Origin of the sequence: Ensifer sp. ZNC0028, from assembly GCF_000799055.1 — a bacterium.
GTDB lineage: Bacteria > Pseudomonadota > Alphaproteobacteria > Rhizobiales > Rhizobiaceae > Ensifer.
Genome location: NZ_JTLA01000147.1, coordinates 1 through 56,521, shown reverse-complemented (window position 1 = coordinate 56,521; position 56,521 = coordinate 1). Strand labels below are relative to the sequence as shown.

Genomic DNA, 56,521 nt, shown 5'->3' with positions numbered 1-56,521 from the left:
ATGCCGCCGACGTTGGCGTCGGCGGCATCGCGCTACCGATCGTGCATGCCCGTCTGTTCCTGAGAGGGTATCCATAACGAATTGAAATTTCAGGGGTTAGGCGATTTTTGCATGGAGCTTTGCGCAAATTGAATTGGCCTGTGGTGGGGAGCTTGACCAATGTTCCGTCCCAACGACATGCAAATCGCCGGTCACCAGTCACGCGTGCCTCGCCGATAACAAGTCTGCCCAAGTGGCCGCTGAAGCCCTGCGGTGCCGGGCGCCGAGCGCGGGTGTCGGCCTTCGTGATGCCTGCCTGAAACGACCGCATCTATCCCGCTCTTCCCGATTGACCGATAGAGGAACCTACCCATGAAAGTCTTCATTTCCGCTGACATCGAAGGCACCGCAGGCATTGCGCAATGGGACGAAGCCGAGCGCACCCATGCCGACTGGACCGAATTTCGCGCCCTGATGACCGCCGAGGTGGTCGCCGCCTGCGAGGGCGCGCGTGCCGCCGGTGCGACCGAAGTGGTGGTGAAAGACGCCCATGACAGCGGACGTAACCTCATTCTCGATCGCCTGCCGGACTACGTCCGCATCGTGCGCGGCTGGTCCGGCCATCCGGATGCGATGATGTTCGGCCTCGATGCCGGCTTCGCGGCCGCGATCTATACGGGCTATCACTCCAAAGCCGGCAGCGAGGCAAATCCGCTCGCCCATACCTCCACCATGCGCATCTCGCGCCTGCTCCTGAACGGCGAGGTCGCCTCGGAATTCACCGTCAACGCGCTCTGTGCCGCCGGTTACGGCGTACCGTCGGTCTTCCTGGCCGGCGATGCCGGTATTTGCTCCGACGCCCGGGCGATGGTGCCGGGGCTGAAGTCGGTGGAAACACTGGAGGGTAGAGGTCGGTCAACGACGTCGATCTCGCCTGCTTGGTCGCGCCGGCTTATCCGTGAAGGCGTAGCAGAAGCGCTGTCCGGCGATTTTTCTCAGGTGCTGCCGTCCAGGGCCGAGCGCTACGAAGTGGTGATCGAGTTCAACAATCCGACAGATGCCTATCGTGCCGGTTGGTATCCCGGAGCCTATGCACACGGTCCTCGCGCCGTCGCTTTCAAGCATGCGGATTTTGCCGAGATCTTGCGCGCGCTGGTTTTCCTGAAAGCTTGATCAGGTCGCGTTCCAGCTGCAGCTTTTCCGTGCGCCAGAGGCCTTTGACCCTCCGCTCCTGCCATAGAGCTTGCAACTGAGAAGCGCTGATCCGCGCGATGTCGCCCAACGTGCGGCGATCTGGAGCGCAACGTCGGCGCGGCCAAATTGGCTGCGACGACAACGCTCGACACGCTATGTTCCTGCTAGAGCGGCATAGGTATCGACAGCAATGATCGCCGACGTGAAAATCTCGCGTCAATCGGGCGCATTTTTCGTATGGCCGACGCAAGCGCTCGCAATAACGTACGAATTTTCTGACTATTGTTGGACTAAATGTCTCCGGCCTGTCACAAGCCCTTGAGGACGCGATCGCCGTTATCTTTAGAACGGGGTCGGGCGACCGATTGACGTCACGTTGCTGCCGCGAGATCACGCTGGCCGTCCTACAATTTACTCCCGCCCGAAATCGGTCGACACCGAGGTGGGAGTTTGCGCCGCGCTTCCCACGGCGCCTCAGGAGGTGGACTGCCCGTCGCCGGATCGCGTTCGAAGCTCACCCTTGGTCATTAACCAGTGAAACGCATTGCGCAGGAATGCTTGCTCGTCGTCTGTGATCGGCGGACCGTGGGCTATGATCACCTCTTTCGTAGGCCACGCCAGAATATGTCGGAGAGCTCACGCGCGGCGCCGGCTGCTTCCCACATCGACCGCTTGTCGCCGCCGAGCGGCCTCGCTCGGCGGGCGTTCAAATCGGTGGCCGTGCCGTCGTCTAATGATGCGTGGGCTGCAGACAGTCATGAGCGTCATCAAGCAGCTTCTGCAGGGCTTGCCAGTCCCGCAGATCGCGCGCGTTGATCCGCTCGTCGATCGCAGCGAGCAACCAGCCGATGGAGGCGGCCTCGTTTGCCTCGCTTGCAGCCCGATACCACGCAAGGCAGGTTCGGATACCCGGGCGCGCATCATCGCCCGTCAGGGCGAGATGGGCTGAAAGCATAAGACCGGATCGATAGGTGTTCCTGATCCGAAGGCGTGTTTGATCGTCACTTTCGGCAATCACCGAAAGGCTTGAGAGGAGTGTTTGCGTCAGCTCGGTGGTTTCGTCGCGCTCCATGTTGCCGCCCATTGGTGTTCCGTTCGCGCGAATCACGCCCGAAACACATCGCAGATGTGGTGAGCGCGAAACTTGTGGCATTCATGGTGCCGAATATTTTCTCTGCGCATCCCCGCGTGGAGGTCGATGCCCTATAGCTTGGCGACTGGCCAGTGGCCCGCCTGGGCGTCGACCTGCAGTCATGGCACCGAAGAGGCTTTCCGCTTTCCCAATGGCGTGTTAGTCGTGCCGTTAAGGGATAACCGAAGCTTTGCCTCGAAACCCGACACGTCTTTCCGTGTCGGGCCGGCTATTCGCCACCCAACATGGGTCGTCATGTTTGGAGGGTGAAACGCATGAATCCCGTCGTCATCTTGCTGGCTTTCGCAACCTTTGTAACGGGGACGGCGGAGAACATCATTGTCGGGATTCTTCCCGAAGTAGCGGGCGGCCTTGGCGTGTCGTTGGCGCTTGCGGGTCAACTGACCGCCGTCTTTTCCATAGTCTTTGCGGTCACGGCGCCTCTTGCGCTCGCCCTCACGAAACGGATTGATCGCAGACGCTTGTTCCTTGCAGCGCTCGGCCTCTTCATCCTGAGCACCTTTGCCGCGGCCGCGAGCCCGAATTTCGCGATCATGCTTCTTGCTCGTATCGCGATGGCTGCAGCCAGTGCGACCGTGTGCCTGCTGGCAACGATGCTTGCGACGGAACTCGTCGATGAGAGCATGCAGGGGCGGGCGATCGGGATTATGTTCATGGGGATCAGCGGCTCGTTGGTGCTCGGTGTTCCGGCAGGCATCTTGATAGCGGACGTTGCCGGTTGGCGAGGCGTCTTTCTTGCGCTCGCCGCGCTTGCTTTCACCGTGTGGCTGGTGAGCTGGCGCTGCATTCCCGCCTCCGGCCTGCGCGGGGTCGCGCTGCCTGGATATCTCAAGCATTTGAGATCGGCCCCTCTCGTCGCCGGGCAGTTGGTCTCCATCTTGATGATTGGCGGGCACTTCGTTCTCTTTGCCTTTCTCGCGCCCTATCTCGTCGAGGTTGCCGGCATCGCGGACGGGAATGTCGCTCTTGGCTTCGCCGCCTTGGGAATAGCAGGCGTAAGCGGTGGATATTTCGGGGGGTGGCTTGCAGACAGGTTGTCACCGCGCGCAGCCCTCCTGTTGACGCCGTCGGCCTATCTCGCGGCGCTTGCAGGGCTCCCGTTGCTCAAAGGCAGCCCCGGGCCGTTGTTCGCCGTCATGATGGTTTGGGCCTGCATCAGCTGGATGATTTCGCCCGTCGTGCAGCGCTTTCTGATCTCGACCGGACCGGAAACAGCCGAAGCCGGCATCAGCCTGAATTTTTCGGCAATGCATGTCGGCGTCGGACTGGGAACGATCGTCGGCGGTTTCCTTGTCCGCTACGACATCGCCGCATTGCCGGTTGGCGCAGCAGTGATCGCGGCACTCGCGCTGATGACGGCCGCCGTGGCATTCAGAGCGGCCGGCGCCGTACACACCCGCAAGTCTTCCGGGACAAGTGACGAGCATCGAACGCTTGCAAAAGCCAACCGCGTTGCGTGATGTCGTTGAGCCGGTCAGCAAGCTCTATTCGTCCATATCAACGGATGTCCATTTGTGGCGCAACCGCGACGGGCGTTGTCCGGATGGCGCAGAGTACCACCTCTTGCTTGGTCATGCCGTTGGCTTGCGAACCGTTCGATGCGATCGGCCAGGTGCCGCGGGACTTATCCAGCGCTTGCCTTGGTGGCTTCGCGCGTGCGGGCATTGCACAAGTCGTATCCAAGCGCGTGCAGGGGGGCGCTGCAGCGATGAGCGCGGCGCTGGAGTTTGCCGGCAAATCATCGGGTAGGTCCGCGAGCGGCCCTGGGGAGCCTTTGGTCGTCGTGCGTATCACGCTTTTTGGGCCGCGGAGTTCGACGTCACAACCGGGTCTTTCGTGAACTTTGAGGGGCCGGGGGCTGTTCCCTCCGCCTCTTCACGCACCTGCCCCGCCCGGCTTCCTTCACTTCATTGACGTTTCGCTCCGTGCGGCCGGTCCCTCGCGCAGGCGCTTTCACCTCAATCCCCGTTGGTCAGCGCGAGCTTGCGAAGCAGGAGGCAAGGCCTCCCGTTTCGCGAGATCAAGGCAAAGCGTACGGGCGGCGATTTCAGGGCTGAGGCACGGTCGCAGTCTCGGCCTATCAGGGCCCGCGCCTTTGCGCACGCCATGCAAGGATATCCGGCGCGCTCGCCTTGCCGCCGCGCGGGCCGTGGATCGTAACGGAGCGCGACGCGGCGGCGATGGAAAAATCCAGCGCCTCTGCAAAGGATTGCCCCTCGCTCAAACACCAGGTCAATGCTCCGCCGAACGTATCTCCGGCACCCGTCACGTCGACGACGTCGACCGGGTAGCCTTTTGCCTCAAGGCGCGTCTTGCCGTCGTGTGCCTCCGCACCGTCGGCGGCCAGGGTGCGCACGACCCAGCCGATCTCGTGATCCCGTATCCAGCCGGCAATGCGGGATATGTCGTCATGGCCGAAGGCGGCGCGGAAGCCGACCTGGTTGAAGATGACGACGGCAGCGCCTTTGAGATAGGGCAGGTCTTCGGATGCGCAGCCGCCGACATCGAGATCGAAGATCGCGCGGCGGTCGTGGCGCCTGAGATCGGCTACGAGATCGGCCTGCTTCAGCACGCCCCCGTCGGTCTCTGCATGGAGCCGACGCACCCGGTAGAGCGTCGTGTAGAGGAAGCCTGGTTGGCGCAGCGCGGCAAGCGTTGCCGGCGGGAGCCACATAGGTTGCTCGCCCATCTCGACTGTCAAAACGACATGCTCGCCGTCGACGAGGAAGATGAGATTGCGCGATTCCGCAACGGCGCGATCGGTCAGCATATGATCGGCAGCGACGCCGTTCTGTTCGAGGTCGTCGATCAGGCGGCACGACAGCGGACTGTCATTGAGCAGCGAAATGAACTGGGTATCGCCCCCGAGCGCCGCGTGCACGACGGCCGCGTTGGCAATCGAACCGCCGATTTCGGCCGGCAATTCGCGGACCATGCCCTTGTCTGCGCGGCCGGGCCAACGATCGGCCGTGTAGTATTCGTCGAGCGCGACATCGCCGATGAAAAAGGCTGTCATGCGGTTTGTCCCTGCATGACCTCGATCTGGCGCGGTCCTCCCTCGACCGGCACCCATGGACTTTCGCCGAGGCCGCAGACCGCCATCCAATAATAGGGCGTCGGGCCGGATGCACCCCGGCAGGCGTCATGCCAGACACCCCGATGCATCACCACTGCCCGCCCCGGCGTGATGATGAAGGCCTCGATATCGGCGGCAACGGGAGCATCGGCCGTCGATGCAGGGGCCACCGCAAGGACGACCGGTTCGCCGGCGCAGAAAATCGCCTCCTCGGTCAGCAGATGCCGCTCCATCGCGGCGCACGACCATGGCGCTCCCGGCGCACGCGTGATGCCGAGGCGGGGCGAGCCTTCTACCAGCGGGATACGGGTGAACCCATCATGCCATCCATCGCCCGTCGTCCAGATCACCTGCGCGTCGAGATCGTCGACGAGGTCATAGACCTTGCCGAAGCGGGCGAAATTCTCAGGCGTCACCGGGCGCGCCGCAACGGTGTGCGTGCTCATGCTGCGCTCCGTGCGGTGCGCACGACGCGCATCAGCCGCGCCACATGGCCGGCCTCGACCAGGCCGGTATCCTTATGGTCGTGCTTGAACCAGCTTCCGACAACGGCGCCGTCGGCGTGCGCGAGCTGCTCGACCGCATTGGCTTCCGTGAGGCCGGCGCCGATGAGGAGCGGCACGGTGCCGCCGGTTGCCGCGCGGAAGCGCGCCACCTTTTCCATGTCCGTCGGCTGGCCTGTGGCATCCGACGTCACCACGAGGCCGTCACAGCGGGCTGCCCCCAGGCGGACGTCGTCTTCTTCGGACCGTCCCGAAAGAACCGGCTGGTACTTGAACCGCACGCCGCCGAGAAGCAAGGCCGGTACGCCGGCCCGCCGGGCGGCAAGGTCGGCTGCAAACGAGACGTCGCTTTCCGGTGGCAGGTGGCCGGCAACGGAATCCACCTGAATGAAGGAGACGGGAAAGCGTGCGGCAAGCGCAAACGCCCGCGCATCGTCGCGCAGCACGTTGACGCCGATCCGCGCGCCGAGGTTAAGGGTGCACAACCGTTCGAGGACGCGCTCGACATCGTCGGCATCGCCAAAATAGTTCTCGACCACCAGCCCGTCGACCCCTTCGCCGGCCATGATGCGGGCCTCTTCTTCGGCCTGGGCGCATTTTGCGGCGGGTCCATCGCCGGTCAGATGCAGCATGCCGAGGATGGGTTTCGGGGTTGTGAAAGTCTCGCCAAAACGGCTCATGTCAGTTCTCCTGGGTCGCACCGCCTTCATGCGGGCGCGGTATCGCGCCCCCAGCGCGTTGCGAATTTCATCTGGACGGCCGGCGAGTAGACGATCGACGTGCGTTCAACCAATTGGTCGTCGGCATCGAGCACGTCTCCGCTGGCGCAAAGATAGCCCGGCACTGAAGGCGCCGGGGCAAAGACCTCCCGAAGACGATCGGACGGCGGCACGACGGTGAGCAGCAGTTCCGAGCGAAGGGGATGGCGATCGTAATCGCGGCGCAGCACCTCGTAGAGGGATTGCGCGCCGAAGTCGTAGGCATCGATGCCGGGGTAGAGGGAAAGGTCGAGGTGCGACGTGTCGACGTTCAACCAGCTGATCGTCTCGCCGTTCGCAAGGCCCCGGGCGCGCACCAGGAGGAGTTCGCCGTTTTCCACCTTGTGCTCCAGCACCCGGGTCACCGGTCGCTGGCCCTGGCGTCGGGCCAGTTCGGTAAAACTGCCGAAGTTCCAGATGTTGTGGCTGATCGGCCGGTGCGAGACGATGGTGCCCCGGCCGCGCACCTGCTGAACCAATCCTTCCGACACCAGCAGCGCCATCGCGTTGCGCACGGTGGTCCTGGCAATGCCGAACTGGTCGCGCAACTGGTTCTCCGAGGGGATGGCTTCCCCTTCGGAGAAGTCACCGCTCAGAATGGCGGCACGCAAGGCCCGGTATAGTTGCCGGTAGAGCTGCTCGCTCGAAAAGGAATCGAGCCGAAAGCGCGACAGCCGGTCATCCGGGCTTTCGCTCGTTGCGTTGGCGTCTGGCGTGGAAGGATGGGTCAAGGCAGGCTCCGGCAAGGGGTTACTTTGTCGCTCCGTTTATCTTGAACTCCTCGACGCCAGCCTCTTTCAAGCCGTGGCGGTCGAGGATCTGTGCATAAGTACCGTCTGCCTTCAGCGCATCGAGCGTTGCATGCACCGCATCGCGCAAATCGCCGTTCGCCTTGGCGAAGGCGATGCCGTAGTGGTTGATTTCTCCGACATCGCCGATCTGGTAGAACTTGCCCGGCTCCTGCTTGATGAGGTCGAGAAGCCCCTCGAGCCCGATGACCGAGGCCTGGGCACGGCCCTGGCGGATCTGCATGATGTGCTCGGCCTGGGTCGGGATCTGGATGACGGTGATCAGCTTGTCGGCCGGGCAGATCGACTTTCCAAGCTCTTCCGCCCAGGTGACCCAGCTCGTGCCGGTGGCCACGGCCACCGTCTTTCCGCAAAGGTCGGCCTCGGTCTTGATCTCGCTCTGATGATCGAGCGTCGTGTAGAAGACGTTGCCGGTCTTGAAATAGTCAATGAAGTCGAGCTGGCCCTGGCGCTCCACCTTGTCCGAGAAGGCGGTGATGATCATGTCCGAGCGGCCGGTGACGACCTGCGGAATGAGCTGCGGAAACTCGACATTCTGGAATTCCGCCGTCAGGCCGAGGCGTTCGGCGATCGCCTTGGCAAGGTCGATGTCGAAACCCTTGAGTTCGGTCGAACCGGCGTCGCTGTATTCCATCGGTGGATAGGCGAGGCTGATGGTGAAGTTCAGCTTGCCGGCCGAGCGAACCGCTTCCGGCAGGGCGGCTGCTAGCTTTTCGTCGGCGGCATGGGCGGCCACGCCGGATGCGAGGCTGATGAATGTGGCTGAGGCGAGCCCGAGGACCGTCGGCAGCAGTTGTTTCATTTCCGTTCTCCCTTTTTTGAACTTTGTTGATCAGGCCAGCACGCGGCTGAGGAAACTGCGCACGCGCGGGTCGCCGGGGGCGCTCAGAACCTGCTGCGGCGCACCGTTTTCGCGGATCTCGCCGTCGATCATCACCACCACGCGGTCTGCGACCTCGCGGGCAAAGCCGATCTCGTGCGTGACGACGATCATGGTCGTGCCGCCGCGTGCCAGATTGCGCATCACTTCCAGCACCTCGCCGACGAGTTCCGGATCCAGCGCGCTGGTCGGTTCGTCGAACAGCATGACGCGCGGTTCCATCGCCAGTGCTCTTGCAATCGCGACACGCTGCTTCTGGCCGCCGGAAAGTTGCGAGGGGTAGCTGGACGCCTTGGCGGCCATGCCGACCTGCTCGAGCAGGGCCATGGCGCGGGCTTCGGCCTCGCTACGGCTGAGACCGCGCACAACCATCGGGCCCTCGATGACGTTTCCGAGCACCGTTCGATGCGCGAACAGATTGAAATGCTGGAACACCATGCCGAGCTGGCTCTGCTGGGCGCGCAACCGCTTGACCGGCAATTCCTGAAGCGCGCCGCGGTTAAGCTCATAGCCCATGATCGAACCATCGACCCAGACATAGCCGCCATTGGGTGTTTCCAGGTGGTTGATGCAGCGCAGGAACGTGCTCTTGCCGCTGCCGGATGGCCCGAGAATGCAAAGGACCTCGCCATAGGCGACGTCGAGATCCAGGCCCTTGAGGACCTCGTGGCTGCCAAAACTCTTGCGGATACCGACCGCCTTGACTGCGAGGCTCATGCTTCCCCCCTTGCGGCCGGCCGGCGCGCCCAGGCCCAGAACCCGCGGCGATCGTTGGTGGCGGTTGCGGCATCGCGGCCGAAGTGACGTTCGAGATAATATTGGCCGATGGAAAGGACGGTGGTCCCGGCCAGGTACCAGACAGCGCAGACGAACAGGAGCTCGATCACGGCGCCGTTGATGAAGTAGATGCGTTGGGCGGCGTTCAGCATTTCGCCCATGGCGATCGTGGCGGCCAGCGACGAGAATTTCAGCATGCCGATGGCGCTGTTGCCGAGCACCGGCAGGATCAGGCGCACCGTCTGGGGCAGGATGATGCGTCGCATGGTCTGGCCCGGCGTCATGCCGAGCGTGTGGGCCGCTTCCTTCTGGCCGCGGTCGACGGAGCCGATACCACCGCGCACCACCTCGGTGAGATAGGAACCTTCATTGACGCCGAGCCCGAGGACAGCTGCCACGAATGGCGTGACGATGTCGACCATGCGCTCGTCGACGAGGCCCGGAATATAGAGGCGAGGGAAGACCAGCGCGATGTTGAACCAGATAAGCAGCTGCAGGAGTACCGGCGTGCCGCGAAACACCCAGACATAGAGCCACGCGGCAAAACGCAGGATCGGATTCTCCGAGACCCGCATGATGCCGAAGGCAAAGCCAAGGGCGACGCCGAGTACCAAAGCACAGGCCGAAATCAGCAACGTCCAGCCAAAGCCAGTGACGATGACGCCGGCAGTCAGAAACTGTCCGACCACGGTCCACTGGATCTGCCCGACCGCGAAGGCCCGGCCGATGACGGCGAGCAGCAGCAGAACAAGGCCCCCGCTGATCCAGCGGCCGGGGTGCCGCAGGCGACGTACGGTCACATCCGGGCCGGGCAGATCGGTCAGCTGCAGGGCTGCGGGTGAAGAGTGAGGCAAATGAGGCATGAAATCCACTTGTAGGGTTAGGCCTACAACTTACTATGGGCGGTTTCATCCGGTGTCAAGCCGCTTTGTCAGCGCTTGCTCACAGAAGGGTGCGACGCCGACCTCTCCGCAAACACGGGGATCCGGACATCAGCGTGGCTTGCGCCGGCTTTCCGTGATGGCTTGCGCCAGCGTCTCGGCGGCACGGGAAGGCTTGTTGCGCGGATAGGCGATATGGAAAATATCCTCGAAGGTCAGGCGCTTAGGAGCGAGGACCCGCAAGCGGCCGGTGCGGACCCATTCGTCGGCATAGTGATCCGGCAGGAAGCCGATGTAGGCGCCGGACAGGAGGAGCAGGAGCGTGCCCTCCATGTGGGGCGTTGCGGCGGCCCATTTGAAGTTCACGCCGCAGATCGTTTCGTTGACCATATAAGTCCGGCCGGCGAAGGATTGGGATTCGAGTTCGTCGTCGGTCAACTCCGCGTCCGGCCGGGCAAAGAGCGGATGGCCGACGGCGCAGTAGAGTTTCTGCACCTCGGAAAAGATCGCCTGGCTGCGGAAATGCGCAGCGACGTTGCCGACAGACGGCATCAGGACGATCTGATAGGAACCGTTCAACAGGCCCTGGTGCAGCACTTGCGGCGCGGCGACGTCGATTTCCAGATGCACGCGCGGCGCCTTGGCATGGAAGGCCGCAAGCGCGCCCTGGAGGTCGAGGTCGCGATTGGTGATCATCGCATCGACGGTACCGAAGCTCAGGCTGCCGGTCAGTTCCCCTTGCGCCTCGCCGATGCGGCTTTGAAACTTTTCCAGCGAGCCGAACAGTTCGAGCGTGGCGTCATAGACGAGCCGTCCTTCGTCGGTGAGTTCGAAGCCGCTGCGCCCGCGACTGCAGAGACGAAGACCCAGCCGTTCCTCGAGATGGCGCATATGGGTGGAGATCGTCGCCTGCGTCATCCCGAGAGCGGATTGCGCGGCGGAGAAGCCGCCATGCTGGACGACGGAGGCGAAGACGCGCAACAGCCTGAGCTCGGCATCGGCAAGCGACAGATTGAGGACGCGGTGTCGAACCTTGTTGATCATTCATTGATAAATGCACAAGTGAACATGTAATCATAGATACTTTTAAATGTTTCGGCCTTTGGCACACTCCTTCTCACCTTTGGAGGAGGGGACATGACCAGCAATTCCTATGAAACCGGGCGCCTGAACCTGCCGTTTGTCGGCATCTGCACCTTCGGCAAGTATCCTTACCAACCGGACTGGGATGCAATCGACGCCGACGTGGCAATCCTCGGCGCCCCCTTCGACTGCGGCACCCAGTGGCGCGCCGGCACCCGCTTCGGGCCGCGCTCGATCCGCGAAGCCTCCACCCTCTTTTCCTTCGGCCATGGCGGCGCCTATGACCACGAGGACGACGTCACCTATCTGCCGAGCGGCGAGGTCTCCATCGTCGACATCGGCGATGCCGACATCGTCCACACCGACACGATGAAGAGCCATGCGAACATCGAGTTCGGCGTGCGCAAGATCCTTCAGGCCGGCGCATTGCCGGTCGTGCTGGGCGGCGACCATTCGATCAACATCCCCTGCGTCAACGCCTTTGCCGAGGATTGCGAAAAGAACGGCCCGATCCATATCGTGCAGATCGACGCCCATCTCGATTTCGTCGACGAGCGCCATGGCGTGCGCTACGGCCACGGTAACCCGATGCGGCGCGCAGCGGAAAAGCCCTATGTCAGCGGCCTGTCGCAGCTCGGCATCCGCAATGTCTCCTCCACGGCCAAGGAAGGCTATGAGGATGCGCGCAAGATGGGCTCCGACATTCTGTCGGTGCGCCAGATCCGGGCGCTGGGCACAGAAGGCGTGGTCGAGCGCGTGCCGGCCGGTGCCCGCTACTATGTCACCATCGACATCGACGGCTTCGATCCGTCGATCGCGCCGGGCACCGGAACGCCGTCGCATGGAGGCTTCATCTACTACGAGGTGCTCGAGATCCTGGCAGCGCTCGCCAAGCGCGGGACCATCGTCGGCATCGATCTGGTCGAGGTCGCCCCCGACTACGACCACACCGGCGGCACCTCCATTCTGGCCGCGCAGGTTCTCATGAACCTCATCGGCCGCGTCATCCAGGCAAGAGCCGAAAATCGCTGATCGAAGACCCGGTGAGGGCCGGCACGCCCACGGCTGCCGACGAGGAGGAAAAGACATGGACGAAAATGTCCGCAATTATCTGGATCACTATGGCGTCAGTGATGCGACGCGGCGTTTTTTAGCCAAGCCGCAGAAGATGTTCATCGGCGGCGCCTGGGTCGACAGCGGCAATGGGGCGACCTTCGATATTTTCGAGCCTTCGACCGCCGGCCTGATCACCCGCGCACCGTCCGGCACCACCGACGATCTCGACCGGGCCGTGCGCGCCGCCCGCGCCCAGTTCGATGGCGGCGCGTGGCGCCTGTTGAAGCCGCTCGAGCGCGAACGGCTGCTGCATCGCCTTGCCGACCTTATCGAAACCCATGCCGACGAACTGGCGGAGATCGAAGCCATCGACATGGGCAAGTCGGTGACTTTTGCCAGGGAGATCGACATTCAGGGCACGGTCGATACCTTCCGCTACTTCGCCGGCTGGCCGACGAAGCTGCATGGCCGCACCGTCGAGCCGTCCATTCCCGGCAACTACCTCGCCTATACGCGCAAAGAGCCGCTCGGCGTCGTCGCCGCGATCGTTCCGTGGAATTTTCCGCTGCAGACCATGGCGTGGAAGCTCGCGGCCGCTCTTGCTGTCGGCTGCACCGTCATCGTCAAACCGGCCGAGCTGACCTCGCTGTCCACGCTGCGCTTTGCCGAACTGGTGCAGGAGGCCGGCATTCCAGATGGCGTGGTCAATATCGTCACCGGTCGTGGTAGCGTCATCGGTGCGGCGATGTCGACCCATCCGGGCATCGACAAGGTTACTTTCACCGGCTCGACCCCGGTCGGTCAGGAGGTCGGCCGCGCGGCCGTTGGCAACCTCAAGCACGTCACGCTGGAACTCGGCGGAAAATCGCCGGTTTTGGTGCTCGACGATGCTGATTTGGCAAGTGCCGCCCGTGCGGTGGCGAACGGCGTGTTCTTCAACTCCGGCCAGGTTTGCGATGCGGGCACCCGCGTCTATGTCCAGAAGTCCGTTCATGACGCTTTCCTAGAAGAACTGGTCGCCGTCACCCGCACGCTGACGCTTGCGCCCGGTCTCGACCGAGATTGCTACATCGGCCCGATGGTCTCGGCGCAGCAGAAGAAGGTCGTGACCGAGTATATCGAAGCCGGCCGTCGCGAAGGCGCCGAGTTGATCTACGGCGGAGGCAGTCCGGACCGGCCGGGCAATTTCGTCGAACCGGCGATCTTTGCCCATTGCAGGCCGGAGATGACCATCGTGCGCGAAGAGATCTTCGGGCCGGTGCTGGTCACGAGCCCCTTCGAGACGCTCGAGGATGCGGTTTCACTGGCGAACGACACGCCGTTCGGCCTGGCGGCCGCAATCTACTCCAACGACCTCTCGCGCGTGCACACCCTCATCCCGCGCCTGCATGCGGGCTCCGTCTACGTCAACGCGCACAGCACGATCGATCCGTCCATGCCCTTCGGCGGTTTCAAGGCTTCGGGCTTCGGCAAGGACCTCGGCCCCGAACAGCTCGACTACCTGATGGAGACAAAGGCCGTGTGGATCACGCTGCCTTAAGCACGGGCGGTTCCGGAAAATTCTCCGGGTCGCCGCCCATGGGCGGCCCGGTTCACGACACCGGCGGCTGATGGAACCGCATTTGTTCGCGGAAAGACGCCAAGAGGCGCGACGCGACAGGGGAACGACCAATGGAAAACGATGGTGCCTGGCAGAACGAACTGGGACGCCGCGCCCGCATCTATGAAGACATCGAGGCGGGTCACCGCTTCGAGGGCACGATGAGCAAGCTCGACTATGCCGGCATGACCGTGCTGACGCTCGTGCTGGTCCTCGGCTTCTGGTTCTGGGGGGCGTGAGATGACCGATCACGTTGCCGGCGGTGGGCTTGCCGCCGCAGAAATCCAACGCCAGGAAGCGTCCGAAAATCGTGCCGCGGCCGAACGCGGCGACGCGCCGCTTCTACCTTCGGAACGGCTCTGGGGCTTCTGGGAATTCACCTACGCCAATTCCGCGCTTGCGATTGCCACCTGGGCGTTCCTGATCGGCGGTTCCGTCGGTCTTTTCGTCGGGCCGAAGGAGGGCATTGCCGCCATCATCATCGGCAATATCGTCGGGGTCATGCTGACGGCGCTGGCTACCACGCCACTTTCCGGCCGCTATGGCATCGAGCAGTTCGTCGCGCTGCGTAGCCAGTTCGGCTACAACGGCAGCCGCATCGTTTATGTCCTGGCGGTGGTTGTGCTGACCATGGGATGGCTCGCGGTGCTGGCTATGATGTTCGGCCGCTCCATCGACGGGTTGACAGCGCTCAGTTCCGGCGACGCCGCCAATCCCACAGGCGTCAAGATGATCGTCGCCGCCGTGGGCGCCATCCTCGTCACCTGGTTCATCGTCGCCAAGGGGCCGACCTCGATCAAGTTCTTCAACATGGTCGTCTCGCCGGCGCTGGTGATCCTGATGATCGTGATGCTCTACCTCATCCTTCAGCATCGTTCCTTCGGCGAACTGCTGGTGATGCCGGCGCTGTCGCCCCCCTTCGAGGACAACACGCTCAATTTCATGATCGCCGTCGAGGTGAACCTCGCCGCCGGATTCTCGTGGTGGCCCTATATCGGCAACCTCGCTCGCTTAACGAAGAACGAGCGCACAGCGTTCTGGCCGAACATCCTGGGCATCTTCGGTGCCGCAGCCCTCGGCGAAATCGTTGGTCTTCTCGCCGCCGTTGCGCTGGGAGACAGCGACCCGACGATCTGGATGACCAAGATCGCAGGCCCGATCATCGGCATCATCGCTCTGCTGTTCGTGGCCTTTGCCAACATGACTTCGATGGCAAACATCCTCTACACGTCCATCGTCGGCCTTCGCCAGGTGGGAACCGCCACCATTCGAGCCATCTCCTGGGGCGCGATCCTCTTTCTCTTCTGCGTCATCCCGCTCGGCCTGGTGGTGTTCTATCCGCAGATGTACGACGGCTTCTTCATTTTCCTCGTGTGGACCTCGGCCCTCAATTCCGCGCTCGCCGGTATCGGCATCGCCGACTACTTCTTCCTACGCGGGCAGAAGCTTGACATGCGCAGCCTGCATGGACCGCAGGAGAAGGGTCCCTATCGCTACTGGGGCGGCTTCAATCCCATCGGCCTTTTTGCCCTGGCGGTCGGCTTCGGCGTCTATGTGCTCGTGTTCAATCCGCAGACGCTCGAAAGCCTGCCGGCCTTCAAGTACCTCACCGCCTCCGTGCCATCCTGCCTTGCCGCCGGCGCGGTCCACTATGTCCTGACCCGGCTTTTCGCCCGCGGGCGCGGTTGGGGCCTCTATCCGTAATATCGGGATTTAAGCCATGAGCGAGACCTACGACTACATCATCATCGGCGCCGGATCGGCCGGCTGTGTGCTTGCCAACCGCCTTTCGGAAGATCCCGAAGTCAAGGTGCTGGTGCTCGAATATGGCGGCAGCGACAAGTCGATCTTCATCCAGATGCCGACGGCGCTGTCCATTCCGATGAACGGCACCAAGTACAACTGGAAATACATGACCCTGCCGGAACCCGGCCTCGACGGCCGGCAGGTTCATTGCCCACGCGGAAAGGTTCTGGGCGGTTCCTCCTCGATCAACGGACTGGTCTACATGCGCGGCCATGCCCGGGATTTCGACGAGTGGGAGGAACTGGGCGCGCGTGGCTGGCGCTATGCCAATTGCCTGCCCTATTTCCAGCGCGCCGAGAGCTGGCAGGACGGGGGTGATGCCTATCGCGGCGCGTCCGGCCCGCTTGCGACCAATGCCGGCAACAAGATGAAGAACCCGCTTTACCGGGCCTTCGTCGATGCCGGGCGTGAGGCGGGCTACATCACCACGGAGGATCCGAACGGCCATATGCAGGAGGGTTTCGGCCCCATGCACATGACCGTCAAGGACGGCGTGCGCTGGTCGACGGCCAACGCCTATCTGAAACCGGCGATGAGCCGGCCCAACCTCACCGTCATCACCCATGCAATGACGCGGCGCGTGCTGTTGGAGGGCAAGCGCGCGGTTGGCGTCGAGTACGAACAGGGCGGCGGGAAGCGGGTCGTGGTGAAGGCGAGCCGCGAGGTGCTGATTTCCTCCGGCCCGATCGGGTCGCCGCACCTGCTGCAACGCTCCGGCATCGGCCCGGCGGCTGTGCTGCAAAAGGCGGGTGTCGAGGTGCTGCACGACCTGCCGGGCGTCGGCGAGAACCTGCAGGACCACTCCGAGGTCTATATCCAGTACGCCTGCAAGGAGCCGATCACCCTCAATGGCAAGATGGGCCTTCTGAGCAAAGCCCTGATCGGTGCGCAATGGCTGCTTTTCAAGAAGGGCCTTTCGGTCTCCAACCATTTCGAGAGTGGCGGCTTCATTCGCTCCGACGCCTCCCTCCAGTGGCCGGACATCCAGTTCCACTTCCTCCCGGCGGCGATGCGCTACGACGGCAAGAAGCCGCTCGACGGGCATGGTTTCATGGTTCTGACGGGACCGAACAAGCCGAAGAGCCGTGGCTACGTTCGGCTCCGCTCGCCCGAAGCCCACGAGCAGCCGGACATTCTGTTCAACTACCTCGATCGCGAGGAGGACCGCGAAGGGTTCCGCCGCTGCCTGCGGCTGACGCGCGAGATCCTCGCCCAGCCGGCCTTTGATCGTTTCCGTGGCGAAGAAATCGCCCCGGGGACGAATGTTCGCACGGATGACGAGATCGACGCCTGGGTGCGCGAAACCATGGAGAGCACCTACCATCCCTGTGGCTCCTGCCGCATGGGCGAGGATGAGATGGCCGTCGTCGATAGCGAACTCAAAGTGCGCGGCATCGCCGGTCTGCGGGTCATCGACAGCTCCGTCTTTCCGGCAGAGCCGAACGCCAACCTCAACGCCCCGACGATCATGCTCGCCGAGCGTGGCTCGGACCTGGTGCGCGGCAGGCCACTGCTTGCCGCCTCCAACGCGCAGGTCGGCACGGCGCCCGGCGTCGGCGTCACACAGCGCAGCGGCAGGGCGCTGCGTGCCCTCCGGCAGTAGGCGGCCCCGCGATGTTGCGCGGCATCGGCTACGTGGTCGCCCGGCGGGATCCCGATGACCCGAAGGAGCCGCGCAATTGCGCGCTTTTGATCGAGGCGGTCTTGCGCGGCATACTCGCCCGCCTTGCGGGAGGCGGACGACTTTTGCCGCGTCGTCGCCGGCCTCAGGGCCGGGACAGCGCCTCGGCGAAGCGGCCGAGATAGGACCGCATGCGCTCGGCCGGCACGCCGGCATAGCCGAGGATAAGCGCTGCTGGCCTTTGGGTCGCAATGGCATAGTCGGAGAGCGGGTAGCACTGCAGGCCTGCCTCCAGCACATCGCGCTGGACGGCGCGGTCGTCACGCCCGTTCGCAAGCCAGGTCAGCGCGTTGAGGCCGCTTTCGGAACAGTCGATCCGGGCGAGCCCCGCAAGGGCTGTCTCTCCCGCCTCGATAAAGGCGCTGCGCCGCTCGCCATAAAGGCCGCGCATCCGCCGCAGGTGGCTGGCGAAATGCCCGCCACCGATAAATTCAGCAAGGGCAAGCTGCGTTTCGACCGGCACGCTGCGGTGGATCAGGGCCGAAAGCGTGCGGAACGTCTCGACGAGTTGCAGCGGCAGCACGAGATAGCCGACACGGATGCCGGGATAGAGGGCCTTGCTGAAGCTGCCTGCATAGATCACCCGCCCATGGCTGTCGATCGAGCGTATCGAGGGCAACGGCGCACCGTCGTAGCGAAACTCGCTGTCATAGTCGTCCTCGATGATCCAGCTGTCGTTGGCGCGTGCCCATTCGAGAAGGGCAAGCCGGCGCGGCAGGGAGAGCGTGACGCCGAGCGGGTGATGGCGCGACGGCATGACGAAGGCGAGCCGCGCACCGGGATGGCGTGTAATCGCGCCGGCGACGTCCATTCCGTCGGCATCGACATCGGCGAGGCAGAGATTGAGGCCGAGCGTGCGGAACAGGTTGGAGGTGGTGACCGGGCCTGGATCTTCGAACCAGACACCGTCGCCCGGATCGGCCAGCGCCAATGCGGCAAGCGTGAAGGCGGCATGTCCGCCCGGTGTGATGACGATCTGTTCGGGATCGCAGGGGTCTCGCCGGTGCAAGGCGAGGTATTCTGCGATCCGCTGACGCAGAACAAGCTCCCCTGCGACATCGCCATAGCCCATGCCGGCCCTGCCGCCGCGGGCGGCCGCATTCCAGCATTTGCGCCAGATGGCGAACGGAAACTGGTCAAACGCCGGCTGGTTCGGCAGGAAAGGCTTGGGGGCCACGCGGCCGATTTCCGCCGAAACCCCGCGCGTCAGGGCGCCGATCCGTGACAGCCTGGGCGATGCATCGCCATCTGCCTGCGGCGATCGCGCTGGTTTCGGCCGAAGCGGCAGGGCGGCCGAAACGAAGGTGCCCGCTCCCTGCCGGGCTTCCAGATAGCCCTCCGCTTTCAGGTTTTCCAGCACCCGCACGAGCGTCTGGCGCGACAGGCCCAGCTCTTGGGCAAGGATGCGGCTTGCCGGCAAGCGCGTGCCGGCGCGCAAGTGTCCCTGCAGGATCGCGATGCGCAGCTGGTCCTGCACCTGTCGGAATTTCGGCAAGGCGACGCCCGCGTCCAGGCGAAGGAAGGGCAGGATGGCCCCCTCGAGCTGCTTGGCCATGGCCAACCTCCAAAATTGGTACAGTCGATTGCATGATAATGGACGTTTGATTGTTGTCCAATTGTTACATGCTCCGCCTACACGAAACGCACCGATGCCGCCCCGAAGGATGCAGACAGAGTGCGGGGGAACCGGAATGCAGCGAACCCGATCGCGGCCAACTGCCGACTAACGACTGCAAGCCAACGCTCAATGGCCGTCACCGACGGCAAACAGGAGGACTTCATGAAGACGCGCCTATCTCATGCCGCCCGCTCGGCTTTCGTTTCCACGCTCACCATCGCTGCCGCGCTGCCGGGCGTGGCGCGCGCGGAAGCGCCGCAGGCCCTCGTCGATGCCGCCACGAAGGAAGGGATGCTCACCGTCATTGCCCTTCCGCATGACTGGTGCAATTACGGCGAAGTGATTGAGAGCTTCAAGGCGAAGTACCCTGGGATCACCGTCAACGAGCTTAATCCGGATGCCGGTACGGCCGACGAACTGGAGGCCATCCGTTCCAACAAGGGCAATACGGGTTCGCAGGCGCCTGACGTCGTCGATCTTGGCCTTGCCTTTGCGCCCGCGGCCAAGAAGGAAGGCCTGCTGCAGCCCTACAAGGTGGCGACCTGGGGCGAGATCCCGGACAATATCAAGGATGCGGACGGCTACTGGTATGGCGACTACTACGGTGTCATGGCCTTCGGCATCAACAAGGACCTGATCCAGACCCCGCCGGCCGACTGGTCCGACCTGAGCAAGGCGGAATACGCCGGTTCCGTTGCGCTCACGGGCGATCCGCGCTCATCGGCCCAGGCGATCCTGGCGCTGATGTCGGCGGGCATTTCGCGCGGTGCCGAGCCGGGAGCCCAATCCGGCGCCAAGGGCCTGGAACTCTTCGCGGAACTGAACAAGGCCGGCAATTTCGTGCCGGTGCTCGGCAAGGCCGGCACGATCGCGCAGGGCCAGACCCCGATCATCGCCGCCTGGGACTACAACCTGCTCGCCTGGCGCGATGCGCTCAACGGTAACCCGCCGATGGATGTCATCGTGCCGGCGACCGGCGTCGTTGCCGGCGTCTATGTCCAGGCGATTTCCGCCTATGCCCCACACCCGAACGCCGCAAAGCTCTGGATGGAATATCTCTATTCCGACGAGGGCCAGACCGGCTGGCTGAAGGGCTACTGCCATCCCGCGCGCTTCAACGCGATGCTGAAGGCCGGAAAGTTCCCGCAGGACCTGCTCGACAAGCTGCCGCCGGCTGAAGCCTACGAAAAGGCGATCTTCCCGACCGTCGAAGCGCTGGATGCCAACAAGGGCGCCATTGTCGAAGGTTGGGACAAGGTGGTCGGCGCCAACGTGAAGTAAGCCCATCCGTCCGCAGGCCTCTAGCCTCGCGCGAGGCCTGCGGACACAACGCACCCAGGAAACAATCCGATGACGACAAGCGCCGCTCTGCTGCCGGCGGCCTTGCGGCCGCGGCAGTTCCTCAACTGGCTTGGGGTCGCACCATTCTTCCTCTTTGCCACGCTGTTCCTGATCTTGCCGACACTCAATATCGTCATCGGCGCCTTCCGCAATCCGCAGGGGCAAGTGACGCTGGACAATCTGGGCAAGCTCCTGTCGCCGTCCATCCGGTCCGCCTTCTGGATCTCGATCGAGCTCAGCCTGCAGACGGCGGCGCTCGGTTGTTTCTTTGGCTTCCTTATCGCCGCCGCAATCACGCTTGGCGACCTGCCGCGCTGGCTTCGCAACGGCATCCTCACCTTTTCGGGCGTCGCCTCGAATTTCGCCGGCGTCCCACTCGCCTTCGCCTTTATCGCCACCCTCGGCCGGCTCGGCTTCGTCACGATGCTGCTGCGCAACTGGTTTGGCATCAATCTCTATGGTTCCGGCTTCAGCATCGTCTCCTTTCTGGGACTGGCACTGACCTACCTCTATTTCCAGATCCCGCTGATGGTGCTGATCATCACGCCTGCGCTGGAGGGCCTGCGCCGCGAATGGCGGGAGGCGGCCGAAAGTCTCGGCGCCAGCGGGACGCAATATTGGCGAATGGTGGCGCTGCCGGTCCTGTGGCCCTCGCTGCTCGGCACGCTTGCGCTGCTCTTTGCCAACGCCTTTGGAGCGGTTGCCACCGCGATCGCGCTCACCGGCTCCTCGCTCTCCATCGCGCCGATCGTGCTGTTCGCGCAGATCCGTGGCGACGTGCTCAACGATCCGCATCTCGGCTATGCCATCGCCTTCGGCATGATCCTTCTGACCGCGATCGCCAACGGCATCTATATCCTGTTGCGCATGCGCGCCGAACGGTGGGTCAAATGACGGCAAAACGCGTCTGGTCCTGGTCTGCCGTCGCGCTCGGCGGCCTCTATTTCCTGCTCCCGCTCGCCGGCATGGTCGACTTCTCGATGCGCATGAAGCGGGGCGAATACAGCTTCGAGGCCTACCGGATCGTGCTCGCCGACCCGCAGTTCCAGCAGACCTTCGGCTATTCGGTGATGCTCGCCCTGTTGACCATCGTGCTCGGCATCCTGCTTGTCGTGCCGACGGCCTATTTCGTGCGGCTCAGGCTTCCCGGACTGCGCCCGATCATCGAATTCATTACGCTTCTGCCGCTGGTCATTCCGCCCATCGTCATCGTCTTTGGTTACATCCGCATCTACAACACCTCCTCGGTCCTGCCGCTGACGGGGACCTGGTGGGGAACCAATCTCCTTTTGTTGTTCGGCTATGCGACACTGGCACTGCCCTACATGTATCGCTCCGTGGATACGGGCCTGCGCACCATCGATATCGCCAGCCTCACCGAGGCAGCGCAGTCGCTCGGTGCTGGCTGGGCGCGGATCCTTGCCGTCGTCATCCTGCCGAATGTCTTCGTCTCGGTGCTGTCGGGCGCGTTCCTGACGCTTGCGATCGTTATTGGCGAATACGTCTTCGCCGCCCTGTTGAACGTCAATTCCTTCGGCCCCTACATGGTCTGGATGGGTGGCAACCGGGCCTATGAGCCCTCGGCGCTTGCCGTCGTCGCCTTCGCCATCACCTGGGCCTGCATGGGGCTGATCCAGATCGTCACCCGCTTTTCCAGATTTTCCACCGTGAGACGCTGACCATGGCCTTTCTCGATATTCACCGCCTGCAAAAATCCTTCGGCGCACATCACGTCGTGAAAGACTTCACCCTCGGCATCGAAAAAGGCGAATTCGTCTCGTTTCTCGGCCCCTCCGGTTGCGGCAAGACGACGGTACTGCGAATGGTGGCCGGCTTCGAGACGCCGACATCGGGCGCGATCCGCATCGGCGGCTGCGACGTGACTGGTCTTCCCGCCAATCGGCGCAAGATCGGCATGGTCTTCCAGGCCTATGCGCTTTTCCCCAACCTGACGGTGGCGGAAAACATCGGCTTCGGCCTCAAGGTGGCTGGTGAAGGCAAGGCTGCGATCGCCGGGCGCGTTGGGGAAATGCTGGAGCTGATCGGCCTGACGCAGCTTGGCAGCCGCTACCCCTTCCAGCTCTCCGGCGGTCAGCAGCAGCGCGTGGCGCTCGCCCGGGCGCTTGCGCCGCGCCCTGAAGTCTTGCTGCTCGACGAACCGCTTTCGGCGCTTGATGCAAAGATCCGCGTCAGCCTGCGCGAGGAGATCCGCCGCATCCAGCAGGAACTCGGCATCACCACCATCTTTGTCACCCATGACCAGGAAGAGGCACTGTCGATATCGGATCGCATCGTGGTCATGCATCAAGGCGTTGCCGACCAGGTCGGCACGCCCTTCGAAATCTACAATCGCCCGGCGACGCGTTTCGTCGCGGAATTCGTCGGCACGCTCAATCTCGTCGATGCCGACGTGGTCGAGGCGATGACCGGCCGGGTGCAGGTGGGGGAGGTTGACGTTGCGCTGAACCGCCCCTTGGTCGCCGGCGCCGGCGAGCGCATCAGCCTGGCGTTGCGACCGGAAACGGTGGCACTCGGGCGGACCGAAGGGCGCGATGTCGTTCTTTCGGGTCACATCGCCGAGGTGCATTTCCTCGGCTCGGTGATCCGCATCCGCGTCGCGGTCGGCGGACAGATGCTGTCCCTCGACACGTTCAACCAGCCCGACCGGCCGCCGCCGGCCGTCGGCGCAGCCGTCGAGGTCAGTATCGCGCATCGCGACCTTCTCGTGCTTGCCGCCTGATGGCCAGCACATCCGTAATCTTCAACGAGGAGCCGGCATCGTGACGGACATGCGATGGGGGCATGGATCGCCCCCCGACTGGCGGAAAAGAGTAGCGGCGTGCTCTTCGGTGAAGCGCGGCCAGCTCGTCGCGCGGGCGCGCTCCGCACCGCTGTTTGCCCATGCCTATGCCTTTCATCTCAACATGCGTTTCGGGGGTATGGCACCGCTCGACCTTGCCGAGTTCGCTGCGGCGCAGGGTCTGTCCGGCCTCAAGCTGCATGTCGACGATGGGGAAAAGGCCAGCCTTGGCCGGATGGGCGACAATGCGCTTGCCGCATTCTCCACGCAAGTGAAGGTGCTGGGGCTCGAACTTCATGTCGAAACCAGCACCACCGAGGAAGCCGGCCTTTCCGACGCTGTGCGCATCGCGCTTGCCGCAGGAGCGACCTCCCTGCGCTGCTATCCGCGCTACGAGGGCCGGGTGTCACAGATCATCGCGTGGACGATCGCCGATCTCAGGCGCCTCGCCGATTTCGACCCGCAGGGTCGGTTGCGTTACACGCTGGAACAGCACGAAGACCTGAAATCCGAGGAGCTCGTCCGTATCATCGAGGCCGTCGACAATCCGCGCCTCAGCCTGCTGTTCGATTTCGGCAACATGATCAACGCCTGTGAATTGCCCATGCCGGCCCTTGCGGCCCAGGCTCCGCATATCACCGAAGCGCATGTCAAGGATTGCCTGGTGCAGCCGGATCGCGGCGGTTGGGCTCATCTCGCCTGCCTGTCCGGTGAAGGGCAGCTGCCGCTCGAGGCGATGTTGGTGGAACTGCTGCTGCTCGGCGATGACCGGCCGCAGGTCGTCTCCTTCGGGCTCGAGGAGGAGGAGGGCTATTTCGCGCCCGCCCTGCGGTTTCCGGGGGAGGCGGCCGATCCTTTCATCGCCGCCCGCTCCGCGAGTTTCACCGATTTGGGAGGCGGCGATCTCGCTGCGCGCCTGCGGCAGGAGGCCGAGGCCGCGCATCAGCAGGTCCAAACCATCAGGGCGATGCTCGAGAAGATCGCCACCGAAGCCGAAAGTGTAAACCGATGACCGAAGCAGATGCCTGTCCTCCAGCCCTTCTCGCCCTTGCCCATGCCATGGCGGATGCCGCCGCTGAAGCGATCCGTCCCTGGTTCCGCAAGCGCATTCCTATTGACGCGAAGGCCGACGCCAGCCCGGTGACCGTCGCCGACCGTGATGCCGAAACGGTCATGCGCCGGATGATCGAGTGTGCGTTTCCAGAGCACGGCATCCGGGGTGAGGAGTTCGGCGCATGCCGCACAGATGCCGAGTGGGTCTGGGTGCTCGACCCTATCGACGGGACGAAGTCTTTCCTCTCAGGTTCGCTCGCCTTCGGCACGCAGATCGCGTTGCTTCATCACGGCAGACCCGTTCTCGGCCTCATCAACCAGCCGGTCACTGACGAGCGCTGGCTCGGCAGGGACAGCATAGCCACGCTCAACGAAGAGCCAATCCGCACCAGCGAGAGAACCCGGCTGGATGAGACCATCCTCTACACCTCTGCCCTCGAACAGTTCGACGACGCTCATCGAAGCCGCTTCGCTTCGCTCGCGGCAAACGTCCGCTTCACGCGTTTCTCGCACGATTGCTACGCCGCCGGCCTCCTTGCCCTCGGGAGCATTGATCTCCTGCTCGAAAGCAACGTGTTCGATTATGATATCCTTCCGCAACTCCCCATTATCGAAGCCGCTGGGGGGATCGTCACTGACTGGGATGGGCGTCGGCTTGTCGATGCATCGCGCTACCACGCCGTTCTCATGGCCGCGAATGAGGAACTTCATCGGGCAGCGTTGGAAGTGCTGCGTCGAGATTGAATGCCAAGTCGTTAAGCTCGCAATCTGTCGTTCACCGCTTGCGGCAGCGGCCGGGCGGCCATAGCAATCATCTGGATGCTGAAGCGCTGGCCCCGGCGCCGTCCGAAAAGCACAGCGCCCAAAGGAGATGTAAGACCTATGCCCACAAAGAAGGAGGATCGCTCGTCTGTTGCGCTGGAAAAGCGCAGCGCAACTGCTGACAAGCGCATGTTCTCGCCTTCCGTTGCGCGAAATTCGGCGCCCATCCTCGCGGTCCTGAAACGCGTCCTTCCGGCACATGGGGCCATACTGGAGATCGGTTGCGGGACCGGCGAGCACGCCGTGTGTTTTGCGGGGGCAATGCCGAACCTCACCTGGCAGCCGAGTGATCCGGACGCCGACGCACGCGCGAGCACGTCCAGCTGGATCAAATTCGCAGGGCAGGAGAATGTGCTGCCACCGCTGGATATTGATGTGTGCTCAGGACAATGGGGCGTCGAGCAAGCGGGGCATTTTGACGCCATCGTGTCGATCAATATGATCCATATCGCGCCATGGGCGGCAAGCTTGGGATTGTTTGCAGGGGCTGGCCGTTTGCTTCGTGCGGGTGGGCTTCTTGTTCTCTACGGTCCCTACATGCGCGATGGCGCACACAACGCCCCTTCGAACGCTACCTTCGACGCCGCTCTAAGGGAGCGAAACCCATCCTGGGGTGTGCGTGATATCGTTGAGCTTGAGCAAGCGGCTGAGGCCGCTGGACTAAATCTCCGCGAGACGATCGAGATGCCTGCCAACAATATGTTGCTGGTCTTCGCCAGGTAGTGGTTGAACAGCAATCGTCTCAGGTTCCGGTCGTTTCACCGTTGGCGATCCTTGTTGGATTAGCATCGTGAACTGGTTGAACGGCCGAGGCTTTGGTCTTTCCGCAGCAGGACCGCGCAGTCTCCAGCTTCTCGCTCAGAAATTGTAGCGACTCATCTCAACCATTAGAAGGTATAATTTTCGATATCAGGCGCTATAGCAGCGATATGCGCGACCAACCAGAAAGAGATAAACCACAAATTATTATAAAAAATTCTGCAACCTAAAAGGGAATATTCAGAGTTTCTTGAAATTACGTTGTATCCTCAACATCGATTATCGGTTCAATAACCAATTTATTCTAGGGGATACTTGTTTCGGGCAATGCAGTCCGGTCTACCTGCTTTCATGTGAGGTATGGCCTCTGGCGAAGAAATGAATTCGGCGCGCCAGCAGCGATATCCGCATCAGGAATCGTCGTCATGAGAATTAAGAGCCAATTCATCGTTCTGGCATCGGTCACCGGTATGACCATGGCTGGCCTCGTCGCCAGCCTTTGGGGCTACGCGGGTGCCGCAGCCGATGTTACGCGTGCATACGACCAGAAATATCGTTCCTACATGTTGGCTGACAACTTCCGGCAATCGTCGGATGATCTGACCCGGCTTGTGCGTACCTACGCGGAGACCGGGGACCCTTCCTTCAAGGACCAATACAATGCGGTCGTTGAAATCCGCAATGGAACGCGGCCTCGGCCTGAAGACTATCACCGCATCTATTGGGATTTCGTCGCCGGCGGGGACGCAAAGCCGCGTCCTGACGGGGCGGCCGTGTCCATGCAGGACCTGATGAAGCAGGCCGGTTTCACCAAGGAGGAATTCGCCCTTCTCGACGAGGCGGGAAAGCGCTCCGATGCGCTGATCAAGCTTGAAACCGAGGCGATGGAGCTCGTTGACAGCGCCGCCACACTTGGGCCCGAAGCCAAGGGCAAAGCGACGAAAATGCTCAACTCGCCGGACTACCACCGGTTCAAGGCTGAGATCATGAAGCCGGTGGATGCTTTCTACGTGAAATTGGAGCATCGCACGCAAGCCGCGGTCGACGAAGCCAATGTCGAGGCATCGTTCTACTGGACCCTTATCACCATCGCCATGTCCGCTTTGGCGCTCATGCTTGTCATCGTCGGATTTGTCACCTTCAAACGCATTATCGGAGGCATGTACAGGCTTGGGACTTCGATGGGCCTCGTTGCCGAGGGGCAGCTGGACGCCCAGATCGAACTTGCGCGCAATTCCGATGAAATCGGTGACATGGGCAAGGCGCTTGAAGTCTTCCGCCAGGGCGCCATCACGAACCGGCGGCTCGAACAGGACGCCGCAGAAAGCCGCAAACGCGCCGAGTTCGAGCGCATTGCCATGCAGGAAAAGGCTGAAGCCGATGCCACCGAACGATTGCGCGTCGCAACGTCGGGCCTGGCAGCTGGCCTGAAGAGGCTGGCATCCGGCGATCTGGCCTTCCAGCTCAATAATGCCTTCGCGCAGGATTTCGAAGCGCTTCGCCACGATTTCAATCAGTCAGTCTCCCAACTTGGCACGACCCTTGTGCAGATTTCAGGATCGATTTCGACCCTTGATACCGGCACGCGCGAGATCGCCGTCGGAACGGACGATCTTTCAAAGCGAACGGAGCAGCAGGCAGCCTCACTTGAGGAGACCGCCGCGGCGCTTGACGAGATTACCGTCAACGTCGCCAATTCCTCCAAACGAACCGAGGAGGCCAAGGCGGTGGCAAGCCGCGCCAACCATTCGGCCGCTGAATCCGCCCAGGTCGTATCCCACGCCGAAGAGGCCATGCGAAAGATCGAGGAAAGTTCGCAGCAGATTTCCAACATTATCGGCGTTATCGACGAGATTGCGTTTCAGACGAACCTTCTTGCCCTCAACGCTGGGGTAGAGGCGGCTCGGGCGGGCGAAGCCGGCAAGGGCTTTGCGGTTGTTGCCCAGGAAGTTCGAGAGCTGGCGCAGCGTTCGGCGCAGGCAGCCAAGGAAATCAAAGGTCTCATTCACAACTCCTCCGCAGAGGTGGAGAACGGTGTGAAGCTCGTCCGGGACGCAGGCTCCGCGTTGAAGACGATCAGTGGCTTTATTGTCGAAATCAACGTCCATATGGAATCGATCGCCACGTCGGCTAAAGAGCAGTCCGTCGGGCTTGCCGAAGTCAACACCGCCGTCAACGCGATGGATCAGACGACTCAGCAGAATGCGGCAATGGTGGAGCAGTCCAATGCGGCATCCAACACGCTTGCCAATGAGGCCGTACGCCTAAGGGAGCTTGTCAGCCAATTCAAGCTTCAGGGCATAGCGGAGACGTCTCTCGCGAACGCTCGCACCCCCATAAGGACCGACAGCACTCAGCCGCTCCGGTCGACACGTAGGACGGCAGCTTACCACGGGAGCGCAGCACTCGATGTCAGCAGCGATTGGCAGGAATTCTGAACCGCCAGGGGCGACTAGCAAATTGGCCAAGCGAGTTGGTCCAGATTTGCTGGTGCTTTGACCGCGCCCGCTCCGCGGTTTCAAGGGGTGACGTTGACTATCAGGCGTAATGGTCAACGTCATTCAGTCTGAACTCTGCTCGACGCCAAGCTCGTGCGCGGCGTCGAGCAGAGGGTTGCCTGGCCCAAGACGTGGAAATCTCGCGCATCGGCACAGCGTTCATTCCTCACTTGCCCCCTCAGGGGGCTTCCGATCGGCGACTAGTCGCCAGCCTGAGCGGCCCTCACCGTCATCTCATCCCAAAGTGATGATGCTGTCCGTGCGAACGCGTTGTAACCAGCTTCAAACGGATGGCCGTCTCGTTCAGGATAAAGGCGCTGCCCGGCAAGGATCGCATCCTGCAGGGCATCGGCGGTTGCGGCCAGCGCGCTGTGATACGGCAAACCGAGCTCCTCTGCGGTCTGGCGAATCTTGTCCTCAAGGGCAACTTGGCGTTCAACGCTGAGTACAAACTCCGGCGCGGCTGACGCCAGCCGGTCATGGCGACGCAGCCATTCGAAAATCACGCGCTCTTTTGACGGAATGAGCAGAATGCCGACCCGCCCCGGCCGCTGCTGTGCCCAATCGGCCGCAAATCGCTGGAAGTCGCCAAACATTGCTGCGGTTTCGGGCGACGCCAGATCCGCCATCCGGCCGTGGTCGTCGACATAGCGCTTCAGGACCGAAGGGCACCCGTCCGGAAATGTATAGTATTCGGATGTTTCCCCATCGCCTGGCTTGAACAGTCTGGCGTAACGATTCTTCAGTCGTTCCGCTATCTCATGGTGATAGGCACTCAGGATCGCGACATTCTCGACAAGCTTCGTCTTGATGCTCTCGGATTGCTCCTCGGCGCACATCGAATAGCCTCGCGCGTCACCAAACAGGGCCTGCAGATGAAGCCGCTTCTGCTCTGAGAGCCAGAAGTCGGAACGAGCCTTCATGATATCACAGGCGGAAAAGACGACCGCGAAGTCGTTGGCAGGGAAAACGGCGACAATGTTGCCTTTCGCTCCCGCGGCCAAAGCATCGTGCACGATGGCGTGATAAGTGTAGATACCGTAGCTTCCAACACCGAAGTTGTACGTGCGCTCGCCCGTCATTGCCGCAAAAGCCGCTGGCCAGGAATGCGCGCTGTCAACGTTGTTGCCATAGGTCATCGAATCGCCGATCGCCGCGACCTGGAAGTCATCGCCTACTCCAGGAGGATCCCGAAAGCCCTCCTTGTCGACGTCGCCCAGTGCCGGATCGAGGCGATAGCCATATTTCTCGTCGATGCTCTTGTGTGTCCGTGTGCCGATCGGAAACGGCGTAAACATGCGCAGCATTGCTTCCCCGACACCGAGCGCCACGGTGAGCGAGATCAACAACAGCATCATATTTTTCAGCATGTCCCCTCCCACTCGTACGCAATGCGAGATCAACCCGGTGCCGGTCGCACCCGCCCCCCATAAGCCTGCCGCGCGGCGGTCCGAGCGATCCCGTTGCGTTCTGCCTCGGCTTCCCGCGAATGTTGGAGACGAGACGAAAGTCGGCCGGAAGTATCTTCCACCGGCAGCTGCGCAAGGAATGCGAACTATGTCGCGCCCAAAACAAGCACCCGTATATTCGAAATTAGTAATATAAAACTATCATGCGTTTGGCCGTGCCGCCATTAGCCCGGATGGAGGATGAACCAAGCGAGCCGTCTACGGCGAGACAAGAACAAGGCTCGGGCTCGCGCTCACCTCACCTGAGCGGCCGACGGGATCCAGAGTGAACGCGACTGCGGCGAAGCCAGGGCTTCTCACGTCCGGGGCGGGCGAGGTGCGAAGAGCCTTGGCTGGCCCCGGTGCACGGACGACATCATCGACATCGCCCGGTCGCTGACGTGGCCGGGCAGATGAGGTGACGGGGCATTTTACGCTGAGGGGCAGCGCGGTCTCTGATCGCCGCCACTCCGCCGCACGCGTCTTTGAAATGCACGAATTGCATCGCTCAATGATGTTGTGTTCGACTGTCCGTCGAGTAGAGAGATGACAATCTGGGGATCACCCTTAAACTTTGCAGACCTTGGGCCGCACGGCTCCCTACGCCGATAGGGTCATCTCGTTCTTCAACCAGCCGACAAACGCTTCGATCGCTGAACGTTTTTTCGAGAGCGGGTCGAAGGCTGCCCAGTACGCTGCTTTCTGTGAGCTCAAGGTTGCTGAGAAAGGCCTGATGAGCCGCCCGGCCCGAACATGCTCACGAACAAGGAGGCCGCGTCCCATGGCGACGCCCTGACCATCAAGAGCAGCTTGCAATACGATGTTGTAGTCAGTCAGGCGGGTCTGCTTGGCCTTCTCAAGCGGAAATCCGGCTGCCTGCGACCAAAGCTGCCACTCGAGGCCGCTCTTGGCCTGCAATATCTCGTGGTTGAGAAGGTCGAAGGGGGATTGAAACCGGGATCCGTCTCCATAAAGAGCCGGGCTCAGCACCGGAGACAAATCTTCGTTTGCCAGGTGCAGGCAGGACTGTTTGCTCGCGCCAAAATCGCCGAATCGGATCGCGATATCGGCTTCTCCGCGCCCGACATCGACAATTCGCAGCGTCGGATCCAATTCGAGTTCGATCGCTGGATGGCTCTTGAGGAAACCGCCAAGTCTGTTGACCAGCCAGTTCGCGGCGAAAGAGGGGAGCAGGCTCACACGCAAGCTGGTCTGCCCGGAACGCGAGCGCACCTTCGCGGTGCCCTCCGATAGCACAGCGAAAGCCTCGTCAACGGTGGCAAGAAACATCGTGCCTGCCTCGGTCAGCTCTATGCTTTTGCTCATCCGACGAAAGAGCGGAGTGCCCAGGGCACTCTCGAGCTGCTTGATGTGGTGGCTCACCGCGCTTTGGGTAATGAGCAGTTCCTCGCCGGCCAATCGGAAGCTCCCTCGTTTTGCGACAACCTGAAAGACCCTGGCCGCGGAAAGAGGTGGGAGGGACGGGGAACTTCGCAACGTGCCGATGCCTCGCGGATGATTGACGGCTGACATTAACAAATTCGATCGCAGGGCGCAAAGCTTTGAATTGGCGGGTTCCTCGGATTTCTTCCATGAAGCAAGAACGAAAAGGAGAAAGCGATGACGATTTCGATCCGTGACCAACTGGCTACCCTTGGCCTGGAACTGCCCGCGCCGAGCTCTCCGGCTGCGAACTACATTTCGGTGGTCCGAACGGGCGACCTCCTGTTCATCTCCGGTCAGATCAGCAGGGCGCCGAATGGTGAGATCGTTGCGGGCACCTTGGGTGCGGACATCTCGCAGGAGCAGGGGGTACACGCGGCGCGTATCGCCGCCCTCAACGTTTTGGGGCAGATCGCCGCCAGAACGGACGGTTCGCTTTCGTCTGTCCGTCGTATTGTCAAGCTCGGCGTGTTCGTTGCGGCAACGAGCGCGTTCAAAGATCAGTCGAAGATCGCAAACGGTGCCTCCGACCTGATGGTCGCTGTGTTCGGCGAAGCCGGACAGCACACGAGGGCCGCCATTGGTGTCAGTTCGCTTCCCGCTGGGGCAGCCGTCGAGATCGACGCGGTCGTGGAACTGGAGGCGACCAGGTGCTGAGCGACGCAAGAATCGACAGCCTGCGTAGCGACACACCCGGCTGCGCCGCGCGCAGGCACTTCAATCACGCCGGAGCTTCGCTGCCGCCAAGGCGCGTCACCGAAGCCATTGTCGGCCACTTGATGCTGGAAGCGACGCGAGGCCCGATGGAAGCTGCCGCACTGGTTACGGACGAGCTCGCGATGCTCCGTACCAACGCTGCCAACTTCATCGGTGCCGGCGAAGGCGAGATTGCGTTCGGTGGATCGGGGTCTGCCCTTTGGGGAAGCGTGTTTGCCGCGCTGCCACCGCTGAGGTCGGGCGACCGCATTCTCATCGGCCGACAGGAATGGGGCGGCAACGTCGCATCGATGCAGCGTGCGGCAAGCCATGCCGGCGCAAGCATCGAGATCATTCCCTGCCTGGACGACGGTAGTGTCGATGCGAACGCTCTTTCTGCAATGCTCGACGACAAGGTGCGTCTGATCTCGCTGACATGGCTTCCTGCCAATGGGGGATTGATAAACGATGCCGAAGCCATCGGGCAGGTAGCCAACGCCGCGGGCGTCCCATACTTCGTGGATGCCGGACAAGCGCTTGGTCAGCTCCCGATCGACGTGTCGAAGATAGGTTGCGATGTCCTCAAGGCAGCTGGCAGGAAATACGTTAGAGGGCCGCGCGGAACGGCTCTCGTCTACATTCGCTCCAAGTTCCTTGAGACGCTCAATCCCGGTTTCGTCGACGTAAGCTCCGGCCCTCTCGTGGATGGAAAAGTCAAACTGAGGAAAGACGCTCGTCTATTCGAAACATCCGAAGCGCCGATATCACTGCTTCTCGGCCTCGGCGAGGCGATCGCGTTGGCTTCGGAATTGGGCGTCGAGGCGATCCAGGCCCGCATTGCCTTCCTGGCAACCCAGCTTCGGGAAGGGTTGGCGTGCATTCCGGGAGTGACGGTGCGCGATCTCGGCACGAAACAGTCAGGCCTCGTCTCTTTCACCGTGGAGGGAATTTCCGCATCGGTTGTGCGAAGCAAGCTGGCCGAGAAAAGTATCTCGATTGGGGCAAACGGCGTACCCTACACGCCGTTCGACATGACCGCGCGCGGACTACAGGAAATAGCCCGGGCCTCGGTCAGTTACTACAACACTGCGGGAGAGGTTGAGGACCTCGTCGATACGGTTGAACAAATCGCAAAAGATGCAACCCGATAGAAGGACGTAACCACGATGGATCTGGGAATAAGGGGCAAGCGCGCGATCGTCTGTGCGAGTTCAAAAGGCCTGGGCAGAGGTGTGGCGCAGAAGCTCGCAGAGGCGGGCGTGATCGTTACCCTCAATGGTCGGAGCCATGAAACGCTGGAGGCCACCGCAAGGGAGCTTCGCGCGCTGACAACTGGCGAAGTCTATGCCGTGGTAGCCGACGTGACGACCGTAGAAGGCAGGCAACAGCTTCTCGAAGCAGAGCCGAAAGCCGACATCCTCGTGACCAATGCAGGAGGACCGCCGCCTGGGCTGTGGTCCGATTGGGACGCGAATGATTGGTTGAACGCCTTGAACGCCAACATGCTAAGCCCGATCCTGCTGATGAAGGCGGTTCTGCCCGGCATGATCGACAGGGGCTGGGGGCGTGTGATCAACATCACCTCCGCATCAGTAAAGTCACCGATCGCGGAGTTGGGCCTGTCCAACGCCTCGCGCAGCGGGCTGACTGGTTTCGTGGCCGGCACGGCAAGGCAAGTCGCGAAACATGGGGTAACGATCAACAACCTCCTGCCGGGCTCGCATGAGACTGATCGTGTAGCCGCGCTTCTCCAGCGAAGGGCAGAAATGCAGGGTATCTCAATCGAACAGGCGCGGCAGCAGGCGCATGCGGAGAATCCGACCGGTCGCTTCGGCACGATTGACGAGTTCGGCGCTACCGCGGCATTTCTTTGCAGCCAGCACGCAGGCTACATCGTCGGCCAGAACATCCTGCTCGACGGTGGCGCTTTCAGGTCAACGCTTGCATGAGATCCAGCGTGACGCGGCATCCATGCTTCCGCGACGCCAACTGCAGTCATGCTCGCAAACAGCAGACGTAGGAGCGAATGGGGCGTGGTTGCCAAGACGACGCTTGCGCCTCATTTCCGCCGAACCCGCGACGACAAAATCAGCGACAATGCGGCGAAGCCGATGCCGCGGTCGCGGGTGCTTCAATACCGTCGCGCCAGGCCTTTAATCACGCAGAACGCGGCATTTCCACGTCACGATGCAGCGGCCGGGCGCTAGAAGTCTCGCCACCCAGCTCCATTTCCCTCGGGGAGGTTACGGATCGCCGGAGCCTTCCAGCAGGGCCAGCCAATCAACTCCGATCTTGTAGCGCCGCAGAACGGCAGCGGGGTCCTCGGCATCGAGACGAGAGCAGATCCGATAGACCTCGAGCGTTTCAGCATCCATCAGGCCGTGCTGGTAGAAGAACATGGCCGCCGCATAGCGGGCACGGCCCGACCACTCGGTGCCAACCGGCAGCCTGATCATCTCCCAGTGCCGCTTTTCCTCGTCGTCCATGCCATCAGCCTCAGAAGCGACCGGGCGGATTGGCCGAGCGGCGATCGAGCTTGACGAAGGGCCGGGCGACGACACGGGTCCGTTTCATCAGCTTCTGGTATTGCAGTTCCCGCAGCGCATAGATCTCGACCCAGAGATCGTCGACGACCCTGCTGCCGTAAGGACGCGAAAGCGTGGCGATGGCGATGTTGCGCTTGGCGAGCGGCGACCAGATGGCGGCCGTAACCAGCCCGACCTCCTTCTTGCCGCGGTGGTAGACGATTGCGCCTTCTGCCGGGATGTTGCCCTCGATCTCAAGGCCGACAAGGATGTGCTTCAGCGTGTTCTTCTCGCGCGCCCGGAAAATCGCGTCGCGACCGTTGAAGTAGGGTTTTTCCGCATCCACCAGCCAGTCGAGGCCGATCTCGTCGGGCATCCGCTCGCGGTCCGCGCGCAGCGCGGCCTCGGCGGTGATGAAGTCGGCGTTGGCGACGATGAACCCGGCTTCGACGCGGGCCCGGTTGAGCGCGTCGTAGCCGATTGCCTTCAGGCCGAAACCGGCGCCGGCCGCCCACAGCCGGTCCCAGAGGCTGATGGCTTGCCTGGCATCGACGAAGAGTTCGTAGCCGAGATCGCCGGTAAACCCGGTGCGCGAGACGGTGACCGTTCCCTCAAGGTGTGGGAACGTCGAGAGCTGAAAGGGCTTCAGGGCCTCGATGCCGGAAAATCCCGCAGCCTCAAGCACCGCAAAGGAGGTCGGGCCCTGCAGGGCGACGGCCGCGATCTCGCTGGTCTCTTCCGCGATGTCGACGGCAAAACCGGCGGCGCTGTCGAGCAGCCAGGGCAGGTGCCGCTCCTGGCAGCAGAGGCGAAAGTCCTCCGGTCCGAGGCGAAACAGCGTGCCGTCGTCGAGCACATGGCCATGGTCGTCGCACCAGGCGGTGTAGTGCACGCGACTGACTCCGAGCTTTTCGACATTGCGCAGCGTCAGCCGGTTGAGATAGCGCTCGGCATCCGCGCCGCGGATCCGGTACTTCACCATCGGCGAGATGTCGAACAGCGCCGCTGTCGAGCGGATGGCAAAATACTCGAGCTCCGTGTCGAAGATCGAGTGCGGCGCCTTGTAGCCGGCCCAGCTGTACCAGTCGTTGGTTTCGCTGAGTGCTGACAGGCGCGCGTGGAACGGCGTTTCCAGCCGGGGCGTCTGGATATGGCCCTGGGCTGCACGGCGAAGGGCGGTCGGGTGCATCGTCATCAGCGTTTCTCCGAAAGAACCTGGCGTGCCGCGAGCAGGCCGGGCAGGCCCGAGATGCCGCCTCCCGGATGCGAGCCGGCGCTTGCGAGATAGAGGCCGCGCAGCGGCGTCGCGTAACCGGAAGCCGCGTTGACCGGTCGGTTGACGAGCAACTGATCGGCCTGGAGCTCGCCGTGATGCCAGTGCCCGCCCGGCAGGTTGTAGCGCTCTTCGATATCGGCGGGCGTCAGGAGGTTGGCCGCCACGATGCTTTCGCCAAGACCGGGCGCGTAGCGTTCCAGCGTGTCGAGCACGATTTTCTCAAAGACTGGCTTGCCCTTGTCCCAGCCATCGGCCAGCGAATAGGGAGCGAATTCGACGAGCGCCGACAGGGTGCAGCCCCCGGGAGGCGCCAGCGACGGATCGCCAAGGCTCGGCAGGGTGATCTCCATCACCGGGTCGTTGGAGAACTGGCCGTATTTCGCCGGGTTGAACGCCTCCTCGACGTGATCGACCGAGCGGGCAACCACCAGCCGGCCCTTGAGATCGGCGGCGGCAACGCCGGGAAATGCCGGCACGCGCTCAAGCGCCAGGTCGAGCTTGGCGACATTGCCCTTCGAGCGGATGTTGCTGACGGCACGGCGAAAGCCGGTGCCGATTTCGGCGGCATCGACGAGGCCTGCGAGGGTCGCCTTCGGGTGGATCGCCGAGACGATGGCCGCAGCCTCGATCGTCTCGCCGGAGGAAAGCACGATTGCCGTGGCGCGGCCCCTGTCCGCAACGATGCGCTCGACCCGCGTGCCGGTGCGAACGGTCACGCCCGCCCCGATCGCCGCTGTCTCAAAGGCCGCGATCGTCGAGCGCCCGCCGCTGCCGGCGATCCTTTGGGCGCCGGTCACGCCCTGCATCTCGCCGGTCAGGCGATAATAGAGGCCGAGCAGCGAGGTGGGCGAACGGGGACCGAGGTGGATGCCAAGCGTCGCGTCGAAGGCAATGAGCCCCTTCAACCGGTCGTCGGTCAGATACTCGTCGGCGATATCGGCAACATTCATCAGCAGCATGCGCAGGAAGTCGCGGCTTTCCTCGCGTCCCTTGCGCAAAAGTCCGATCCCGGCGCCAGCCAGCGCGGCAAGGTCGGTCAGCGCCATCTCGCCGATCTCAGGCGGGCGGCGCTTCAGAAAACGCTTCAGGATCCCTGCCTGGAAAATCAGCTTGCCGCGCAGATCATGAAAGCGCCTGGCTTCGTCCGGCGATACGCCGTCGATGGTCTCGCCATAGCCGCCGCGCAGCACCGCGTGGCGTCTGTCCGGCGACAGCACGACGGTCGGCGCCGGCGTGTCACGGCTGCCGTCGAGCGCGATTGCCGCCGCCACGTCCGGATCGAGGCGGTTGACGATATGGGCAAGGCCCGGGCTCGAGAAGCCCGGGTGGAAGGAATAGCCGCGCGCAGCGCCGCCGAGCGTGTCGCTGGCTTCTACGAGCAGGACCTTGCGGCCGGAGCGGGCGAGGAAGGTGGCGGCGGTCAGGCCGTTGTGGCCGCCGCCGATGACAATGGCATCAAATGACGTCATGGGCCGGGCTCATCTTGTCTGAGGGCGTGTGGCGAAGGTCGCGCAGGATCTCTGCGGCGGCGTTGCGGCCGGGGGCGCCCATGACGCCACCGCCCGGGTGGGTCGAGGAGCCGCAGATGTAGAGGCCGCGCACGGGGCTGCGATACTGCGCATAACCTGGAACCGGGCGGTTGAAGAGCAACTGGTCGAAGGTGAGCTCGCCCTGGAAGATATTGCCTTCCGTCAGGCCGACTTCCTGCTCGATTTCGCGCGGCGTGCGCACCTCCATGTGCAGGATGCGCTCGCGAAAACCCGGTGAATAGTCGCTGATCTGCTTGACCACCGTCTCGGCGAAGGCGTCCCGGTCGGCATCGGTCCAGTCCCGGCCTTCCACCTTCGGCGGACAGTACTGCACGAAGCAGGAGACGAAGTGTTTTCCCGGCGGCGCCATCGTCGGGTCGAGCGTCGTCGGGATCATCATGTCGACGAACGGGTCGGCCGACCAGCGCCCGGCCTTCCAGTCGTCATAGGCCCGCTCCATGCGCTCGACGCTGTCGGTGAAATGCAGGTCGCCGCGGATGCAGGAGGATCCCGCAGGCAGCGCCGGGAATTCCGGCAGGCTGTCGAGCGCGATGTTGAGCTTGCCGGAGGAGCCGCGCATTTTGAAGTGCTTGACGCGGTGGACGAAGCGCTCCGGCAGGGCATCCTCATCGACGAGCTTCAGGAAGGTGCGCTTGACGTCGGCGTTGGAGACGACGAGGCGGCCGTGTACCTCCTCGCCGTCGGCAAGCACGGCGCCTTGGGCGCGGCCGCCGCGGGTCAGAACCTTGGCGACGTCGGCGCCGGTGCGGATCGTGCCGCCGGCGGCCTGGAACGAGGAGGCAAGCGCCTTGGTGACGGCACCCATGCCGCCGCGGGCATAACCCCAGGCGCCGACCGAACCGTCGACCTCGCCCATGTAGTGGTGCAAAAGCACATAGGCCGTGCCCGGCGACATCGGCCCAAGGGCCGTGCCGATGATGCCCGAGAGCGCCAGATAGGCCTTGATCACGTCGGTCTCGAAATACTCGTCGAGGAAGTCTGAGATCGACATCGTCCAGAAGCGCAAGGTCGCCGCCATCTCGGCGGCGGAAAAGTCGCCGAACTTCCTGGCGAGATAGATCAGCTCGGCGATATCGCGCGGCTTGAAGCTGAACGGGTCGGGTGCTGTGCGCATCAGCAGCGGCTGGATGAAGCGGCACTGGCGGGTGACGTCGCGGGCGTAGCGTTCATAGGCTTCGGCATCGCGCTTGGAGTAGCGCGCGAATTCGCGGCGGTGGGAATCGTGGTCGCGATAGGAGGCGAGGTAGTCGCCGTCGCGCGTCATGACCGCGCCGCCCTCGTAGGAGATCACCTGCAGCCCGTGTTTCGGGAGTTCGAGGTCGCGCATGATTTCCGGGCGGAAGAGCGAGCAGACATAGGAACAGTTCGAATAGAGAAAGCCGGGCGTCAGCTCGCGGCTGGTGGCAGCACCCCCGACCCAGTCGTTCTTTTCCAGGACGACGACATTCAGCCCGGCCCGCTGCAGATAGCAGGCGGCGACCAGGCCGTTATGTCCTCCTCCGATCATCACCACGTCGTATTTTTTCATGTGGCTCCCCTTGTCGTTGATCAAAAAATGACACGGAAAGCAGAATGTTGTCCATCCATTTTGAATGAGCGTTCAGCAAATATGTTGCAATCCTCTGATAATGCGATAGGATTTTTAGCAAGGGTTGATATGTCAAGGAGACGGGATGTCGTCGGTCGATCAAGAAGCGGAGCACGCCGTCGAATACGACGATACAGCGATCCGTTTTCTGCAGGTGCTGTGGGGCGAAGGCTATCTGTCGCCCGGCGGGCCCGAAGAGGTCGATCGCGTGCTTGCGGGCGTCGAGATCGGCGGCAAGCGCGTGCTGGACCTTGGCTGCGGCGCCGGCGGCGTGACGCTGCATATCGCTCGAACCCGCCATCCTCTTGCTATCACGGGCTTCGACGTCGAGGCGCCAGTGATCTTTCATGCGCGGCAGGCTGCCGACCGTGACGGTCTTGCCGGTGTCTCCTTCATCCAGGCGCCGCCCGGCCGGTTGCCCTTCGTCGACGGCAGTTTCGACATTGTCTTTTCCAAGGATGCGCTGGTTCACGTGCCGGACAAGCGGGAGATGTTTTCCGAGATCTTTCGCGTGCTTTCGCCGGGCGGCACCTTTGCCGCTTCCGACTGGCTGATCGCCCATGACGACGAACCCTCGGACGAGATGAAGGCTTATCTTGCGGCCGAAGGCTTGAGCTTCGGCATGGCGTCCGCCGCCACCTATCTCGCGGCCATGAAGGAGGCAGGCTTCGTGGAAACGCGCGCCGAAAGCCGCAATGAATGGTATCGCGACGTCGCACGCCAGGAGCTTTCACGCCTCACGGGAGCCTTGCATTCGGCCGCCGTTGCAGCGGTCGGCGAGGCCTATGTCGCCAAGAATATCCGGACCTGGACGGCCATGCAGAAGGTGCTTGACAGTGGTGAGCATTGTCCCACTCATCTGCGTGGCATCAAGCCGATGCGGCGCGGAGCATGACATGCACCTGCGTCTGAAGAACAAGAACGAGACGGCGGTACGGATGAAACTCACCCCTGAAGTGCGGGAAGCGGCGGACACGGAAAAGCGTGGGCGCAAGGCGTCGAAGGAAACGCGGCGGCAGCAGCTGATCGAGGCGACGATCGATTCGCTGGCCAAGCGCGGCTACTCGGAAACGACGCTGGCAGACGTCGCCGATGGCGCCGGCCTGTCGCGCGGCATCGTCAACTTCCATTTCGAGAGCAAGGAAAAGCTGCTGATCGCCACGCTGCAGTTCATGGCGGACGAATATGCCGCCAATTGGGGTGCCGCACTGGAGAAGGCCGGCGACAGGGCGGCGGCGCAACTATGGGCGCTCGTTGCCTGCGACTTCGATCGCAAGATCTGCACCAAGCGCAAGCTTGCGGCATGGTGCGCCTTCTGGGGCGAGGCAAAGTCGCGGCCGACCTATCAGGCGCTCTGCGGCGCGCGCGACGTCAAGTATCAGGATATTTTCCTGGCGCTCTGCCAAACGCTGAAGGACGAGGGCGGTTACGCCTATGACCCCGACGGCATGACGCTGGCGCTCTGCGCATCGATGGAAGGGCTATGGCTGCGGCTGATGATGGGCGACGGGCTGACGCGCGAAAAGGCGTTCGCGGCGGCCGTCGAATATCTGCTCGTCGCCTTCCCCAAGCATTTCACCCGGGAAGGGCCGAAATAGGGAACGATAACGCCGGAATGGCCGGATAGAGGAGGTTGGCAATGACATTGGTGAACGCGTGCAGGCCCATCTTGGGAGGCGCCTTTCTCGCCTCGCTTGTCTCGACCACCGCCCTGCCGGCCCTTGCTGCCGAGAACCTCACGATCTTCGACTGGTCCGGCTACGAGGACCCGGCCTTCCATCCGTCCTACACCGCAAAGCACGGCGACGAACCCGACTTCAGTTTCTTCGGCGACGAGGAGGAGGCCTTCCAGAAGCTGCGCTCCGGTTTCAAGGCCGACCTCGCCCATCCCTGTTCGCAGAGTGTGGCGAAATGGCGCGAGGCCGGGCTGATAGAGCCGCTCGACACCTCGAAGCTGACCTACTGGAACGATATCGATCCCGCCATCGCCGCCATGAAGGGGCTGGTGACGACGCCGGACGGCAAGGCCTGGCTGCTGCCCTTCGAGTGGGGCAATACGGTGCTGACCTACCGCAGCGACACGGTGAAGGAGGACGAGGTCAAGTCGCTGAAGGCCTTTGCCGACCCGAAGTTCAAGGACCGGGTCTCGATCGGCGACAATGTCGACGACGCCTATGCGCTGGCGAGCCTCGCCATCGGCGTCAAGGACTGGACAACGATGACCGACGAGCAGTTCAAGCAGGCCTCCGATTTCCTGCGAGAGGTGCACAAGAACGTCCGCCTCTACTGGACCGACAACACCGATTTGAGCCAGGCGATCGCCAGCGGCGAGGTCGATCTTGCCTGGGCCTGGAACGAGACGGCGACGACGCTTCAGGCCGACGGCGTTCCGGCGGCGATCAAGAAGGATACGGCTGAGGGGCTTTCGACCTGGGTCTGTGGTTATGTCCGGCTCAAGGGGTCGACGGCCCCCGTCGATGAGCAGTATGATTTCCTCAACTCGATCTCCGACCCTGCGATCACGTCCTATATGGTCGATGCCTGGGGCTACGGACATGCCAATGCCCGCGGCATGGCGCAGGTCGATCCGAAAATCCTTGCCGACAAGGGGTACGCGGATGTCTCGAAGTTCCTTGCCAACACGCTATTCCAGTCACCGATGCCGATCGAGCTGCGCCAGCGCATGATCGCGGAATTCGAGAAGATCAAGTCCGGTTATTGAGTGGAGACAGCGGCGAGCCGTGCGACACGGCTCGCCGCATTGTTGTCAGTCCGCTACCGCAACCAGCGCATCCGGGTCGTAGGCCAGCCGTACCGTATCGCCGACCGGAATGTCGTCGGCGCCGAAATTGTTGGTTTCCGAAACCGAGAGCGGCTGTTCGAGACCCGGGATATCGACGATGAGGTGGGTGATTTCGCCGAAATAGTGCCGGTCGACCACCTTGCCCGCGACCTCGAAGTCGGAGCGGGCATCGTCCCAGAGAACGCGCAACCGCTCCGGCCGGATACCGACCGTCGCTGCACCGTTGCGGGCGACGAAGCCGAGCGGCTTGTCGACGGTGACGCCGCCGAAGCGCGGGGTCTCGACGGAAATGCGTGTCGCCGTCTCATTGGTCACCCGCGCCTTCATGAAATTCATGCCGCCGAGGAAATCGGCGACCTGGCGCGTGTTGGGCCGCTGGTAGATTTCCTTCGGCGTCGCGACTTGCGCGATCCGGCCGCCGAACATCACAGCGATCCGGTCGGACAGCGCCAGCGCCTCGTATTGATCGTGGGTGACGAGTATGAAGGTGATGCCGACAGCGCGCTGCAGCGTGCGCAGCTCCACCTGCATCTCCTCGCGCAGCTTCTTGTCGAGCGCCGACAGCGGCTCGTCGAGAAGCAGCACCTTCGGGCGCATGACCAGGGCGCGCGCCAGTGCCACCCGCTGGCGCTGCCCGCCCGACAGTTCGTGCGCCCGTCGCTTGCCGAGATGGCCGAGCCGCACCTGCTCAAGCGCGGCGGCGACGCGGCGGCGCTCCTCGGAGGCTTCGAGCTTCAGCCGCTTCAGGCCGTAGGCGACATTCTCCTCGACATTGAGATGCGGGAAAATCGCGTAGTTTTGGAAGACCATGTTGGTCGGGCGGTGGTTGGGCGGAACGCCTATGACCGACTGCCCGTCGATGCGGATATCGCCTTCGGTCGGGGTGTCGAAGCCGGCGATCGAGCGCAGCAGTGTGGTCTTGCCGCAGCCCGACGGGCCAAGCAGCGAGAAGAACTCCCCGGCGGCGATGTCCAGCGAGACGTTATCGAGCGCCTTGTAGATGCCGTAGAACTTGTTGACGCCTTCGATCGCGATCATCGGTTTATCAGGCATGCTGCGCTCCCTGTGCCCTGAGCCGGTGTTCGGCGCGGCGGCGTATGATTTCAGAAACGGTGAGAAGCAAGATCGAGAGCAGGAGCATCAGGCTGCCAAGCGCCAGCACGCCGGGAAGCTTGGCGGCGAAGCGCAGCTGGCCCCAGATATAGACCGGCAGCGTCGGCTCGGTTCCCGAGAGGAAGAAGGCAAGGATGAACTCGTCGAGCGACACGGTGAAGGAGACGAGCAGGCTTGAGACGATCGCCGGCGCAACCACGGGAAGCGTTACGCGCCCGAAGGTGCCGATCGCCGTTTCGCCGAGATCGAGCGAGGCTTCCTCCAGCGACCGGTCGAAGCCGTCGAAGCCGGAAATCAGGACCGACATCGCATAGGGCAGGCAGAAGATCACCTGGCCGAGGATGACGGTTATGAGCGACAGTTCAAGCCCGAGCTGCAACAGCACCATCAGCAGCGATACCGCCACGATGATCTCAGGCAGAAACAGGGGCGCCATGATGAGGCCGGTCGCCGGCTTTTTGCCGCGGAAGCGATAGCGGGTCAGCGCGCGCGCCGCGCAGATGCCGAGGAGAGTGCTGAGAATCGCAACTGAAATGCCGACGATCAGGCTGTTGCGGGCCGCTTCCAGCATGGCCGAATTGCCCCAGAGCGAGGCGTACCATTTGGTGGTGAAGCCTGCGAGCGGGAAGGTCGTGGTCGAGGCGTTGTTGAACGAGAAGATCGGCAGAAGCAGGATCGGGAAATAGAGAAAGAGCAGGTAGAGGCCAACATAGGCCGGCAACCAGCGAGACTTCGGAATGCCGTGACGACCGCTCATTTGGTTACCCTCATCAAGAGCTTGAGCAGGAGGACGACGAGGCCCGCCATCGCCGAGACGACGACCATGGTGGTCACCGAAAGGGCGGCGCCGAGCGGCCAATTGGCACCCTTGCCGAATTGCGCCTGGATCGCGGTCGCAATCATCACCCCGTCCTTGCCGCCGACGAGTTTTGGCGTGACGTAGTCGCCGACCGTCGGGATCATGACGATGAGAAAGGCGGAAATGACGCCCGGAAGCGAGAGCGGCAGGGTGACGCGCAGGAAGCTCATCAGCTTGTTGTCGCCGAGATCGTGCGCCGCTTCGATAAGCGAGCGATCGACCTTTTCGAGCGACACGTAGATCGGCAGGATCGCGAAGGCGGCCCAGCTGTGGACGAGCGTGATGACCACCGCATTGGAATTGTAAAGCAGCGTCGTCAGCGGCTTGTCGATGAGGCCGATGGACAGAAGGCCGGTGTTCATGACGCCGCCGTAGCCGAGGATGACCTTCCAGGACATCACGCGCAGCAGATAGCTCGTCCAGCAAGGAACGGTGATCAGGAACAGCCAGAGGTTCTTGTGCACCCCGCCATGGAAGGAGATGAACCAGGCGATCGGGTAGGAAACGGTGACGGTCACCACGCTCACGACCAGCGAAATGACCAGCGAGCGGACGAGCAGGTCCTGGTAGATCGGCTCGCCGAGCGCGGTGCGGTAGTTTTCAAGGGTAAAGGTGCGGTCGATCGTCAGGTATTCCTGGGTCCAGAAACTGTAGGCGATGACGATCAGGACGGGCAGGAAGAGCAGGGCAAGCGCGTAAAGCAGTGTCGGCGAGATGAGGGCGAGGCCGCTGGCCTCTTCGCTGGCGATCCAGCGCATTCGGCTTTTCGGCGGGGCTGAGGGCCGGTGTTCCACTTCGATGCCCGGCAATACCGCCATCAGCGTGCCCTCGCACAATGCATCGAGCCTGGACACTGGAAATGCAGCGATCGCGTCATTCAATCCATCCCGTGGCGGTATCCGCCTTCTCGTGTTCCCTTGATTAGCAAAACGCAAATCGGGATTGAACGCAAGCGGAATTTCTGTAATATTGATTGAACAGCCATTCAATAAAATGAGAATTTATCGATTAATATCATGTGATTGATTGGCTTTTGTCGTCAGATAATAGGGGAGATTTCGTGATGGCTGCGAAGCGCGATCTGGCAGATATGCACAATGAAGGGGCCGACGAAATCTCTGAACGCGCCGCGCGGCATCTGGTCCAGCCCTGGCCGGTGGCCGGCAGCATCGGCGCCGAGCATCGCGGCGCGATCGAGAGCGGCGAGGGGATCTATGTGACGGACGGCGAAGGGCGCCGGCTGATCGACGGCCCGGCCGGCATGTGGTGCGTCAATGTCGGCCACCGCCGGACGGAACTCGCCGAGGTGCTGCACGACCAGGCGCTGGCGCTCTCCTACAATTCGCCCTGGTACACGACGAGCACGCCCTCGGTCGCGCTTGCCGAAAGGCTCGCCGGCCACGCGCCCGGCGATCTCGGTCACGTGTTCTATACGACCGGCGGCTCCTCGGCGGTCGAGACCGCGCTACGTTTTATGCAGTTCATGAACAATGTGCGCGGCCGCCCGGACAAGAAGCTGATCGTCTCGCGTCAGGGCGGCTATCACGGCTCGACCTATCTTTCGGCCTCGCTGAACGGCCGCCCGCGTGACCACGACTGGATGGACAGCGCTTCGGATCAGGTGATCAAGCTCACCTGTCCCAACCCCTTCCGTCGCCCGGCGGGCCAGTCCGAGGCGGAGTTCTGCGATTTCCTCGTGGAAGAGTTCCGCGCGGTGATTGAGGCGTGCGGGGCGGAAAAAATCGGCGCCTTCATCGCCGAGCCGGTCATGGCGTCGGGCGGCGTGATCGTGCCACCGGCCGGCTATCTCCAGCGCATGCGGGCGCTCTGCACGGAGAACGATATCCTCTTCATTGCCGACGAGGTCGTGACGGCCTTTGGCCGGCTCGGCGAGGTCTTCGCCTCAAAAGCCGTGTTTTCGATCGAACCGGACATGATCACCTTCGCCAAGGGGGTGACGTCAGGCTATTTCCCGCTCGGGGGCGTGATGATCTCGTCGCGGCTTCTCGAAACGTTGCGCCACTCGAACCATTCCGACGCGATGTTTGCCCACGGGCTCACCTATTCCAGCCACCCGATCGGCTGCGCGGTGGCGCTCAAAAATCTCGACATTCTGGAAGGCGGGCTGCTCGATCATGCGCGCGCCATCACCGGTCATTTCCAGGGCGCGCTGAAACGGCTTGAAGGGCTGCCACTTGTCGGCGAGGTGCGCGGGGTGGGGCTGATGGCCTGCGTCGAATGCGTGGCCGACCGGGTGAGCAACAATCCGCTGACGCTCGATCTGGAAGTGGGAAAACGCATCGACCGGCACTGCCAGGAACTCGGGCTGCTCGTCCGGCCGCTGATCAACATGTGCGTGATGTCGCCGCCGCTGACGATCACCACCGGCCAGATCGACGACATGGCCGATATCCTCGATGTCAGCATTCGCCGGACGATGGACGAGCTTGTGCGCGAGGGGCTCTGGAAGGGCTGAAGACGGCTTGAAATGCCTCGGCCGTGCCAGCATTCCCCGGCAGGGCCGATTTCAGGGGCCGGATGATCTCCGGCCCTTCTTTTTTGTTCGGCTAACGCGTCGCCATCGTCGCGTTGACGGCGGCGATCTCGTCCTCGCGCGGCGCCTGTTCGAGCGTCATGACCGGCAGCACGGCGCGCAGGTGGTCGTGGTGGGTGCGTACGCCATATTCGAGGTCGGAGAGATAGAAACCGCCGAAGGCTTTCGACGTCATCGACTCGTTTGACCAGATCGTCAGTTGCACGTCCTCGGACTGGGTGTCGCGGTCGATGCGGAAGGCGAGATAGCGGGCGAGCCGCTGCTCACGCGTCTCATCAGGGTAGCGGTAGATCGCGCCGCGCAAGAGCGTCTTGCCGGTCGACAGCGGAAATTCCTGGTAGAATTGCACGCTCTCCGGCGTTACCGCGATGACGGCGTTTGGGAACAGCCCGAAATAGATCCAGGCCTTGCGCAGCCGTTCCGGCAGATGCGTCGCTTCCGGCGCGACCTTCACATACTGCCGGACGCTCCAGCGCCGGCCCGCATGCGGGTTGTAGGTGGCAAAGGAACGGCAAAGGCCGTTGACGAAGGGTTCGTCATAATAGGTCGAGCCGTAGAGGTCCTGCAGCGCCGGATGGGCCATGGCGACGTGATAGCCTTCGTTGTCGACGTCGCGCACGGACTTCCAGTTGACCGGACTGTCCTGCGTCCAGATGCCGTGGGTCGGCACCATCGCCTCGGTGCCGTACTGCCCGAGTTCTTCGGCAAAGGGTCGCATCAGCTCGGCGACGGACGGCTGCGGACCGGGACGAAAGCGGATGAAGACGAAGCCCATCCAGACCTCGAGTTCGAGCGGGATCAGCCCGAAGGCGTGCTTGTCGAGCGGCGGGAAGGAGCGGGGGCGCGCAGCCCCTCGCAGTGTTCCGTCGAGATTGTAGACCCAGCCGTGAAACGGACAGACGAGCGCATTGCGGCAGGTGCCCTTGTCGTCGGCGACGACCCGCGAGCCGCGGTGCCGGCAGATGTTGTGGAAGCCGCGGATCGCGCCATCCTGGCCGCGCAGGATCAGCGCCCGCTCACCGACGACATCCATGGTGATGTAGTTACCCGGCTCGGGAACGTCGGACACGTGACAGGCGATCTGCCAATGCTGCCTGAAGACATGTTCCTTTTCCAGCTCCAGCAGGGCATCGCTATGATAGCACCATCCGGGCAGCCCACGGCGATCCCAGTCGTTTGGAACGGAAATGTCGCGGGCCAATTCGTTCACCACGGTCTCCATTTTTGCTGAACGTTCATTCAATATAGACGGGTTTTGCGACGAAGGGAAGACCTGCAGGTCGCCACGGGCATGGGCGCCGTTGTTGGAGAACGCGTTGGGCCGTCACGAAGCTTCGTCAGGTTGGCGATTGACCGTGCGCACAGTCAGGCCAACCGCCTGATCCATCTTCGTTGCATGCGGGCGATCAGCGCCGCTGTTCGATATCGTCAGACTCCCAACAGCGGTGTTGCCGGTCACGTTGTGATCGAGATTCCGCTAATGTCGGCCCCACTTCTGCCCAATGGGGCGGCAACGATCCTGGCTTCCGTGTTTGGAGAACAGCACCATGCCGACCCGGCGAAATTTCCTTATCAGCTTCGTTGCCACGCCGATTGTGCTGCCCGGCCTGAGCCAGGCAGCTGGCATTCCGGTGGAGTTGCCGCTTACGGCTAGTTGCGGTGATGACCACGAGCTGACGCCAGACCAGACCGAAGGCCCGTATTTTACGCCGCAGAGCCCCGAAAAACAGGACTTTGCGAAAGATACACCGGGTGGAGAAAGGCTGACGCTTGCTGGTCTTGTACTCACCAAGAACTGCCAACCGGTGGCGAGAGCGTTGATCGAGCTATGGCACGCGGATGAGAACGGCACCTACGACAACAGCGGATACAAACTCCGCGGACATCAATTCACAGATGCCGATGGCAAATGGTGGTTCGAGACGATCGTGCCAGGGCTCTATCCCGGTCGCACCCGGCACTACCATGTGAAAGTCCAGCGGCCCGGCGGGGACGTGCTGACGACGCAACTTTATTTTGCCAATGAGCCAGGCAACGAACGTGACCGCATATTCAACGCGGCCTTGGTGCTCGATATCAGCGCGACGAGCGACGGAAAATTCGGTCGCTACGATTTCATCGTGGCGTAACTGGCGTGTCGCATCGGCTAAATGTTTCAGCTCGTTCACTCGCTGCCTCGGATCTGCCGAATCCCAACTCCGAGCTCAGACCCGCGCTTGGCGTTGACCTGAAGATCGGGCACGGTGTCGCCTCGAATAAGCAGGATCCAATCGCGTCCGCGCTGGTGAGGAAGTGCGAGGTTTCTCCTCGCGCTGTCGGCGCGCGGCCAGACACCGCCGGGCGTCGTATCTAATCGGCACAGCGCTCGACGAGCGCCTTATAAGCGGCGCCGACCGCAGAGCGGGGGCTGCCGGCTGTCACCCACACGGGATCACTCGCAACGACGGCTTTGCGCACACCGTTCTCAGAAACTGCCTCCAAAATGGCGCATGCGCGCTTGCCCGTTCGGCTGAACGCGATTTTCGAACATCCCTTCCGGCGGGCCGGTCTGACCGGCGACAACATACGCTCGAAAGCGACGCTTATCACTGCAGCCTTCAATCTCACAGCCGCTTCGGCGGCAAACGCCCGTTGTGGGATCTGTGACAAGCTGATCGCCCCACAGGAGCAGACCTGCGAAAATCCCGCTGACGACGCTCTTGCTCGAGGCACTCGGTTGCATGCTCACGGCGCTTCTCCTTTGGACAATCACAAGGGAGGTTGCTTTCCAAGCAAAGGTAGAACGCCGGCCATACGGTGACCTTTTGCAACCCTTACGGCTTTGTAAGGTTCGGCTTGCGGCTCAAATACATGCCCGCCGCCGTCCGAAAGAGGCGGTGCGCGGCAATCAACACTTTGAAATGCCGCCTTGAAATGGCGGCGGAGAAGCCGCTGCAAATACCAGGAAAACGAGAACCGAGACACCGTAAAGCTGTCCAATCGGTATGCTGGCGAACACGTTCGTGACACCGTTGAAATCGAAAGTGCGTGTGAAAGCAGTCGCAGTTCGGAAGGGCCAAGGCGAAGAACATGAAAAAGCTCCTCATGACAGCATGCGTCACCGCAGCCACCATCATTGCTTCATCGGCAATGGCAGCCAATGTCTCTGGGGTAGTGCAGAGCATTGATAAGTCACGAGACGCGATCCGGCTGAGAGACGGTATGGTGCTCAGGTTAAGCGAGGGCACCGAAGCCGAGAACTTCAAGCCCGGCACGAAAGTCAGGGTCACTTACACGAAGAGGCATGGAGAAAACGTCGCGTCGTCGGTCGAGCGCGTCAAATAGCGCAGCAGCTACCGTCAGCGATGATCCGCGCTGTGGCGCCACAGCCGCCCCGCCCCTTGATGCACTCGATGGAGTTCGATCTCGATGAAATCGAAGGAACTGGCGATCACAGTCTGTTGTCCGGCCACGATGGGGGGCTCGGCCGGCGGCCCGATTAGAGCGGGAGGCAACGATGAGATGCCTTCTCGTTGAGGACAACGAGATGTTGGGAGATGCGCTTCGCGACCATCTCGCCGCTATGGGGCACGCCGCAGACTGGTACGTTACCCTTGGTGAGGCGAATATCGCAGTCCAGGCGGGGCGTTTCGATCTGGTGCTCCTCGACCTCAACCTCCCTGATGGAAATGGCTTGTCGTTGCTGCGAAGCCTGCGAGCGGCCAATGACGCAACACCGGTGATCGTCATAACAGCGAATGATCAGATATCTGACCGGATGAACGCCGTCAGTTCCGGCGCCACCGATTACCTCGTCAAGCCGTTTGATCTTTCGACACTTACCAATGCAATTTGCGCTGTTCGCTCACAGGCAATGGCACCTTTTTAAGACGTGATCAGATGGTGCCCGCAGACCTGTTTCACGCCACCAAACCGGAGCCTTCCTGAGTTGCGATGCGATGCGTAGTCACCATCGTCGCCGGCGTTCAGCTTGCTGTCAGCTAATGATGCCATTCGGGTAGTCCTGACAGCGCGAAAGCTCGACATGAAGAAACAATGGAAATGGGCGGGTTACTCCGTCGCCGCGGCGGCCCTCGGGCTCGGAGCGTACCTCTTGGGCATTCAGCTGGCGGGAAACTTCGCCATTGTCGTGCCGGGCGAAATCTACCGATCCAATCAACCTTCGGCCGCGGAACTTACCGACTATAGCAAGCGCTATGGCATCAAGGCGGTCCTCAACCTGCGCGGTGCTGCCAAAGGCTCAACCTGGTACAAGGAGGAAATCGCTGCCGCCGGCTCGCTAGGACTGGTCCACATCGATTTCGGCATGAACGCCGGCAAGGAATTGAGTGTCGAGGAGATGCAAAAGCTGGCGGCCATCCTCCGGGACGCTCCCAAGCCGCTGTTGATTCATTGTCGCTCCGGCTCTGATCGAACTGGCCTAGCCTCGGTGATCTATCTGAACAAGGTCGCGAACGTAGACGAGGAGGAGGCGGAACAGCAACTTTCGATCCGATTCGGTCATATCGGCCTACCACTGCTTTCCGCGACATACGCCATGGACGCAAGCTGGGAAAAGTTCGAGCAACCGCCAGGGCAGGCGCACCCACCAAGCTCGGGGCGGTCCTAAGTTCTGAAGACGGCTGCGTCGGATGGGCCCATCAGGCTCATCGTTCAGGTCCGGCAACAAGTGCCGCCTTCAGGCGCTTGCCGCTGATCGTCGACAGCGCACGTCAATTGCCCAAGGAAAAGATCGCGATGCTCGTCAGCGCCGCTCTCTTCGGCTGTGGCATTGTCACTCTTTCGTCGCGCGAATGGCGTAGCGATGCTGCGATCGTCTCGCCAAGCCCTTGAAGAGATTCCAGTTTGCGGCCTGGGTGCGATGAATCTCGTGAAGGTCCCTGTCGATCATGATGTCGACGAAGCCGGCTCCGCGCAACAGTTCGACGACGGCTTCGGCCCGGGCGCCCTCGGAGAAATGCACGCGCGCGAGGATGCTGCGGTGGGTCGCCATCATTTGCGGTGAACCGGTCGGCGTCTCCGTCTTGAAAAGCCCGAGGCGCTGCCCCCAGGTGCTGAGCTTGGAAAACAGCCGCTCGAGCGCGGTGGTATTGACGAAGTCACCATCGACGATCAGCAACCTGCCGCCGGGCTTCAGGACCCGCAGCCATTCGGCAAAGGCTGCGGCTGGATCGACAAGCGTCCAGACCAGATGCCGGTTGACGATCACATCGTAGTGGTTGTCGGGCTCCATGGTGTTTTCTGCGTCGCCGAGGGCAAAACGGATCGCTCGCCCGCGTTTGCGCGCCTTTTCCCGGGCGCGTTGAAGCATCGGCTCGGCCCAGTCGAGGCCCTGCACCTTGAAGTCGAGTTCATCGAGAAGATGCGAGATGACGCCCGTGCCGCTGGCGAGATCCAGCGCGGCGCGCCCTGCGCCCGGTCCGAGATGACGGAGAAACAACTGATGCCACGCCACCCGTTCTTCCTCCGAGAAGATTTCGTGGCCCGGCGACAGATCGAAGGTTGCCGCGCGTTCCGACCAATAGGCCTTGATTTCATCGCGCAGGTTGTAATTCTGCCGCTCCGTCACATCGCTCATGCCGACACCGCGTCCCTGTTTGGAGGCGTTCTAAAAGATAAATGTTGACTAATAAAGTCATGAAACATTAGATCGCGTCGATTTTCCAGCGGAGCAGAAAACAATGCGGTTTTTCAACAGGGTGGCTGCGGCCGCCACGGGTTTTTGCGTGCTTTTTTCTACGGCAGCCTTCGCTGATGTCGTCACGCTGAAAGATGTCACCGGACGTGACGTCGAGGTCAACGTCCCGGTCGAGCACGTGATCCTCGGCGAAGGACGCCAGATCTATTTCCTCGGCGCGCTTGACCGCGACGAGCCGTTCAAGCGTGTCGTCGGATGGCGCGACGATCTGGCGAAGGCGGACCCGGAAAGCTACGCCGCCTATCTCGCTAAGTACCCTGACATTGCCAAGCTGCCGACCTTCGGCGGCATGAAGGATGGCACCTTCGACATCGAACAGGCGGTTGCCCTGAAACCCGATGTCGTTCTGATGAACGTCGACGCCAAGACGGCGACGGAGGAGGCTGGCTACATCGAGAAGCTCGCCAAGGTCGGCATCCCGCTCGTCTACGTCGATTTCCGCGAAAAGCCGATGGAAAACACCGAGCCGAGCATGCGCGTGATGGGAAAGCTGCTCGGCAAGGAAGAAAAGGCCGAGGAGTTCATCAAGTTCCGCGCCGAGAGCATCGCCAACGTTACCGACGTCTTGGCAAAGGCCAATCCGAAGAAGCCGCTCGTTTTTGTGGAACGCGCCGGTGGCTATTCCGACGATTGCTGCATGTCTTTCGGTAACGAGAACTTCGGCAAGATGGTCGAGTTCGCCGGCGGCGTGAACATGGCAAAGGACATCATTCCGGGCACCTTCGGCGTGGTCAATCCGGAACAGATCATCGCTGCCAACCCCGACCAGATCATCATCACCGGCGGCAACTGGCAGGGATACGTCCCGGGCGGCGCCTGGGTCGGTGTCGGCTATGGTGCAGACGAGAAGGAAGCGGCCCGCAAGCTCGAGAACCTGACCAAGCGCCCGGCCTTCACCGGTGTTGCGGCGGTCAAGGACGGCCAGGTCCATGCGATCTGGCACCAGTTCTACAACAACCCTTACCAGTTCGTCGCCATCCAGCAGATCGCCAAGTGGCTGCATCCGGATCTCTTCGCCGATCTCGATCCGGAAGCGACGTTCAAGGAGTTGCATGAGCGCTTCCTGCCGCTTCCCTATAAGAGCGGCTACTTCGTTTCGCTGACGGCAGCCAAATAAGCGCATCGACAACCGGAGAGGGGAGGTCTCCGGCGTCGCGTTCGCAAGGAGTGAGAATGTCCATCTTCAGGAAAATCGCGTCGTCGATGATCGCAGCCTTCGTTTTGGCGGTTCTGCCCGCAAGTGCGGCTGAAATTGTCGACGTTACCGGCCGCCGGGTCGAAATCGCGCTGCCTGCCAAGCGCGTGCTTTTGGGCGAAGCGCGGCAGATCCATGTGGCGGCCGCGTTGAAAGGCGAGCATGTCTTCGACACGATTGTCGGCTGGCGCGATGATCTCCTGAAAAAGGATCCGGATTCCTATGCCGCTTATGTGGAGCGCTTCCCCGAAATCGAGAAGCTGCCGCGTTTCGGCTACATTCCTTCAGGCGATTTCAGCCTTGAGGCAGCCATTGCGCTCAAGCCGGACGTGCTGACGCTCAATCTCGAAGCGCAGCAGGCCGTCGAGGAGTCGGGCTTCATCGAAAAGGCTGCTGCCGCCGGCATCGCCGTCGTCTATCTCGATTTCCGCGTCGATCCGGCCGCCAACAGCGAGAAGTCGGTCGAAATCCTGGGCCAGCTCTTCGGTGCCGAAGCGAGGGCCCGCGAATTCATCGACTATCGCAATGCCCAAATTGCACTGGTGACGGATCGCCTCAGGAAGGCTGGAGAAATTGCGCGCCCGAAAGTCTTCATCGAGCGCTCTCCCGGCATTACCGGCGACGTCGTCTGCTGCCGGACCTTCGGCCCGGCCAATTTCGGCAAGATGGTGGAAGAGGCTGGCGGCCACAATATCGGTTCTGACGTCATCAAGGGCACCTTCGGCGACCTCAATCCCGAGCAGTTGATCGTCAGCGATCCCGATCACGTCATCATCACCGGCAGCAACTGGTCGGCCGAATCCGATCTCAACCAGTTTGTCAGCGTCGGGCGCGGCGCCGATAAGGCGGCGGCAGAAGATCGCCTGCGCGGCCTGATGCAGCGCCCGGGCTTTCCTGGCCTTAAGGCGGTGAAGGAGGGCAATGTGCACGCTGTCTGGCACCAGTTCTACGGTGCCCCTTACGAGTTCATTCCGATCCAGCAGTTTGCCAAGTGGTTCCATCCGGAGCTCTTTGCCGACATCGACCCGGACCGGACTTTCCGCGAGTTCCATGAGAAGTTCCTGCCGGTGACCTACCGCCCTGGCTACTTCGCCTCGCTTCCCAAGAGTGGTGATTGATGGTTGCCGTGACCGAACAAATATCCGGGGTCGAAAGCCGAGCGCGCTACCGCTCCCTCGTTTTGCGCCGCCTGGTGTTGATCTCCTGCCTCGTTGGCGCGCTCTTTGCGTCGGTTGCTGTCGACATGGCGCTTGGGCCTGCGAACTATCCGCTCGCCGACGTGCTGACCGCGCTCTTTCGCCCTGAAACGGTAAGCGACCAGCTCCGGGTGGTGATCTGGGACATTCGCATGCCGATCGCCCTGATGGCCGTGACGGTGGGGGCATCCCTGTCGGTCGCCGGCGCGCAAATGCAGACGATCCTTGCCAATCCGCTTGCAAGCCCGTTCACGCTCGGCATTTCAGCCGCTGCCGGCTTCGGTGCGGCCCTCGGTCTCGTTGCCGGCGTGGCGGTCTTTCCCGTCGCCGTCCAATACATGGTGCCGATCAACGCCTTCCTGATGGCGATGCTGGCGGCACTCTTCATCCACTTCGCCTCCACCATGCGTGGCGTTACGGTCGAAACAATCGTTCTGCTCGGCATTGCGCTCGTCTTTACCTTCAATGCCGCGTTGTCTTTGCTCGAGTATCTCGCCTCCGAGCAGGCGCTGGCCGCCGTCGTCTTCTGGACGATGGGCAGTCTCACCAAGGCAACCTGGCCGAAGGTCTGGATCACCGGCGCCGTGTTGCTGTTCGCCTTGCCGCTTTTCGCCCGGCACGCCTGGGCTTTGACCGCGCTTCGGCTTGGTGACGACAAGGCAGCAAGCTTTGGCATCAACGTCCGCAGGCTGCGGCTCGAGGCAATGATGACCGTCAGCCTGCTTGCGGCGATCCCGGTCTCCTTCGTCGGAACGATCGGCTTTGTCGGTCTCGTCGGACCGCACATCGCCCGAATGCTGGTTGGTGAGGATCAGCGCTTCTTCCTGCCAGCTTCTGTGCTGTGTGGCGCACTCCTGCTTTCGGTCACTTCGGTCGTCAGCAAGATGATCATTCCCGGCGCCGTGCTCCCGATCGGAGTCATCACCGCGCTCGTCGGCGTGCCCTTCTTCTTCGTGCTGATTTTCACCAACAGGAGGCGCGCATGGTAAGCCTGACGCTGGAAAAAGTCGGCGCGAACTACGGCCGCCACACGGTGCTCTCGGACGTCAACACGGGCGTGCTTCGTGGTGGCGGTCTGACGGCGGTGATCGGTCCCAATGCCGCCGGTAAATCGACGCTGTTCAAGCGGATCGCAGGCCTGACGTCCGGGCTCGGCACTGTTCATCTGTCCGATGCGGCGAAGGGCCCGCATGGCATCTGTTACATGCCGCAGGATACCGGCGCCAATGCCGTGCTCACGGTCTACGAGTCGGTGCTGCTATCGGCCAAGCAAGGTTCCGGCTGGAAGGTGAAGGACGCCGAACTCGCCGAGATCGACCGGGTGTTGGGCGAACTCCGGATCGCCGATCTCGCCTTTCGCGGCCTTGGTGAGCTTTCAGGCGGCCAGCGTCAACTCGTCTCCATTGCTCAAGCGCTCGTGCGTAAACCCGAAGTGCTATTGATGGATGAACCGACCTCGGCGCTCGATCTCTTTCGCCAGATCGAGGTCCTTGGCTTCATGAAGCGTTTGTCGGCGCAGTCGGGCATGGCGGTGTTGATCGCGCTGCACGACCTGAACCATGCGCTGCGCTATTGCGACGACACGATCGTCATCAGTGGCGGATCGGTGCTGGCGAGCGGCCCCACCCACGACGTTATCACCGCGGATATGCTGCGCTCGGTTTATCGAGTCGAGGCGCGGGTAGAGGCCTGCTCCCTGGGGCGCCCCGTCGTCATCGTCGACGAATCTCTTTGAGATATTGCGAACCGCTCGGCACGCTTGGCCAGCTCGAAGAACTGCCTTCCAGCATTGGTGATTGGAATGGATCGGGAAACGCTCCCCGGTAGAATTGTCCCGGCTGGAGCGGAAGGCGCAAACCTGGCGAGGGGGCTAGAGTATCTCGGTCAACTCGAACAGCGGCAGAGCCAAGCAGACCGACAGGATGTGCCAGGGCTCGCCCTCGACCGTGGCTCCGTCACTCATTTCGCTCAGCTTCAGGTTCGGAGCGACGTCGGCGCATGCCTGCTCGAGCAGGGTGATTGCTTCTTTTGATGTCAGTCCGTCTGGATAACGGACAGCGTATTTTCGGCGAGGATCTGCTTCGTTTAGGGTCATCTTTGCAAGGCTGTCCGCTGAGGTGAAGGCGAAGGATCAGACCTACATCGCGCGGACGGTGAGTGGTTTCGATAGCCCTTCGTTGGTAGCGACCGCAGTCAAAAAGGATAGGGATGTCTCGGCGCCGCGTTTGTGCTTGCAAATCTATGCCGGCTTCCGCCAGTCCGCGATAAAGGTCGCCTTGATTGGCTCGACCGTCCTCAAAGTGGAACGGATCCGCTCGGTGGTTGTCACTCTTACGCGTTCGCGCCAATTTTTACCTTGCCACCGGACATGTAGCGCCCAGTTCGCGATGGTTTGTGGCCGTCGCCGTTGGCTCGTCGAGCGCCTATGCATTTCCCACATGGGAGCGCTG

The 56,521-nt window shown here is 62.3% G+C and carries 53 protein-coding genes; 31 read left to right on the top strand and 22 right to left on the bottom strand.

Going from position 1 to position 56,521, the window contains the following annotated elements:
* Positions 1-351 precede the first annotated feature (351 nt).
* A complete protein-coding gene (locus L981_RS29990) occupies positions 352-1,152 on the top strand; it encodes a M55 family metallopeptidase (RefSeq protein WP_043625319.1) in 801 nt (266 codons plus the stop codon).
* Positions 1,153-1,903: 751 nt separating this feature from the next.
* Here L981_RS29990 and L981_RS29985 read toward each other — a convergent pair.
* On the bottom strand, positions 1,904-2,257 hold the full coding sequence (locus L981_RS29985) for a hypothetical protein (protein WP_052202102.1): 354 nt from the start codon (positions 2,255-2,257) through the stop codon (positions 1,904-1,906).
* Positions 2,258-2,580: 323 nt separating this feature from the next.
* Here L981_RS29985 and L981_RS29980 point away from each other — a divergent pair, with 323 nt between their 5' ends.
* A complete protein-coding gene (locus L981_RS29980; RefSeq protein WP_082006208.1) occupies positions 2,581-3,786 on the top strand; it encodes an MFS transporter in 1,206 nt (401 codons plus the stop codon).
* A 620-nt stretch (positions 3,787-4,406) separates the two neighbouring features.
* On the opposite strand, the gene L981_RS29975 is transcribed toward L981_RS29980, so the two are convergent.
* The 8 genes from L981_RS29975 to L981_RS29940 form a co-directional block, all read right to left on the bottom strand.
* Positions 4,407-5,342: a carbohydrate kinase family protein gene (locus L981_RS29975; protein WP_043625316.1), complete on the bottom strand. Its 936-nt coding sequence runs from the start codon at positions 5,340-5,342 to the stop codon at positions 4,407-4,409.
* On the bottom strand, positions 5,339-5,848 hold the full coding sequence (locus L981_RS29970; RefSeq protein ID WP_043625313.1) for an ureidoglycolate lyase: 510 nt from the start codon (positions 5,846-5,848) through the stop codon (positions 5,339-5,341). Before L981_RS29970 ends, L981_RS29975 begins: the two co-directional genes overlap by 4 nt.
* The gene (locus L981_RS29965) at positions 5,845-6,585 is read right to left on the bottom strand and encodes a BtpA/SgcQ family protein (protein ID WP_043625311.1); all 741 of its coding nucleotides are present in this window, start codon (positions 6,583-6,585) and stop codon (positions 5,845-5,847) included. The genes L981_RS29970 and L981_RS29965 overlap by 4 nt, the downstream gene beginning before the upstream one ends.
* Positions 6,586-6,611: 26 nt before the next feature.
* Complete coding sequence (locus L981_RS29960) at positions 6,612-7,394, bottom strand: GntR family transcriptional regulator (protein WP_052202101.1); 783 nt, start codon at positions 7,392-7,394, stop codon at positions 6,612-6,614.
* 19 nt (positions 7,395-7,413) lie between these two features.
* Positions 7,414-8,274 carry an ABC transporter substrate-binding protein gene (locus tag L981_RS29955; protein WP_052202100.1) on the bottom strand — a complete coding sequence of 287 codons (861 nt, stop codon included), beginning with the start codon at positions 8,272-8,274 and terminating at the stop codon, positions 7,414-7,416.
* Between the two features lie 30 nt (positions 8,275-8,304).
* On the bottom strand, positions 8,305-9,069 hold the full coding sequence (locus L981_RS29950) for an amino acid ABC transporter ATP-binding protein (protein ID WP_043625308.1): 765 nt from the start codon (positions 9,067-9,069) through the stop codon (positions 8,305-8,307).
* Positions 9,066-9,992 carry an amino acid ABC transporter permease gene (locus L981_RS29945; protein WP_082006210.1) on the bottom strand — a complete coding sequence of 309 codons (927 nt, stop codon included), beginning with the start codon at positions 9,990-9,992 and terminating at the stop codon, positions 9,066-9,068. The genes L981_RS29950 and L981_RS29945 overlap by 4 nt, the downstream gene beginning before the upstream one ends.
* Positions 9,993-10,121: 129 nt before the next feature.
* Positions 10,122-11,054: a LysR family transcriptional regulator gene (locus L981_RS29940; RefSeq protein ID WP_052202099.1), complete on the bottom strand. Its 933-nt coding sequence runs from the start codon at positions 11,052-11,054 to the stop codon at positions 10,122-10,124.
* Positions 11,055-11,147: 93 nt separating this feature from the next.
* On the opposite strand from L981_RS29940, the gene speB reads away from it, so the two are divergent.
* The 5 genes from speB to betA all read left to right on the top strand — a co-directional run bounded on the left by speB (position 11,148) and on the right by betA (position 17,158).
* A complete protein-coding gene (speB, locus tag L981_RS29935; RefSeq protein WP_043625304.1) occupies positions 11,148-12,125 on the top strand; it encodes an agmatinase in 978 nt (325 codons plus the stop codon).
* A gap of 55 nt (positions 12,126-12,180) precedes the next feature.
* Positions 12,181-13,689 carry an aldehyde dehydrogenase gene (locus L981_RS29930; RefSeq protein WP_043625302.1) on the top strand — a complete coding sequence of 503 codons (1,509 nt, stop codon included), beginning with the start codon at positions 12,181-12,183 and terminating at the stop codon, positions 13,687-13,689.
* A gap of 131 nt (positions 13,690-13,820) precedes the next feature.
* Entirely contained in the window at positions 13,821-13,988 is a 168-nt protein-coding gene (locus L981_RS34800) for a hypothetical protein (protein WP_156134286.1), read from the top strand.
* A 1-nt stretch (position 13,989) separates the two neighbouring features.
* Positions 13,990-15,453, top strand: coding sequence for a cytosine permease (locus L981_RS29925; RefSeq protein WP_043625300.1), 1,464 nt, complete (start codon positions 13,990-13,992; stop codon positions 15,451-15,453).
* Between the two features lie 16 nt (positions 15,454-15,469).
* Positions 15,470-17,158, top strand: a complete 1,689-nt coding sequence (betA, locus tag L981_RS29920) for a choline dehydrogenase (protein ID WP_043625298.1) — start codon at positions 15,470-15,472, stop codon at positions 17,156-17,158.
* 163 nt (positions 17,159-17,321) lie between these two features.
* Here betA and L981_RS29915 read toward each other — a convergent pair whose 3' ends face one another.
* On the bottom strand, positions 17,322-18,791 hold the full coding sequence (locus tag L981_RS29915) for a PLP-dependent aminotransferase family protein (protein WP_043625296.1): 1,470 nt from the start codon (positions 18,789-18,791) through the stop codon (positions 17,322-17,324).
* Positions 18,792-19,016: 225 nt separating this feature from the next.
* On the opposite strand from L981_RS29915, the gene L981_RS29910 reads away from it, so the two are divergent.
* The 8 genes from L981_RS29910 to L981_RS34100 all read left to right on the top strand — a co-directional run bounded on the left by L981_RS29910 (position 19,017) and on the right by L981_RS34100 (position 28,067).
* Positions 19,017-20,135 carry an ABC transporter substrate-binding protein gene (locus tag L981_RS29910; RefSeq protein ID WP_043625353.1) on the top strand — a complete coding sequence of 373 codons (1,119 nt, stop codon included), beginning with the start codon at positions 19,017-19,019 and terminating at the stop codon, positions 20,133-20,135.
* A 69-nt stretch (positions 20,136-20,204) separates the two neighbouring features.
* The gene (locus L981_RS29905) at positions 20,205-21,089 is read left to right on the top strand and encodes an ABC transporter permease subunit (protein WP_052202098.1); all 885 of its coding nucleotides are present in this window, start codon (positions 20,205-20,207) and stop codon (positions 21,087-21,089) included.
* Complete coding sequence (locus L981_RS29900) at positions 21,086-21,874, top strand: ABC transporter permease (protein WP_043625293.1); 789 nt, start codon at positions 21,086-21,088, stop codon at positions 21,872-21,874. The genes L981_RS29905 and L981_RS29900 overlap by 4 nt, the downstream gene beginning before the upstream one ends.
* Before the next feature lie 2 nt (positions 21,875-21,876).
* Positions 21,877-22,935, top strand: coding sequence for an ABC transporter ATP-binding protein (locus L981_RS29895; protein ID WP_043625291.1), 1,059 nt, complete (start codon positions 21,877-21,879; stop codon positions 22,933-22,935).
* Entirely contained in the window at positions 22,925-24,007 is a 1,083-nt protein-coding gene (locus L981_RS29890; RefSeq protein ID WP_156134285.1) for a sugar phosphate isomerase/epimerase, read from the top strand. Before L981_RS29895 ends, L981_RS29890 begins: the two co-directional genes overlap by 11 nt.
* Positions 24,004-24,792, top strand: coding sequence for an inositol monophosphatase family protein (locus L981_RS29885; protein WP_043625284.1), 789 nt, complete (start codon positions 24,004-24,006; stop codon positions 24,790-24,792). The genes L981_RS29890 and L981_RS29885 overlap by 4 nt, the downstream gene beginning before the upstream one ends.
* Before the next feature lie 138 nt (positions 24,793-24,930).
* Positions 24,931-25,593 carry a DUF938 domain-containing protein gene (locus tag L981_RS29880; RefSeq protein WP_043625281.1) on the top strand — a complete coding sequence of 221 codons (663 nt, stop codon included), beginning with the start codon at positions 24,931-24,933 and terminating at the stop codon, positions 25,591-25,593.
* Between the two features lie 389 nt (positions 25,594-25,982).
* Positions 25,983-28,067: a methyl-accepting chemotaxis protein gene (locus L981_RS34100; RefSeq protein ID WP_245281749.1), complete on the top strand. Its 2,085-nt coding sequence runs from the start codon at positions 25,983-25,985 to the stop codon at positions 28,065-28,067.
* Positions 28,068-28,327: 260 nt separating this feature from the next.
* On the opposite strand, the gene L981_RS29870 is transcribed toward L981_RS34100, so the two are convergent.
* Together L981_RS29870 and L981_RS29865 are read right to left on the bottom strand one after the other, a co-directional pair.
* A complete protein-coding gene (locus L981_RS29870) occupies positions 28,328-29,497 on the bottom strand; it encodes a hypothetical protein (protein ID WP_245281748.1) in 1,170 nt (389 codons plus the stop codon).
* A 678-nt stretch (positions 29,498-30,175) separates the two neighbouring features.
* On the bottom strand, positions 30,176-31,108 hold the full coding sequence (locus tag L981_RS29865; RefSeq protein WP_082006203.1) for a LysR substrate-binding domain-containing protein: 933 nt from the start codon (positions 31,106-31,108) through the stop codon (positions 30,176-30,178).
* 87 nt (positions 31,109-31,195) lie between these two features.
* On the opposite strand from L981_RS29865, the gene L981_RS29860 reads away from it, so the two are divergent.
* Genes L981_RS29860 through L981_RS29850 form a run of 3 tightly spaced genes read left to right on the top strand, consistent with a single transcriptional unit; the run spans position 31,196 to position 33,663 of the window.
* The gene (locus L981_RS29860; RefSeq protein WP_043625278.1) at positions 31,196-31,675 is read left to right on the top strand and encodes a RidA family protein; all 480 of its coding nucleotides are present in this window, start codon (positions 31,196-31,198) and stop codon (positions 31,673-31,675) included.
* A complete protein-coding gene (locus L981_RS29855; RefSeq protein WP_245281746.1) occupies positions 31,669-32,865 on the top strand; it encodes an aminotransferase class V-fold PLP-dependent enzyme in 1,197 nt (398 codons plus the stop codon). The genes L981_RS29860 and L981_RS29855 overlap by 7 nt, the downstream gene beginning before the upstream one ends.
* A 15-nt stretch (positions 32,866-32,880) precedes the next feature.
* Complete coding sequence (locus tag L981_RS29850) at positions 32,881-33,663, top strand: SDR family oxidoreductase (protein ID WP_043625275.1); 783 nt, start codon at positions 32,881-32,883, stop codon at positions 33,661-33,663.
* Between the two features lie 294 nt (positions 33,664-33,957).
* Here the strand turns inward: L981_RS29850 and L981_RS29845 are convergent, their stop codons facing one another.
* Genes L981_RS29845 through L981_RS29830 form a run of 4 tightly spaced genes read right to left on the bottom strand, consistent with a single transcriptional unit; the run spans position 33,958 to position 38,593 of the window.
* Positions 33,958-34,200, bottom strand: coding sequence for a hypothetical protein (locus L981_RS29845; protein ID WP_043625273.1), 243 nt, complete (start codon positions 34,198-34,200; stop codon positions 33,958-33,960).
* Between the two features lie 10 nt (positions 34,201-34,210).
* Positions 34,211-35,434 (bottom strand): aminomethyltransferase family protein, encoded by a 1,224-nt coding sequence (locus L981_RS29840; protein WP_052202097.1) that lies wholly within the window; start codon positions 35,432-35,434, stop codon positions 34,211-34,213.
* The gene (locus tag L981_RS29835; RefSeq protein WP_043625267.1) at positions 35,434-36,984 is read right to left on the bottom strand and encodes an NAD(P)/FAD-dependent oxidoreductase; all 1,551 of its coding nucleotides are present in this window, start codon (positions 36,982-36,984) and stop codon (positions 35,434-35,436) included. Before L981_RS29835 ends, L981_RS29840 begins: the two co-directional genes overlap by 1 nt.
* Positions 36,971-38,593: an NAD(P)/FAD-dependent oxidoreductase gene (locus tag L981_RS29830; RefSeq protein ID WP_043625264.1), complete on the bottom strand. Its 1,623-nt coding sequence runs from the start codon at positions 38,591-38,593 to the stop codon at positions 36,971-36,973. Before L981_RS29830 ends, L981_RS29835 begins: the two co-directional genes overlap by 14 nt.
* A 145-nt stretch (positions 38,594-38,738) precedes the next feature.
* Between L981_RS29830 and L981_RS29825 the strand changes: the two genes are divergently transcribed.
* The 3 genes from L981_RS29825 to L981_RS29815 are packed head-to-tail and all read left to right on the top strand — an operon-like array spanning position 38,739 to position 41,375.
* Entirely contained in the window at positions 38,739-39,548 is an 810-nt protein-coding gene (locus tag L981_RS29825) for a class I SAM-dependent methyltransferase (RefSeq protein WP_043625261.1), read from the top strand.
* Between the two features lie 43 nt (positions 39,549-39,591).
* A complete protein-coding gene (locus L981_RS29820; RefSeq protein WP_043625341.1) occupies positions 39,592-40,251 on the top strand; it encodes a TetR/AcrR family transcriptional regulator in 660 nt (219 codons plus the stop codon).
* 41 nt (positions 40,252-40,292) lie between these two features.
* The gene (locus L981_RS29815; protein WP_052202096.1) at positions 40,293-41,375 is read left to right on the top strand and encodes an extracellular solute-binding protein; all 1,083 of its coding nucleotides are present in this window, start codon (positions 40,293-40,295) and stop codon (positions 41,373-41,375) included.
* Positions 41,376-41,420: 45 nt separating this feature from the next.
* Here L981_RS29815 and L981_RS29810 read toward each other — a convergent pair whose 3' ends face one another.
* The 3 genes from L981_RS29810 to L981_RS29800 are packed head-to-tail and all read right to left on the bottom strand — an operon-like array spanning position 41,421 to position 44,186.
* Complete coding sequence (locus tag L981_RS29810) at positions 41,421-42,494, bottom strand: ABC transporter ATP-binding protein (RefSeq protein WP_043625258.1); 1,074 nt, start codon at positions 42,492-42,494, stop codon at positions 41,421-41,423.
* Between the two features lie 7 nt (positions 42,495-42,501).
* Positions 42,502-43,326 (bottom strand): ABC transporter permease, encoded by an 825-nt coding sequence (locus L981_RS29805; protein ID WP_043625255.1) that lies wholly within the window; start codon positions 43,324-43,326, stop codon positions 42,502-42,504.
* Positions 43,323-44,186, bottom strand: coding sequence for an ABC transporter permease (locus L981_RS29800; protein WP_156134287.1), 864 nt, complete (start codon positions 44,184-44,186; stop codon positions 43,323-43,325). The genes L981_RS29805 and L981_RS29800 overlap by 4 nt, the downstream gene beginning before the upstream one ends.
* A 305-nt stretch (positions 44,187-44,491) precedes the next feature.
* Between L981_RS29800 and L981_RS29795 the strand changes: the two genes are divergently transcribed.
* Positions 44,492-45,904, top strand: a complete 1,413-nt coding sequence (locus tag L981_RS29795; RefSeq protein WP_043625252.1) for an aminotransferase — start codon at positions 44,492-44,494, stop codon at positions 45,902-45,904.
* 91 nt (positions 45,905-45,995) lie between these two features.
* Here L981_RS29795 and L981_RS29790 read toward each other — a convergent pair whose 3' ends face one another.
* The gene (locus tag L981_RS29790; RefSeq protein WP_043625331.1) at positions 45,996-47,192 is read right to left on the bottom strand and encodes an aromatic ring-hydroxylating dioxygenase subunit alpha; all 1,197 of its coding nucleotides are present in this window, start codon (positions 47,190-47,192) and stop codon (positions 45,996-45,998) included.
* A 337-nt stretch (positions 47,193-47,529) separates the two neighbouring features.
* Between L981_RS29790 and L981_RS29785 the strand changes: the two genes are divergently transcribed.
* From L981_RS29785 to L981_RS29770, 4 genes are all read left to right on the top strand, one after another.
* Positions 47,530-48,111, top strand: coding sequence for an intradiol ring-cleavage dioxygenase (locus tag L981_RS29785; protein WP_043625249.1), 582 nt, complete (start codon positions 47,530-47,532; stop codon positions 48,109-48,111).
* Positions 48,112-49,051: 940 nt separating this feature from the next.
* Positions 49,052-49,306, top strand: a complete 255-nt coding sequence (locus L981_RS29780) for a DUF1344 domain-containing protein (RefSeq protein ID WP_043625246.1) — start codon at positions 49,052-49,054, stop codon at positions 49,304-49,306.
* Positions 49,307-49,478: 172 nt separating this feature from the next.
* The gene (locus tag L981_RS29775) at positions 49,479-49,850 is read left to right on the top strand and encodes a response regulator (RefSeq protein WP_043625244.1); all 372 of its coding nucleotides are present in this window, start codon (positions 49,479-49,481) and stop codon (positions 49,848-49,850) included.
* Between the two features lie 156 nt (positions 49,851-50,006).
* Positions 50,007-50,591 carry a dual specificity protein phosphatase family protein gene (locus L981_RS29770; RefSeq protein ID WP_052202094.1) on the top strand — a complete coding sequence of 195 codons (585 nt, stop codon included), beginning with the start codon at positions 50,007-50,009 and terminating at the stop codon, positions 50,589-50,591.
* A 165-nt stretch (positions 50,592-50,756) separates the two neighbouring features.
* Here L981_RS29770 and L981_RS29765 read toward each other — a convergent pair whose 3' ends face one another.
* On the bottom strand, positions 50,757-51,560 hold the full coding sequence (locus L981_RS29765; protein WP_043625241.1) for a class I SAM-dependent methyltransferase: 804 nt from the start codon (positions 51,558-51,560) through the stop codon (positions 50,757-50,759).
* Between the two features lie 103 nt (positions 51,561-51,663).
* On the opposite strand from L981_RS29765, the gene L981_RS29760 reads away from it, so the two are divergent.
* From L981_RS29760 to L981_RS29745, 4 genes are read left to right on the top strand one after another with little or no spacing between them, the layout of a single operon-like run.
* On the top strand, positions 51,664-52,797 hold the full coding sequence (locus L981_RS29760; protein ID WP_043625239.1) for an ABC transporter substrate-binding protein: 1,134 nt from the start codon (positions 51,664-51,666) through the stop codon (positions 52,795-52,797).
* Between the two features lie 56 nt (positions 52,798-52,853).
* Positions 52,854-53,993 (top strand): ABC transporter substrate-binding protein, encoded by a 1,140-nt coding sequence (locus L981_RS29755; RefSeq protein ID WP_156134284.1) that lies wholly within the window; start codon positions 52,854-52,856, stop codon positions 53,991-53,993.
* Positions 53,993-55,060, top strand: coding sequence for an iron ABC transporter permease (locus tag L981_RS29750; RefSeq protein WP_043625235.1), 1,068 nt, complete (start codon positions 53,993-53,995; stop codon positions 55,058-55,060). The genes L981_RS29755 and L981_RS29750 overlap by 1 nt, the downstream gene beginning before the upstream one ends.
* Complete coding sequence (locus tag L981_RS29745; RefSeq protein ID WP_043625233.1) at positions 55,054-55,806, top strand: ABC transporter ATP-binding protein; 753 nt, start codon at positions 55,054-55,056, stop codon at positions 55,804-55,806. Before L981_RS29750 ends, L981_RS29745 begins: the two co-directional genes overlap by 7 nt.
* A 135-nt stretch (positions 55,807-55,941) precedes the next feature.
* Here the strand turns inward: L981_RS29745 and L981_RS29740 are convergent, their stop codons facing one another.
* Complete coding sequence (locus tag L981_RS29740) at positions 55,942-56,166, bottom strand: hypothetical protein (protein ID WP_043625232.1); 225 nt, start codon at positions 56,164-56,166, stop codon at positions 55,942-55,944.
* A 22-nt stretch (positions 56,167-56,188) separates the two neighbouring features.
* Between L981_RS29740 and L981_RS35415 the strand changes: the two genes are divergently transcribed.
* Positions 56,189-56,521 (top strand): hypothetical protein (locus tag L981_RS35415; protein WP_043625230.1); only part of this gene is annotated, 333 nt, incomplete at its 3' end.

Bases quoted from the DNA above. Each gene is read 5' to 3' on its own strand.
- L981_RS29990 (WP_043625319.1), top strand. From the start codon at position 352: ATGAAAGTCTTCATTTCCGCTGACATCGAAGGCACCGCAGGCATTGCG.
- L981_RS29985 (WP_052202102.1), bottom strand. From the start codon at position 2,257: ATGGGCGGCAACATGGAGCGCGACGAAACCACCGAGCTGACGCAAACA.
- L981_RS29980 (WP_082006208.1), top strand. From the start codon at position 2,581: ATGAATCCCGTCGTCATCTTGCTGGCTTTCGCAACCTTTGTAACGGGG.
- L981_RS29975 (WP_043625316.1), bottom strand. From the start codon at position 5,342: ATGACAGCCTTTTTCATCGGCGATGTCGCGCTCGACGAATACTACACG.
- L981_RS29970 (WP_043625313.1), bottom strand. From the start codon at position 5,848: ATGAGCACGCACACCGTTGCGGCGCGCCCGGTGACGCCTGAGAATTTC.
- L981_RS29965 (WP_043625311.1), bottom strand. From the start codon at position 6,585: ATGAGCCGTTTTGGCGAGACTTTCACAACCCCGAAACCCATCCTCGGC.
- L981_RS29955 (WP_052202100.1), bottom strand. From the start codon at position 8,274: ATGAAACAACTGCTGCCGACGGTCCTCGGGCTCGCCTCAGCCACATTC.
- L981_RS29950 (WP_043625308.1), bottom strand. From the start codon at position 9,069: ATGAGCCTCGCAGTCAAGGCGGTCGGTATCCGCAAGAGTTTTGGCAGC.
- L981_RS29945 (WP_082006210.1), bottom strand. From the start codon at position 9,992: ATGCCTCATTTGCCTCACTCTTCACCCGCAGCCCTGCAGCTGACCGAT.
- L981_RS29940 (WP_052202099.1), bottom strand. From the start codon at position 11,054: ATGATCAACAAGGTTCGACACCGCGTCCTCAATCTGTCGCTTGCCGAT.
- speB (WP_043625304.1), top strand. From the start codon at position 11,148: ATGACCAGCAATTCCTATGAAACCGGGCGCCTGAACCTGCCGTTTGTC.
- L981_RS29930 (WP_043625302.1), top strand. From the start codon at position 12,181: ATGGACGAAAATGTCCGCAATTATCTGGATCACTATGGCGTCAGTGAT.
- L981_RS34800 (WP_156134286.1), top strand. From the start codon at position 13,821: ATGGAAAACGATGGTGCCTGGCAGAACGAACTGGGACGCCGCGCCCGC.
- L981_RS29925 (WP_043625300.1), top strand. From the start codon at position 13,990: ATGACCGATCACGTTGCCGGCGGTGGGCTTGCCGCCGCAGAAATCCAA.
- betA (WP_043625298.1), top strand. From the start codon at position 15,470: ATGAGCGAGACCTACGACTACATCATCATCGGCGCCGGATCGGCCGGC.
- L981_RS29915 (WP_043625296.1), bottom strand. From the start codon at position 18,791: ATGGCCAAGCAGCTCGAGGGGGCCATCCTGCCCTTCCTTCGCCTGGAC.
- L981_RS29910 (WP_043625353.1), top strand. From the start codon at position 19,017: ATGAAGACGCGCCTATCTCATGCCGCCCGCTCGGCTTTCGTTTCCACG.
- L981_RS29905 (WP_052202098.1), top strand. From the start codon at position 20,205: ATGACGACAAGCGCCGCTCTGCTGCCGGCGGCCTTGCGGCCGCGGCAG.
- L981_RS29900 (WP_043625293.1), top strand. From the start codon at position 21,086: ATGACGGCAAAACGCGTCTGGTCCTGGTCTGCCGTCGCGCTCGGCGGC.
- L981_RS29895 (WP_043625291.1), top strand. From the start codon at position 21,877: ATGGCCTTTCTCGATATTCACCGCCTGCAAAAATCCTTCGGCGCACAT.
- L981_RS29885 (WP_043625284.1), top strand. From the start codon at position 24,004: ATGACCGAAGCAGATGCCTGTCCTCCAGCCCTTCTCGCCCTTGCCCAT.
- L981_RS29880 (WP_043625281.1), top strand. From the start codon at position 24,931: ATGCCCACAAAGAAGGAGGATCGCTCGTCTGTTGCGCTGGAAAAGCGC.
- L981_RS29870 (WP_245281748.1), bottom strand. From the start codon at position 29,497: ATGCTGAAAAATATGATGCTGTTGTTGATCTCGCTCACCGTGGCGCTC.
- L981_RS29865 (WP_082006203.1), bottom strand. From the start codon at position 31,108: ATGTCAGCCGTCAATCATCCGCGAGGCATCGGCACGTTGCGAAGTTCC.
- L981_RS29860 (WP_043625278.1), top strand. From the start codon at position 31,196: ATGACGATTTCGATCCGTGACCAACTGGCTACCCTTGGCCTGGAACTG.
- L981_RS29850 (WP_043625275.1), top strand. From the start codon at position 32,881: ATGGATCTGGGAATAAGGGGCAAGCGCGCGATCGTCTGTGCGAGTTCA.
- L981_RS29845 (WP_043625273.1), bottom strand. From the start codon at position 34,200: ATGGACGACGAGGAAAAGCGGCACTGGGAGATGATCAGGCTGCCGGTT.
- L981_RS29840 (WP_052202097.1), bottom strand. From the start codon at position 35,434: ATGACGATGCACCCGACCGCCCTTCGCCGTGCAGCCCAGGGCCATATC.
- L981_RS29835 (WP_043625267.1), bottom strand. From the start codon at position 36,984: ATGACGTCATTTGATGCCATTGTCATCGGCGGCGGCCACAACGGCCTG.
- L981_RS29830 (WP_043625264.1), bottom strand. From the start codon at position 38,593: ATGAAAAAATACGACGTGGTGATGATCGGAGGAGGACATAACGGCCTG.
- L981_RS29825 (WP_043625261.1), top strand. From the start codon at position 38,739: ATGTCGTCGGTCGATCAAGAAGCGGAGCACGCCGTCGAATACGACGAT.
- L981_RS29820 (WP_043625341.1), top strand. From the start codon at position 39,592: ATGAAACTCACCCCTGAAGTGCGGGAAGCGGCGGACACGGAAAAGCGT.
- L981_RS29815 (WP_052202096.1), top strand. From the start codon at position 40,293: ATGACATTGGTGAACGCGTGCAGGCCCATCTTGGGAGGCGCCTTTCTC.
- L981_RS29810 (WP_043625258.1), bottom strand. From the start codon at position 42,494: ATGATCGCGATCGAAGGCGTCAACAAGTTCTACGGCATCTACAAGGCG.
- L981_RS29805 (WP_043625255.1), bottom strand. From the start codon at position 43,326: ATGAGCGGTCGTCACGGCATTCCGAAGTCTCGCTGGTTGCCGGCCTAT.
- L981_RS29800 (WP_156134287.1), bottom strand. From the start codon at position 44,186: ATGCGCTGGATCGCCAGCGAAGAGGCCAGCGGCCTCGCCCTCATCTCG.
- L981_RS29795 (WP_043625252.1), top strand. From the start codon at position 44,492: ATGGCTGCGAAGCGCGATCTGGCAGATATGCACAATGAAGGGGCCGAC.
- L981_RS29785 (WP_043625249.1), top strand. From the start codon at position 47,530: ATGCCGACCCGGCGAAATTTCCTTATCAGCTTCGTTGCCACGCCGATT.
- L981_RS29780 (WP_043625246.1), top strand. From the start codon at position 49,052: ATGAAAAAGCTCCTCATGACAGCATGCGTCACCGCAGCCACCATCATT.
- L981_RS29775 (WP_043625244.1), top strand. From the start codon at position 49,479: ATGAGATGCCTTCTCGTTGAGGACAACGAGATGTTGGGAGATGCGCTT.
- L981_RS29770 (WP_052202094.1), top strand. From the start codon at position 50,007: ATGAAGAAACAATGGAAATGGGCGGGTTACTCCGTCGCCGCGGCGGCC.
- L981_RS29765 (WP_043625241.1), bottom strand. From the start codon at position 51,560: ATGAGCGATGTGACGGAGCGGCAGAATTACAACCTGCGCGATGAAATC.
- L981_RS29760 (WP_043625239.1), top strand. From the start codon at position 51,664: ATGCGGTTTTTCAACAGGGTGGCTGCGGCCGCCACGGGTTTTTGCGTG.
- L981_RS29755 (WP_156134284.1), top strand. From the start codon at position 52,854: ATGTCCATCTTCAGGAAAATCGCGTCGTCGATGATCGCAGCCTTCGTT.
- L981_RS29750 (WP_043625235.1), top strand. From the start codon at position 53,993: ATGGTTGCCGTGACCGAACAAATATCCGGGGTCGAAAGCCGAGCGCGC.
- L981_RS29745 (WP_043625233.1), top strand. From the start codon at position 55,054: ATGGTAAGCCTGACGCTGGAAAAAGTCGGCGCGAACTACGGCCGCCAC.
- L981_RS29740 (WP_043625232.1), bottom strand. From the start codon at position 56,166: ATGACCCTAAACGAAGCAGATCCTCGCCGAAAATACGCTGTCCGTTAT.